This is a genomic window from Kocuria sp. p3-SID1428 (assembly GCF_025149945.1).
Taxonomy (GTDB): domain Bacteria; phylum Actinomycetota; class Actinomycetes; order Actinomycetales; family Micrococcaceae; genus Kocuria.
In genome coordinates, this window is sequence record NZ_JALXVH010000022.1 from 1 (window position 1) to 45,234 (window position 45,234).

General features: G+C 71.4%; 37 protein-coding genes, 1 pseudogene and 1 riboswitch. Of the genes and pseudogenes, 16 read left to right on the forward strand and 22 right to left on the reverse strand.

Going from position 1 to position 45,234, the window contains the following annotated elements; all coding sequences use genetic code 11:
* Nucleotides 1-40: 40 nt before the first annotated feature.
* Complete coding sequence (locus M3E84_RS06410) at nucleotides 41-790, reverse strand: CPBP family intramembrane glutamic endopeptidase (RefSeq protein WP_259895393.1); 750 nt, start codon at nucleotides 788-790, stop codon at nucleotides 41-43.
* A 178-nt stretch (nucleotides 791-968) separates the two neighbouring features.
* Complete coding sequence (locus tag M3E84_RS06415; protein WP_259895394.1) at nucleotides 969-1,964, reverse strand: D-2-hydroxyacid dehydrogenase; 996 nt, start codon at nucleotides 1,962-1,964, stop codon at nucleotides 969-971.
* Nucleotides 1,965-2,027: 63 nt separating this feature from the next.
* Between M3E84_RS06415 and M3E84_RS06420 the strand changes: the two genes are divergently transcribed.
* The 3 genes from M3E84_RS06420 to M3E84_RS06430 are packed head-to-tail and all read left to right on the forward strand — an operon-like array spanning nucleotide 2,028 to nucleotide 7,828.
* Entirely contained in the window at nucleotides 2,028-3,308 is a 1,281-nt protein-coding gene (locus M3E84_RS06420) for an aspartate aminotransferase family protein (protein ID WP_259895395.1), read from the forward strand.
* Nucleotides 3,309-3,317: 9 nt separating this feature from the next.
* A complete protein-coding gene (locus tag M3E84_RS06425) occupies nucleotides 3,318-6,353 on the forward strand; it encodes an FAD-binding and (Fe-S)-binding domain-containing protein (protein ID WP_259895396.1) in 3,036 nt (1,011 codons plus the stop codon).
* Nucleotides 6,350-7,828 (forward strand): NAD-dependent succinate-semialdehyde dehydrogenase, encoded by a 1,479-nt coding sequence (locus tag M3E84_RS06430; protein ID WP_259895397.1) that lies wholly within the window; start codon nucleotides 6,350-6,352, stop codon nucleotides 7,826-7,828. Before M3E84_RS06425 ends, M3E84_RS06430 begins: the two co-directional genes overlap by 4 nt.
* A 40-nt stretch (nucleotides 7,829-7,868) precedes the next feature.
* Here the strand turns inward: M3E84_RS06430 and M3E84_RS06435 are convergent, their stop codons facing one another.
* The 5 genes from M3E84_RS06435 to M3E84_RS06455 form a co-directional block, all read right to left on the reverse strand.
* Nucleotides 7,869-8,531, reverse strand: coding sequence for a GntR family transcriptional regulator (locus tag M3E84_RS06435; RefSeq protein ID WP_259895398.1), 663 nt, complete (start codon nucleotides 8,529-8,531; stop codon nucleotides 7,869-7,871).
* Between the two features lie 699 nt (nucleotides 8,532-9,230).
* Nucleotides 9,231-9,413: a hypothetical protein gene (locus M3E84_RS12490; protein ID WP_396415578.1), complete on the reverse strand. Its 183-nt coding sequence runs from the start codon at nucleotides 9,411-9,413 to the stop codon at nucleotides 9,231-9,233.
* A gap of 66 nt (nucleotides 9,414-9,479) precedes the next feature.
* Nucleotides 9,480-10,766, reverse strand: a complete 1,287-nt coding sequence (locus M3E84_RS06445; protein WP_259895399.1) for a PLP-dependent aminotransferase family protein — start codon at nucleotides 10,764-10,766, stop codon at nucleotides 9,480-9,482.
* 7 nt (nucleotides 10,767-10,773) lie between these two features.
* Nucleotides 10,774-12,033: a M24 family metallopeptidase gene (locus M3E84_RS06450; RefSeq protein WP_396415579.1), complete on the reverse strand. Its 1,260-nt coding sequence runs from the start codon at nucleotides 12,031-12,033 to the stop codon at nucleotides 10,774-10,776.
* A gap of 103 nt (nucleotides 12,034-12,136) precedes the next feature.
* Nucleotides 12,137-13,732, reverse strand: coding sequence for a PLP-dependent aminotransferase family protein (locus M3E84_RS06455; protein ID WP_259895400.1), 1,596 nt, complete (start codon nucleotides 13,730-13,732; stop codon nucleotides 12,137-12,139).
* Between the two features lie 85 nt (nucleotides 13,733-13,817).
* Here M3E84_RS06455 and pdxS point away from each other — a divergent pair, with 85 nt between their 5' ends.
* Nucleotides 13,818-14,726 carry a pyridoxal 5'-phosphate synthase lyase subunit PdxS gene (pdxS, locus tag M3E84_RS06460; RefSeq protein WP_259895401.1) on the forward strand — a complete coding sequence of 303 codons (909 nt, stop codon included), beginning with the start codon at nucleotides 13,818-13,820 and terminating at the stop codon, nucleotides 14,724-14,726.
* Entirely contained in the window at nucleotides 14,723-15,469 is a 747-nt protein-coding gene (gene pdxT / locus M3E84_RS06465) for a pyridoxal 5'-phosphate synthase glutaminase subunit PdxT (protein WP_259895402.1), read from the forward strand. The genes pdxS and pdxT overlap by 4 nt, the downstream gene beginning before the upstream one ends.
* Here pdxT and ald read toward each other — a convergent pair.
* The 6 genes from ald to M3E84_RS06495 all read right to left on the reverse strand — a co-directional run bounded on the left by ald (nucleotide 15,435) and on the right by M3E84_RS06495 (nucleotide 21,985).
* Nucleotides 15,435-16,526 carry an alanine dehydrogenase gene (gene ald, locus M3E84_RS06470; RefSeq protein WP_259895403.1) on the reverse strand — a complete coding sequence of 364 codons (1,092 nt, stop codon included), beginning with the start codon at nucleotides 16,524-16,526 and terminating at the stop codon, nucleotides 15,435-15,437. The genes pdxT and ald overlap by 35 nt on opposite strands.
* Nucleotides 16,527-16,623: 97 nt before the next feature.
* On the reverse strand, nucleotides 16,624-17,106 hold the full coding sequence (locus M3E84_RS06475; protein WP_259895404.1) for a polyketide cyclase: 483 nt from the start codon (nucleotides 17,104-17,106) through the stop codon (nucleotides 16,624-16,626).
* Between the two features lie 115 nt (nucleotides 17,107-17,221).
* Entirely contained in the window at nucleotides 17,222-18,457 is a 1,236-nt protein-coding gene (locus M3E84_RS06480) for a glycerate kinase (protein WP_259895405.1), read from the reverse strand.
* Nucleotides 18,458-18,486: 29 nt separating this feature from the next.
* Entirely contained in the window at nucleotides 18,487-20,001 is a 1,515-nt protein-coding gene (locus M3E84_RS06485) for an SLC13 family permease (protein WP_259895406.1), read from the reverse strand.
* Nucleotides 19,998-21,587 (reverse strand): HAMP domain-containing histidine kinase, encoded by a 1,590-nt coding sequence (locus M3E84_RS06490; protein WP_259895407.1) that lies wholly within the window; start codon nucleotides 21,585-21,587, stop codon nucleotides 19,998-20,000. Before M3E84_RS06490 ends, M3E84_RS06485 begins: the two co-directional genes overlap by 4 nt.
* On the reverse strand, nucleotides 21,584-21,985 hold the full coding sequence (locus M3E84_RS06495) for a hypothetical protein (RefSeq protein WP_137802875.1): 402 nt from the start codon (nucleotides 21,983-21,985) through the stop codon (nucleotides 21,584-21,586). The genes M3E84_RS06490 and M3E84_RS06495 overlap by 4 nt, the downstream gene beginning before the upstream one ends.
* A gap of 88 nt (nucleotides 21,986-22,073) precedes the next feature.
* Between M3E84_RS06495 and M3E84_RS06500 the strand changes: the two genes are divergently transcribed.
* The 3 genes from M3E84_RS06500 to M3E84_RS06510 all read left to right on the forward strand — a co-directional run bounded on the left by M3E84_RS06500 (nucleotide 22,074) and on the right by M3E84_RS06510 (nucleotide 25,290).
* Nucleotides 22,074-22,901, forward strand: coding sequence for a GNAT family N-acetyltransferase (locus M3E84_RS06500; protein WP_259895408.1), 828 nt, complete (start codon nucleotides 22,074-22,076; stop codon nucleotides 22,899-22,901).
* Nucleotides 22,898-23,623: a M50 family metallopeptidase gene (locus M3E84_RS06505; RefSeq protein ID WP_058871530.1), complete on the forward strand. Its 726-nt coding sequence runs from the start codon at nucleotides 22,898-22,900 to the stop codon at nucleotides 23,621-23,623. Before M3E84_RS06500 ends, M3E84_RS06505 begins: the two co-directional genes overlap by 4 nt.
* A 104-nt stretch (nucleotides 23,624-23,727) precedes the next feature.
* Complete coding sequence (locus tag M3E84_RS06510; RefSeq protein ID WP_259895409.1) at nucleotides 23,728-25,290, forward strand: mannitol dehydrogenase family protein; 1,563 nt, start codon at nucleotides 23,728-23,730, stop codon at nucleotides 25,288-25,290.
* Between the two features lie 175 nt (nucleotides 25,291-25,465).
* Here M3E84_RS06510 and M3E84_RS06515 read toward each other — a convergent pair whose 3' ends face one another.
* Both M3E84_RS06515 and M3E84_RS06520 read right to left on the reverse strand, forming a co-directional pair.
* A complete protein-coding gene (locus M3E84_RS06515) occupies nucleotides 25,466-26,899 on the reverse strand; it encodes an FGGY family carbohydrate kinase (RefSeq protein ID WP_259895410.1) in 1,434 nt (477 codons plus the stop codon).
* A gap of 135 nt (nucleotides 26,900-27,034) precedes the next feature.
* The gene (locus tag M3E84_RS06520) at nucleotides 27,035-28,000 is read right to left on the reverse strand and encodes a sugar-binding domain-containing protein (RefSeq protein WP_259895411.1); all 966 of its coding nucleotides are present in this window, start codon (nucleotides 27,998-28,000) and stop codon (nucleotides 27,035-27,037) included.
* 344 nt (nucleotides 28,001-28,344) lie between these two features.
* Between M3E84_RS06520 and M3E84_RS06525 the strand changes: the two are divergent.
* The 4 genes and pseudogenes from M3E84_RS06525 to M3E84_RS06540 form a co-directional block, all read left to right on the forward strand.
* Nucleotides 28,345-28,440, forward strand: a pseudogene (locus M3E84_RS06525) (hypothetical protein); the annotation flags it as partial.
* A 94-nt stretch (nucleotides 28,441-28,534) separates the two neighbouring features.
* Entirely contained in the window at nucleotides 28,535-29,572 is a 1,038-nt protein-coding gene (locus M3E84_RS06530) for a sugar ABC transporter substrate-binding protein (RefSeq protein WP_259895426.1), read from the forward strand.
* A gap of 1 nt (nucleotide 29,573) precedes the next feature.
* Complete coding sequence (locus M3E84_RS06535; RefSeq protein ID WP_259895412.1) at nucleotides 29,574-30,521, forward strand: carbohydrate ABC transporter permease; 948 nt, start codon at nucleotides 29,574-29,576, stop codon at nucleotides 30,519-30,521.
* Nucleotides 30,522-30,526: 5 nt separating this feature from the next.
* Nucleotides 30,527-31,450 carry a carbohydrate ABC transporter permease gene (locus tag M3E84_RS06540; protein WP_259895413.1) on the forward strand — a complete coding sequence of 308 codons (924 nt, stop codon included), beginning with the start codon at nucleotides 30,527-30,529 and terminating at the stop codon, nucleotides 31,448-31,450.
* 213 nt (nucleotides 31,451-31,663) lie between these two features.
* Here the strand turns inward: M3E84_RS06540 and M3E84_RS06545 are convergent, their stop codons facing one another.
* The 7 genes from M3E84_RS06545 to M3E84_RS06575 all read right to left on the reverse strand — a co-directional run bounded on the left by M3E84_RS06545 (nucleotide 31,664) and on the right by M3E84_RS06575 (nucleotide 40,568).
* Nucleotides 31,664-32,710: an NAD(P)-dependent alcohol dehydrogenase gene (locus M3E84_RS06545; RefSeq protein WP_259895414.1), complete on the reverse strand. Its 1,047-nt coding sequence runs from the start codon at nucleotides 32,708-32,710 to the stop codon at nucleotides 31,664-31,666.
* The gene (locus tag M3E84_RS06550; protein ID WP_259895415.1) at nucleotides 32,710-33,867 is read right to left on the reverse strand and encodes an ABC transporter ATP-binding protein; all 1,158 of its coding nucleotides are present in this window, start codon (nucleotides 33,865-33,867) and stop codon (nucleotides 32,710-32,712) included. The genes M3E84_RS06545 and M3E84_RS06550 overlap by 1 nt, the downstream gene beginning before the upstream one ends.
* A 1,015-nt stretch (nucleotides 33,868-34,882) precedes the next feature.
* Nucleotides 34,883-36,511 (reverse strand): AbgT family transporter, encoded by a 1,629-nt coding sequence (locus tag M3E84_RS06555; RefSeq protein ID WP_259895416.1) that lies wholly within the window; start codon nucleotides 36,509-36,511, stop codon nucleotides 34,883-34,885.
* A gap of 9 nt (nucleotides 36,512-36,520) precedes the next feature.
* Entirely contained in the window at nucleotides 36,521-37,018 is a 498-nt protein-coding gene (locus M3E84_RS06560; protein WP_259895417.1) for a glutathione peroxidase, read from the reverse strand.
* A 117-nt stretch (nucleotides 37,019-37,135) separates the two neighbouring features.
* Nucleotides 37,136-37,780 carry an LUD domain-containing protein gene (locus M3E84_RS06565; RefSeq protein WP_259895418.1) on the reverse strand — a complete coding sequence of 215 codons (645 nt, stop codon included), beginning with the start codon at nucleotides 37,778-37,780 and terminating at the stop codon, nucleotides 37,136-37,138.
* Nucleotides 37,777-39,711, reverse strand: coding sequence for a LutB/LldF family L-lactate oxidation iron-sulfur protein (locus tag M3E84_RS06570; RefSeq protein ID WP_259895419.1), 1,935 nt, complete (start codon nucleotides 39,709-39,711; stop codon nucleotides 37,777-37,779). Before M3E84_RS06570 ends, M3E84_RS06565 begins: the two co-directional genes overlap by 4 nt.
* A complete protein-coding gene (locus tag M3E84_RS06575) occupies nucleotides 39,708-40,568 on the reverse strand; it encodes a (Fe-S)-binding protein (protein WP_259895420.1) in 861 nt (286 codons plus the stop codon). Before M3E84_RS06575 ends, M3E84_RS06570 begins: the two co-directional genes overlap by 4 nt.
* A gap of 169 nt (nucleotides 40,569-40,737) precedes the next feature.
* Between M3E84_RS06575 and M3E84_RS06580 the strand changes: the two genes are divergently transcribed.
* The 4 genes from M3E84_RS06580 to M3E84_RS06595 all read left to right on the forward strand — a co-directional run bounded on the left by M3E84_RS06580 (nucleotide 40,738) and on the right by M3E84_RS06595 (nucleotide 45,164).
* Nucleotides 40,738-42,408 carry an L-lactate permease gene (locus M3E84_RS06580; protein ID WP_259895421.1) on the forward strand — a complete coding sequence of 557 codons (1,671 nt, stop codon included), beginning with the start codon at nucleotides 40,738-40,740 and terminating at the stop codon, nucleotides 42,406-42,408.
* The gene (locus tag M3E84_RS06585; RefSeq protein ID WP_259895422.1) at nucleotides 42,405-43,154 is read left to right on the forward strand and encodes a FadR/GntR family transcriptional regulator; all 750 of its coding nucleotides are present in this window, start codon (nucleotides 42,405-42,407) and stop codon (nucleotides 43,152-43,154) included. The genes M3E84_RS06580 and M3E84_RS06585 overlap by 4 nt, the downstream gene beginning before the upstream one ends.
* A gap of 170 nt (nucleotides 43,155-43,324) precedes the next feature.
* Nucleotides 43,325-43,867, forward strand: coding sequence for a hypothetical protein (locus M3E84_RS06590; RefSeq protein WP_259895423.1), 543 nt, complete (start codon nucleotides 43,325-43,327; stop codon nucleotides 43,865-43,867).
* A gap of 305 nt (nucleotides 43,868-44,172) precedes the next feature.
* Nucleotides 44,173-44,344, forward strand: a riboswitch (cyclic di-AMP (ydaO/yuaA leader).
* A gap of 1 nt (nucleotide 44,345) precedes the next feature.
* Complete coding sequence (locus M3E84_RS06595; RefSeq protein WP_259895424.1) at nucleotides 44,346-45,164, forward strand: C40 family peptidase; 819 nt, start codon at nucleotides 44,346-44,348, stop codon at nucleotides 45,162-45,164.
* Nucleotides 45,165-45,234 lie beyond the last annotated feature (70 nt).

Consider the following 45,234-nt stretch of genomic DNA (forward strand, 5'->3'; position numbering starts at 1 on the left):
CCCCCCCCCCCTCCTCCGCTGTGCGGCTCTTCCCGGTGCCTCAGCCCCAGATCAGGGCGGTCAGCACCACCGCGCAGACCAGGGCGTTGTTGATCGCGTGCAGGATCAGCGGCGCCCACAGGGAGGCGAACCACAGCCGCGACAAGGTCAGCGCGGTGCCGAAGAACAGGATGTAGAGGACCGCCGGGGGTGAGACGTGGATGCCGGCGAACACCGCGATCACCAGGACGGCGGCCACGGTCAGGGGCAGACGGGCCGCCAGCCAGTCCAGCAGCAGCCGCCGGAAGAGGATCTCCTCGAAGGCCGGCATGACGACCACGGCCATCAGCAGGACCGGGATCGCGAAGGCCACGGGCAGGGTCATGATGTCCGAAGCCATGGGCGAGGCCTCCCCGGGGGACAGGCCCAGCAGCGGACCGATCAGGGCTGCGGCCGTCGCCGCGACGATGATGCTCGTCGGCAGGATCCATAGCAGGTGCAGCATGCTGCGACGGGGCCGACGGAAGCCCAGGTCTGCCCAGCTCCAGCCGTGCCGGTGCATGAGTCCGTACCAGAGCGTGCCCCACCCCAGCCCGGTGCCGCCGATCAGGACTCCCACCAGGACGGCCCCTGCGGTGCCGATGACCAGCCCTGCCAGAAGGCCCGCACCGAAGGAGCCGAGCGCCATCAGGACACCGGCGGCCAGACCCCACACCAGATGCGGCAGGCGCACGATGGGCGACAGAGTGCGGGGCCGTCGGGATTCGGACACGGGCGGGGGCATGGTCATGTGATCGAGGGGGCTCTGCATGGCTCCCACGCTATGGATCGAGATGCTGCGGCGTCGTCGGCCGCGGGGACGAGACGGCAGGCCCGTCCGGAGGGATGAGACCCCTACCGCAGCCCCCCACCCCGCCGAGTGGATACCCAGTTGCGCTGAGACGCTGAACAGCGCAACTGGGTATCCACTCGGCGGGGTGGGGGAAGGGTCAGCCTCGGACGTAGCCCTTGTGCTTGTCGACCTCGTTGGCCAGGGGGCGGCCGGCGAGCCGGGCTTCGAGGTTGCGCTCGAACTGCTTGCTGAGCGTGTCGCGCCAGCCCACCACGTCGCCGCTCATGTGCGCCGAGAGGTGGACCTCGTCCATGTCCCACAGCGGCGAGTCCCGCGGCAGGGGCTCCTGGGAGACGACGTCCAGCGAGGCGGCGGCGATCTGCCCCTGCTGCAGCGCCTCGATCAGCGCCGGCTCATCCACCAGGGCGCCGCGACCCGCGTTGACCAGGTGGGCCGTGGGCTTCATGCGCTCGAGCACTGCGGGACCGACGAGCCCGCGGGTCTGCTCGGTCAGCGGCGCGATCACCACGACGTGATCGGCCCAGCCCACGTGCTCGGCGAGCTCGTCGCTGGCGATGATCGTCCCGAAGTCCGGGTCCTGCCGTGCCGTGCGACCGGCACCCATGACTTCCATGCCCACAGCCTTCAGCAGCCGCGCGGTGGCCCGGCCGATCCCGCCCGTGCCGATCACCAGGACCCGACGCCCTGCGCTCAGCGCAGTCTCCCGGTGCTGCCACGTGCGCTCGCGCTGCAGCCGCTCGGAGCGGTGCAGCTGCTTGTCCTGGGCCAGGATCGAGGCCAGGACGAACTCCGCGATCGGGGTGTCGAAGGCCCCATGCGCGTTGGTGACGGTCACGGGGGAGTCGCGCAGCTCGTCGAACAGCAGCGAATCCACGCCCGCGGCCGCCACATGGACCCACTCGAGCGCATCGGCGTGCGGCCAGGCCTCGCGCAGGGCCCCGGAGAAGAAGTCCCACACGAGCAGGATTTGCGCCCCCACGATCGCCTGGGGAAGTCCCTCGGCATCGGTCCAGGTCACCTCGGCCAGCTCCTCGAACCGGGCGGCGCCGGATGGGGGCGGCGTGGACTCGGTCGTGAGGACGACCAGGCGGGGCCGGAACTCGGGCTGCGGGGACAGGGTCGCGGTGCTCATGCCCCCACTGTAGCGATGTCGGATTGTTGACAATCCTGCGGCGCGGTTCGGAGAATGTGCGGCATGACATCTCTGAGTCCCGTCCTCAAGCAGGCCACCCCGGTGGTCGTCGATCACGCCCGCGGCAGCTGGATCTACGGCACCGACGGACGGGAGTACCTCGACTTCACCACGGGAATCGGCGTCACGAGCACCGGGCACTGCCACCCGGAGGTCGTGGCCGCGGCGCAGGAGCAGGTCGGCAAGATCATCCACGCGCAGTACACGACCGTGATGCACAAGCCGCTGCTCGAGTTGACCGACAAGCTCGGCGAGGTCCTGCCGGAGGGGCTGGACTCGGTGTTCTACGCCAACTCCGGCTCCGAGGCGGTCGAGGCCTCCGTCCGCCTGGCGCGCATGGCCACAGGTCGCCCGAACATCGTCGTGTTCCAGGGCGGCTTCCACGGCCGCACGGTCGCCGCGGCCTCGCTGACCACGGCCGGCACCAAGTTCTCAGCCGGCTTCGCGCCGCTGATGGCCGGGGTCCACATGTCCGCCTTCCCCTACGCCTACCGCTACGGCTGGGATGAGCAGACCAGCGTCGAGTTCGCCCTAAAGGAGCTCGACTACCTCCTGCAGACCCGGACCGCGCCATCGGACACCGCCGCCTTCCTGATCGAGCCGGCGCTGGGCGACGGCGGCTACATCCCCACGCCACCCGCGTTCCTGGAGGGGCTGCGCGAGCGCGCCGACCGCCACGGGATCGTGCTGATCATCGACGAGGTCCAGGCAGGCGTGGGGCGCACCGGGCGCTTCTGGTGCCACCAGCACAGCGCAGCCGCACCCGATGTCCTCATCACCGCCAAGGGCATCGCCTCCGGCTTCCCGATCTCGGCGATCGCAGCCTCGACCGAGCTGATGTCCAAGGCCTGGCCCGGCTCGCAGGGCGGCACCTACGGCGGCAATGCGGTCTCGGCCGCCGCCGGCGTGGCCACGCTCGGCGTCGTGGAGAAGGAGGGCCTGGTGGAGAACTCCCGGGTCCGCGGCGAGCAGCTGCAGGCCGGGCTGAAGCAGATCCAGCAGCGCTTCCCCGTGATCGGCGACGTCCGCGGCCTGGGCTTGATGCAGGGCATCGAGTTCACGGCCCAGGACGGCTTGCCGGATGCCGCCACGGCCGCTGCCGTGCAGCAGGCGACCACGGAGCAGGATCTGCTGAGCCTGACCTGCGGCCCGGCCGGCAACGTCGTGCGGCTGATCCCGGCGCTCGTGGTGACCGAGGAGGAGATCGCCCAGGGCCTGCAGCGCTTCGAGGCAGCTGTGGAGACGGTCGTGTCAGCGGCCCCGTCCGGCACCACCGGCGCCTGAGGTCTGCCCATGAGCGAGGCCGTCTTTCGCAGCGACCCCGAGGCCCCCGGGCGGGACGCCCACAAGATCCTGGATCGGCTGCAGCAGGCGGGCCTCCAGGCGGAGGCATCCGCCCGGAGGCTGGCCGAGTACTCCTATGACGCCTCGAACTACCGCGTGGTCCCGCTGGCCGTGGTCTTCCCGCGCAGCGCGGACGACGTCTGCGCGGCCGTGCGCGTGTGCCGCGAGACCGGCACGCCCCTGATCGGGCGCGGCGGCGGGACATCCATGGCGGGCAACGCGGTGGGCCCCGGCGTCGTGCTGGACTTCTCGCGCCACCTCACGGCCATCCGCGTCCTGGATGAGGACGCGCGGACCGTCGACGTCGATCCCGGGGTGGTGCTGGCCGATCTGACCCACGAGGTCGAGGCCGCCACCGGCGGGCGGCTCACGTTCGCACCGGACCCGTCGTCCAAGAACCGGGCGACGATCGGCGGGGCGATCGGCAACGACGCCTGCGGCAACCACTCGGTGCGCTACGGTCGGACCTCGGATCACGTGGTCGAGATCGACGTAGTCACGACCGACGGCGCCCGCCTCACCGCGACCGGCAGGGGCCTGCGCGCCACCGATCCGCAGGACGAGCACTCCGATCGACGCGCCCGTGAGCTGCTGGGGCAGCTGGAGCAGCTCGGCCGGGAGAACCTCGCGGCCTTCCGGCTCGAGCTCGGACGCATCCAGCGCCAGGTCTCCGGCTATCACCTGCACAACCTGCTGCCCGAGAACAAGCTGAACATCGCGCGTGCGCTCGTGGGTTCTGAGGGCACCTGCGCCCTGGTCGTCGGAGCACGCATGCGCCTGGTGCCCAGGCCGCCCAACGCGCTGCTCGTGTGCCTGGGCTACGACGACGTCGTGGATGCCGCCCGCGACATCACCACGATCCTCGAGTTCTCGCCCGCCGCGGTCGAGGGCACCGACGCCGCGATCGTGGAGACCATGCGCGCCCGCCGCGGCCCGGACTCCGTGCTCGGGCTGCCGGACGGCCGCGCCTGGCTGTTCGTGGACCTCGATGGGGAGGACCAGGCCGCCGTCGAGGGCCAGGCGGAGCGCCTGCTCGAGCGGCTGGGCCGCAACGGCCGACTCGTGGAGGGCCAGGCCGTCCCGGACCCGGCCGAGCGCGCCTCGCTGTGGCGGGTCCGCGAGGACGGCGCCGGGCTGTCCTCGCGCCTGGCCAGCGGCGGCGAGTCCTGGCCCGGCTGGGAGGACTCCGCGGTGGCACCGGAGGACCTGGCCGACTACCTGGCCGAGCTGCGTGTGCTGATGGACGACCACGGGCTCGACGGGGTCATGTACGGCCACTTCGGCGCCGGCTGCATGCACATCCGCATCACCTACGACCTGCGCACCGACGACGGCCGCAGGGTCTTCCGCGAGTTCACCGAGGCCGCGGCCCGGCTCGTGGTGCGCCACGGCGGATCGCTGTCCGGTGAGCACGGCGACGGCCGCGCCCGCTCCGAGCTGCTGCCGCTGATGTACTCGTCGCAGGTCCTGGCGGCCTTCGAGCGCTTCCGCGCGCTGTGGGATCCGCAGAACATGCTCAGCCCGGGCATCATGACCGAGCCCGACCGGATGGACGACCACCTGGCCCTGGAGGGCGTCCCGCAGCGCGAGTGGCGCACGAGCTTCGATCTCAGCCCCGCCCACTCCCACACCTCAGGTGCGGCCGGCGGAGCGGGCGCCGGCCAGAGCGCCCCCGACCCCTGGGTGCACGCCGTCCAGGGCTGCATCGGCGTGGGGCGCTGCCGCGCGGACACCGGCGGGGTCATGTGCCCCAGCTTCCGGGCCACCCGCGATGAGAAGGACTCCACGCGCGGACGCGCTCGGGTCCTGCAGGAGATGGTCCGGGGCGCGCGGACCGTGGGGGAGGGCTGGCGCTCCGAGGAGGTCCGCGAGGCGCTGGACCTGTGCCTGTCCTGCAAGGCGTGCTCGACCGACTGCCCCGCCGGGGTCGATATGGCCACGTACAAGTCTGAGTTCTTCGACCACTACTACGCCGGGCGCCTGCGGCCCATCGCTCACCTCTCGCTGGGCTGGCTGCCGCGCTGGCTCGTCGTGGCCGGGCGGATCGCACCGGTCGTCAACGCGCTGCTGTCCACGCCGCTGGCCAGGGCGGCAGCCGTGCTGGGCGGGCTGACGCCCAATCGCAGGATGCCGCGCTTCGCTCGGACGGGGCAGTGGCGGCAGGAGGTCGCCGACGCCGCCGTCGACCCGGGCGCGGGCGATGCGGTGCTCTTCGTGGACACCTTCACCCGCGGGTTCCGTCCCGAGGCAGCCGGAGCGGCAGCCCGCGTCCTGCAGCAGGCCGGCGAGCGGGTCGAGTGCTCGGCCGAGGCCTGCTGCGGGCTCACCTGGATCTCCACGGGGCAGCTCGGCACCGCTCGGCGGCTTCTGGCGCGGGCCGCGGAGGCCCTCGACGACGGCACCGAGCGCCCGATCGTGGTGGTCGAACCCAGCTGCGCCGCCGCGCTGCGCAAGGACCTGCCGGAGCTGGTGCCCACCGACCAGGCTCGGCGCGTGTCCCGACGGGTGCGCAGCTTCGCCGCGCATCTGGCCGAGCAGACGGCGCAGGGCTGGCGGCCGGAGCCGGCGGCCCCGATCCCCGATCGCGTCGTGCTGCAGACCCACTGCCACGAGCACTCCGTGTTCGGCCCCGCCGCCCAGCGCCGGGTGCTCGCCGCCGCCGGCGTGCGCGAGGTCGTGGATGCCGCCGGGTGCTGCGGCGTGGCCGGGAACTTCGGCTTCGAGGCCCAGCACTACGACCTCAGCATGCAGGTCGCCGAGAACGCGCTGGCCCCGACCATGCGCGGCACGGCCGAGGAGGATCCCGTGCTGACCGACGGCTTCTCCTGCGCCATGCAGGTGGACCACCTGGACCCGCAGCGCCCAGGGACGCACCTGGCGCAGCTGCTGGATCCGGAGCCGTCGTCGGGCCCTGGAGAAGACCAGGCGAGTCCAGGCCACCGAGCCCAACAACCCGAGCGAGACCAGGAAGAGGAACCGCGATGAACGCCCAGGATCACGCCCGCACCGCCCAGGAAGTCATCTCCGCCGTGAGCACGGGACTGCTCATCGACGGCACCTGGGGCGAATCCGCCTCCGGCGCTCGCTTCGAGGTGATCAACCCCGCCACGGAGGAGGTCATCGCCACGGTGGCCGACGGCGGCCCCGACGACGCCCGCCGAGCCATCGAGGCCGCCGGACATGCCCAGGCCGGCTGGGCCCGCACCGCTCCGCGCGAGCGCAGCGAGATCCTGCGCCGAGCCTTCGACCTGGTCATGGCCCGGCAGGACGAGCTCGCCCTGATCATGACCTCGGAGATGGGCAAGCCCCTGGCCGAGGCCAAGGGCGAGGTCGCCTATGCCGCGGAGTTCCTGCGCTGGTTCTCCGAGGAGGCCGTGCGCATCGGCGGGGATCAGGTGCTCTCGGGCGATGGGAAGACCCGCTTCATGGTCTCCCAGCAGCCGGTGGGCCCGTGCGTGCTGGTCACCCCGTGGAACTTCCCACTGGCCATGGGGGCGCGCAAGATCGCCCCGGCCATCGCCGCCGGCTGCACCATGGTGTTCAAGCCCGCCGAGCTCACCCCCCTGACCTCGCTGGCGCTGGCCGACATCCTACTCGAGGCCGGGGTGCCCGCCGGTGTGCTGAACATCGTGTGCACGACCGACGCCGGCTCCGTCGTGGAGCCGTGGATGTCCAGCGGGATCGCGCGCAAGATCAGCTTCACCGGCTCCACGGCCGTGGGCGTGAAGCTGCTCGAGCAGGCCTCGCAGCACGTCATGCGCTCGTCCATGGAGCTCGGCGGCAACGCGCCGGTGCTGGTCTTCGAGGACGCGGATCTGGACCGCGCTGTGGAGGGCGCGTTCGCGGCCAAGATGCGCAACATGGGCGAGGCCTGCACGGCGGCCAATCGCGTCTACGTCCAGCGCACGGTCGCCGACGAGTTCGCCCGCCGCCTCGCCGAGCGCCTGGGTGCGCTGAGCGTGGGCGACGGGCTGGAGGACGGCATGCAGGTGGGCCCGCTCGTGGAGCCCAAGGCGCTGCGCAAGGTCCAGGAGCTCGTGGACGACGCCGTCGGGCGCGGCGCAGAGGTGGTCTGCGGCGGCTCGCGCCCGGAGAGGCCCGGCTACTTCTACAGCCCCACGGTCCTCTCGGGTGTGGATCCGGCCTCGAGGCTGATGGGCGAGGAGATCTTCGGGCCGGTGGCTCCGATCATCCCGTTCGACACGGAGGAGGAGGCCATCGCCCTGGCCAACGACACCCCCTGGGGGCTGTCGGGCTACCTGTTCACGCAGGACCTCGACCGCGCCTTCCGTGTGGGGGAGGCCATGGAGGTCGGGATGGTCGGGCTCAACACGGGCATCGTCTCCAACCCGGCCGCGCCGTTCGGCGGCATCAAGGCCTCGGGACTGGGCCGGGAGGGCGGCCGCGTGGGCATCGACGAGTTCCTCGAGACCCGGTACATGGCGATGCCGCGCGGCTGAGCCGCAGGACTGAGCGGCCGCCTCCGAGTCGGCGGCCGGCTCAGTCCTGCGGCTCCCGGAGCCTGCCGATCGCGTCCTCCATGTGGCCGTCGAGCAGACGGTCCAGCTCCGGCAGATCGGACTGCCCGATCGCCCTGGCGATCTGACGGTGCTCCTCCAGCCGCGGGGACTGCGAGCTGTAGCGGTGCTCCAGAGCCGTGATGCACATGCGCGTCTCGACCATGAGCGTGGTGTGCATCCGGGTCAGGCGAGGACTGCGCGCCAGGGCCACGAGCGCGGTGTGGAAGTCGATGTCGGCCTCCGTGACGCCGTCGAGGTCATCGCGTTCGGCGGCCTCCGCCATGGCCTGCACGATGCGCAGCAGATCCGCCTGCGCCGTGGCGGGATCGGTCTCTGCGAGGCGGGCGGCCGCCGCGCGCTCGATGGCCGTGCGGGCCAGGTACATATCGCGGACGTCGTCGTCGGTGATCTCGATGACGAAGACGCCGCGGTTGCGGATGCTGACCAGCAGGCCCTCCTGGGTGAGGCGCTGCATGGCCTCGCGCAGGGGACCGCGGCTGACGCCGAGGCTGCGGCTGAGGGCGGTCTCGTTGAGCTGCTGCCCGGGTGCCAGCTCGCCCTGGCCGATCGCGCGGCGCAGCTGCCGGGCGATCAGCGCCGGGGTGGACTCCTGGATGACGGGATTCAGTGCAGGGGGCGGCATGGAGGCCTCCGAGTGGGAGATGGGATTGTCGACGATCCTACCGTGCAGCCGGAGCGCCCGATGCGGGGACCGTGCAACGCGCCGTGGCCGCCCCCGCCATCGGCAACGCGACCGAGTGGTTCGGCTACGGCGTCTACGCGGTCTCGGTCGGCTGCATCACCCACAAGTTCTTCCCCGGCGAGCACGGCACCGTCCTGGCCCCGATCCTGCTGATCGTCCTGCGCGCAGTGCAGTGCTTCTGCACCGGCGGCGAGTACGGAGGCGCTGCGACCTTCCTGGCGGAGTACGCCCCGGCCCGCAAGCGCGGGTTTCCTGGGCAGCTTCCTGGAGTTCGGCACCATGGGCGGCTTCGCGCTGGGCTGCCTGATCGTGCTGCTCGGCGAGACCTTCCTGGGCCACGACGGGATGATGGCAGAGACTCCGGTGTTCGAGGAAGCCGAGGAGCTCCACGCTGCTCAGCTACATGCCCACCTACCTCGAGGGCACCGGCGGCATGGAGTACCAGACGGTGCTCACGATCTCCTTCGTCAGGCAGTTCGCCATGATGCTGCTGATCCCGTTCGCCGGATCGCTCTCCGACCGCACCGGCCGCAAGCCCGTGTGGCGGATCTCCCTGATCGTGATGTCCGTGCCCATGTACATGCTGATGTCGCAGGGCGTGTGGGGGACTCTGATCGGCATCGGCGTCCTGGGCGTGCTCTATGTCCTGCCGCTGGCCACGATCTCGGCGACCTTCCCGGCCATGTTCCCCACCAAGGTGCGCTTCGCCGGCTTCGCGATCACCTGCAACGTCTCCACGTCGCTGTTCGGCGGCACGGCCCCGTCCGTCAACGAGGCGCTGATCGAGGCCACCGGCAGTCCGCTGGTGCCCGCCTCCGTCATGCTCCTGAGTGCTCAGCGGCTGGGCGCTGCGCAGGGATCCTCGGGAGGCCCGCTCCATTCATGCGCTCAGCCGTCCAGCTCCGCGCGGGCGATGTCGAGTGCGCGGGCCAGCCGCTGCAGACCCTCCTCGGTGCGCTCGGGCGTCGAGGAGGCGAAGCACAACCGGAAGGCGTCCTGGAACCGGCCCGACGGGGACAGCGCAGGTCCCGGGATGAAGGCCACGCCCTCGGCCAGCGCGATCTCGAAGAGCCGGCTCGTGGAGATCCGCGCATCCTCGCCCTGCAGCGTGACCCACAGGAAGAAGCCGCCCTGCGGGTCGGTGGTGACCACGCGATCGCCCAGGTGGCGGGCGATCGAGGCGTCCATGGCCTCCTTGCGGCGCCGGTACTCGGTGCGCAGCCCCTCGAGGTGCTCCAGGTAGCCGCCCTGGCGGATGAAGCGGTCCACCACGTGCTGGTTCGGCACGTTGGTGCACGTGTCCATGGCCTGCTTGGCGGCGATCACGAGATCCCGCAGGCGAGGATCGGCGTCGATCCACCCCACACGCAGCCCCGGCGCCAGGACCTTGGAGAAGGTGCGCACGGAGAAGACCAGGGGGTCCTCCGGGCTCAGTTCGGCGAAGCTCGGCACCTCTTGGCCGGCGAAGCGCAGCTCGCCGTAGGGGTCGTCGTCCAGGATGACGCTGCCCCACTCGTGCGCCAGCTCGAGCAGGCGCTTGCGGCGCTCGAGGCTCAGCGTGGTCCCGGAGGGGTTCTGGAAGTTCGGGATCGTGTAGATCAGCCGCGGGGTGCGTCCCAGCTCGCTGACCTGGGTCTCGAGGGCCTCGACGTTCATGCCGTCGTCGTCCATGGGGATCTCGAGGATCTCGGCCCCGTAGCTCAGCGCGGTGCCGGAGCCGTTGGTGTAGGTGGGGCTCTCGACGACCACCAGGTCCCCGGGGTCCACGAACAGCTTGGAGGCGATGTCCAGGCCCTGCATGCCGCCGGAGGTCACCACGATCCGCTCCGGGCGGGTGGGGTGCCCGGTCTGTGCGCTCAGGGAGACGATGGTCTCGAGCAGGCCGGGCTCGCCCTCAGTGGCGCCGTAGGTGAACGAGCTGTCGTCCAGGACCTCGCCGGCCAGCTCACGGAACCGCTCGGTGGGGATGACCTCCGCGGCCGGGGCTCCCATGGCGAAGCGGACGATGTCGTGGGTCTGCGCGGCCAGCAGTGAGGTCGAGGAGTCGATCACGGAGCCCACGAGGCCGTCGGCGCGGGAGGCCAGCGGAAGGCGGCCCTCGTGCGGATCGCCGGCGATGCCCTCGGTCGGGCGGGGAGTCAGTCCGGGCACGGTGCTCAGGTGCGGGGTCGTCATGGTCTGCTCACTTCCTGATGAGAGAACGCGGGAACGCGGTGAAGGTCTCGGCTCCGGAGCGGGTGATCCGCACCGATTCGGAGACCTCGTAGCCGAAGCCGGTCATCCACATGCCGCAGATGACATGGAAGGTCATGTTCTTCGCCAGGACGGTCTCGTCCTCGGTCCGGATGCTGATGGTGCGCTCGCCCCAGTCCGGCGGGTAGCCGATGCCCACGGAGTAGCCCAGGCGGCTGTCCTTCTCCAGGCCGTGGCGGGCCAGCGACCAGTTCCACGCGCGGGCAAGCTCGCGCACGGGAACGCCCTCGGCGGCGGTGTCGAGCACGACCTGCAGGCCCTCGGCCACGGCGTCCTCCAGGCGCAGGAGGTCGTCGCTCGGCTCGCCGAGCATCACGGTGCGGGCCAGGGGCACGTGGTACCTGCGGTGGGCGCCGGCGAGCTCGACGACGACGGCATCGCCCTCGGTGAGCACCCGATCTGACCAGGTGAGGTGCGGGGTGTCCGCGGAGGTGCCGGTGGGCAGCATGGGGACGATCGCGGGGGAGTCGCCCCAGGCCTCGCCGTCGCCCTCGGCCTGCGCGCGGGCGATCTGGGCGGCCACCATGTTCTGCGGCACTCCCACGTCGATCGTGTCGATGGCCGCCTGCATGGCTGCCGTGGTGACCCGTGCCGCGGTGCGCATGTACTGGATCTCGGGTTCCGACTTCACGGCGCGGACCCAGTTCACGAGCTCGAAGCAGTCCACGAGCTTCCACTCCGGCAGAGCGTTGACCAGGCTGCGGAAGCCCTTGGGGGAGAAGAAGTGGGCGTCCATCTCCAGGCCCACGGCCCCGCGGGTGGCGCGGGCGATCAGGCCCCGGCGGCGCAGGCTGAAGGCGATCCAGTCGAACGGATGCAGGTGCGGACGGTGCACGTATTGCTCCGGGTAGCCCACGATCTGCTCCGGGGGCAGCCAGGCGGTGCGGAAGGCACCGTTGGCGTCCATCTCCCGCAGGTGCAGCAGCATCTCGCCCTCATCGGGCACGAAGAGCAGCTGCGGGGTGTAGAACGACCAGGCGTCGTAGCTGGTCAGGTAGAAGATGTTCGCCGGATCCGTGACGAGCAGGGCGCTGAGGCCCTGGTAGTCCATCTGCTCGCGCACGGCCTTCAGGCGGCGGTCGTACTCGGCGCGCGTGAAGAGCGGCGGGCGGACGTCGTCATCGGGCGTCCGCTCCGGCTCGGGGGCGGCGTAGTCGCGGTTTCCCGTGGGGAACTGAGTGCTGCTCACGATCCCGACCCTAGAACACCGCGTTTGATTGTCAACAATCCGATCATCCCCCTCCCGCCGAGTGGATACCCAATTGCGTTATCGGGGCGAACAGCGCAACTGGCTATCCACTCGGCGGGGTGGGGTGGGTGGGGGTGGCCTCGCAGGCGGCGACGAGCTGCGGGAGGACGCGGGAGAGCACGGCGTCGTCGGTGCGGGCGAAGCCCACCACGATGCCGCCGTCGCTGGCATCGGAGGCGGCCCCCCAGTAGGCGGAGCGGTGGCCCACCAGCAGCCCGGCATCGCGGCAGCGGCGCACGACGGCGGCCTCGTCGTCGTCCGTCGTGATCACGACGTCCACGCCGCCGTGCATGGGCGCCAGCCGGGCCCGCTGCGTGCCGGCGAAGGCATCCCGGATCCGGTCTCGACGCCGGGCGTAGACCGAGCGCATCCGACGCGTGTGGCGGCGCAGATAGCCCGAGTCGAGCAGATGGGCGATCGCGGACTGGGTCACCGCGGAGACCGGGACGCCGAGCTGGCGGCGCCGCTCCAGCACCTGACCCAGCAGCGAGTCGGGCAGCACGAGATAACCGGTGGCCAGAGCCGGGCTCAGCAGGGCGGAGAACGTGCCGAGCAGAGCCACGGACCCGCCCGTGGGATCGAGCGCGGACAGGGTGGGCAGCGGGGCGCCGACATAGCGCAGCTCGGAGTCGAAGTCGTCCTCGACGATCAGCACGTCATGGCGCTGCGCCCACTCGAGCAGATCCAGCCGGCGCTGCAGGCTCAGCGAGCCGCCCAACGGGTATTGGTGACTAGGGGTCACGATCAGGGCGTCCGGAGCCTCTTCTCCTGCGGGGAGGAGGTCCACGCGCAGGCCGTCGTCGTCGACCGGGCAGGCGACGCGCTCGTGCCCCAGCGCCTCCACAGCTGCGCGCAGGGTCGGGTAGCCGGGCGACTCGACCCCCACGCGCAGCCGTGCGCGTCCGACCCGGGCGGACAGCACGCCCAGCAGCAGGCTCAGACCCTCACGGGCCCCGGCGGTGATCACGAGCCGGTCGGGGTCCGCCGGGAGGGCGCGCATCAGGCGCAGGTGCTCGGCCGAAGCCCGGCGCAGGACGTCCTGTCCTGCCGGATCAGGTCGTACGGGCAGGGGGTGGCCGGCGGCATGGCGCCAGGCCGCTCGCCACGCGGGCCCCTCGACGCGGCTGGTGTCCGGCTGGCCGGGGCGAAGATCGAGCAGGTCCTCCTCACCGGCGAGCGGCCGATTCCGCACCGCTTCCGCATCGAGCGGCCGATCCCCCACCGTCTCGGCGTCGAATCGGTGAGCATTCGGCCAGTCGCGGGAGGGGAGGTGACGAATCGGCCGGTCGATGTGTGCGGGGTGGGGAATCGGCCGCTCGCGGGGCGCAGGGGCTGTGGAGGCGCGGCGGGTCGACGACGGCGGATGGATCCTCTCGAGCCCCGGATGCACCGTGGTGGGCCGTCCCTGCTCGGCCCGCAGATATCCCTCGCCGATCAGCTGCTCGTAGGCGGCCACGACCGTCCCGCGCGAGACCCCGAGCCGGGAGGCGAGCAGGCGCGTCGAGGGCAGTGCGTCGCCGGCTGTCAGGGTGCGGGAGGCGACTTGGGCGCGGATGCCGTCGGCCAGCTGGACGGGCAGCGGCAGAGCACCGGAGCGATCGAGCACCACGGCCAGCGCCACGGAGGAACGTGCGGTCATGACCTCAGTCTGCCGCACTGGTCCTTTCGAAGCGGCAGGAAGTGGATCTTGTGGTGGACCAGTAAGCCGGGACACCATGCTCGGCATGACTGAGAACACCACTGCCTCCACCGGATCGCCCCTCGTCAAGCGAGGCCTGGCCGAGATGCTCAAGGGCGGCGTCATCATGGACGTCGTCACCCCGGAGCAGGCCCGCATCGCCGAGGACGCCGGTGCCGTGGCCGTCATGGCGCTCGAGCGTGTGCCGGCCGACATCCGCGCCCAGGGCGGCGTGGCCCGCATGTCCGACCCGGATCTGATCGACGGCATCATCGAGACCGTCTCGATCCCGGTCATGGCCAAGGCCCGCATCGGCCACTTCGTAGAGGCCCAGGTCCTGCAGTCGCTCGGTGTGGACTACATCGACGAGTCCGAGGTCCTCAGCCCCGCCGACTACGCCCACCACATCGACAAGCACGGCTTCACCGTCCCGTTCGTGTGCGGTGCGACCAACCTGGGCGAGGCGCTGCGCCGCCTGGCCGAGGGCGCGGCCATGATCCGCTCCAAGGGCGAGGCCGGCACGGGCGACGTCTCCGAGGCCACCAAGCACATCCGCACCATCCGCAAGCAGATCGCAGACCTCCAGGCGACCTTCCGCTCCAACCCCGACGAGCTGTTCGTGGCCGCCAAGGAGCTGCAGGCCCCGTACGACATCGTCCGCGAGGTCGCCGAGACCGGGAAGCTGCCGGTCGTGCTGTTCACCGCCGGCGGCGTGGCCACCCCTGCCGATGCTGCGATGATGATGCAGCTCGGCGCCGACGGCGTGTTCGTGGGTTCCGGCATCTTCAAGTCCGGCAACCCGGCCGAGCGCGCGGCGGCGATCGTCAAGGCCACGGCCCAGTACGACGACCCCGCCGCGATCGCCGAGGCCTCCCGCGGCCTGGGCGAGGCCATGGTGGGGCTCAACGTCGGCGATCTGCCCGCTCCGCACCGCCTGGCCGAGCGCGGCTGGTGAGCCCGGAGGCTCCCGAGGCCGCGGCGCCGAGACGTAGGGGAGGCCCCGGGGACAACGCGCGGGGCGACAGCGCCCGGGCCGACATCGCCTGGGGCCGCAGCGGCGGCGACGACGCCCGCACCGCGCGCATCGGCGTCCTGGCCCTGCAGGGCGGGGTCGCCGAGCACATGCGCATGCTCGAGAGTCTGGGCGCTGACGCGGTCACGGTCCGCTCACCGGCGGCCCTGGAGCAGCCTCTCAACGGGATCGTGCTGCCCGGCGGGGAGTCCTCGACCATGGACCGTCTGCTGCGCCGCTTCGGCATGAGGGACCGCCTGGCGCAGCTGCTCCAGGGCGGCCTCCCCGTCCTGGGCACCTGCGCCGGGCTGATCCTGCTGGCGGAGGAGATCGTGGATCCGGCGCCGGGGCAGACGAGTCTGGCCTCGCTGGGGATCCGGGTGCGCCGCAATGCGTTCGGGCGCCAGGTCGACTCGACCGCCGAGACCCTGCAGACCTCGCTCGGCCCGGTGGCGGGGGCCTTTATCCGGGCCCCCGAGGTGCTCGAGGTCGGCGAGGGCATCCAGGTCCTCGCCCGCCGCGGCACCGCTCCCGACGGCGACGGCCCGATCGTGGCGGTCGGCACGGACACGGCGCTGGGGCTGTCCTTCCACCCCGAGCTCACCGGCGATGACACGTTCCACCGCGAGCTGCTGCGCCGTATCGGGGACCTCAGGCGGCCGGCAGGTCCGGGAACTCGGCGATGACGTCCGCGTTGCGCAGCTTGCCGTGGGAGGTGGACAGACTGCGCTCGAGTTCGCGGGAATCGGAGCAGGCCTTCTTCCACCCGCTGTCCGCCACCTGCAGGACGTAGGGCAGGGTCGCGTTGGTCAGCGCCGCGGTGGAGGTGGCCGGCACGGCCCCGGGCATGTTGGCCACGCAGTAGAAGACCGCGGGCCCGACCTGGAAGGTGGGGTCGTCGTGGGTGGTGGCGTGCGTGTCCTCGAAGCAGCCGCCCTGGTCCACGGCGATGTCCACGAGCACGGCGCCCTTCTTCATCTTCAGGACCATCTCGTGGGTGACGACGTTCGGGGCCTTGCGGCCCGGGATCAGCACCGCGCCGACCACCAGATCGGCCTCGAGCACGCAGTTCTCGACCTCGTAGGGGGTCGAGACGACCGTGCGCACGCGGTTGCCGTAGAGGTCGTCCATGGCGCGCAGAGCCTCGATCGAGGTGTCCAGCACCGTGACGTCGGCGCCCATGCCGACCAGCTGGTGCACCGCATTGCGGCCGGCTTGGCCCGCCCCGATGACGGTGGCCTGCGCCGGGCGCACACCGGGGACCCCGGCCAGCAGCAGGCCGCGGCCGCCGTGGGAGGCCAGCAGCGCGTTCGCGCCGACGGTGGCGGCCATGCGGCCGGCGACCTCTGACATGGGCGCGAGCAGCGGCAGCGCGCCGCGGTCGCTCTGCACGGACTCGTAGGCCAGCGACGTGGTGCCGGAGTCCAGCAGCGCCTGGGTCAGCTCGCGGCTGGCGGCCAGATGCAGGTACGTGAACAGCGTGAGGTCATCGCGCAGGAAGCCGTACTCGGAGGGGATCGGCTCCTTGACCTTCAGCACGAGCTCCGCCGCCCAGGTCTCCTCGACGGGCACGAGGACGGCGCCGGCGTCGGTGTAGTCCTGGTCCGGGATGCTGGAGCCGATCCCGGCGCCCTCCTGGACGCGGACCTCGTGGCCGTGGCCCACCAGCTGATGGACGCCGGCCGGGGTGAGGGCCACACGGCCCTCCTGCGGCTTGGTCTCCGTGGGGACTCCGATGATCATGTGCGCTCCTTGAGGTCAGGACGCCGTCGACCTCGTCGTCGACGGCGCGTTCGGGGACGCCGGTCCGCGCCCCCGGGGCGCGCCGGGCCGGCTGGACTCAGCTCAGCTCGTCTGCGAGCCGATGCAGCGTGGCCTCGATCTTCTCCTTCTCGACGACCGGGAACCCCTTGGCCTGGCGGGTCTGCTCCGAGGTCTGGGACCAGTCGCAGTAGTTGACCACCTCGGTGGTGTCATCGGGGGTCGAGCGCAGGATCCAGCCCCATGCCCAGCCCTGCGGCTCCTGGCCCTCGTCGGCCACGAGCCACTCCAGGCGATGCTCGAGGTCGTAGCGGGTGACGTGGTTCTCCGTGCGGTACTGCGTGGTGCCGTCCGTCCAGAGCATCTCCATCACGAAGACCTGCCCCACATGCTCGAGCGGCTCCTGGCCGACGGCGGCGCGCACCATCTGCGAGCCGTCGATGCGCGCGTGGTTGGCGGGGTCGCGCAGGAAGCTCCACACCGTCTCGATGGGGGCATCGATCGCGGCCTGGAGGGCGATGCCGTCCTCGGCGTGCAGATCCTGGATCGTCGATTCGCTCATGGTCCCATTGTGGCGCTCGCCACCGGCAGTCCTCAATGGAGCGGGAGCCGGTTGCCGCCGGGGACCGCGAGCGGCACGACCGCCGCGGGCGGATCCGACGACGGTCCCGCGCAGCTCACCAGTCGTCTCCGACCAGCCGGTCCTCGGCGATCGAGGCGCCGAGCATGAGGGTGCGCATGAACCGCTCGGTGGCCTCGATCAGCAGCTCCTCGCCGTCGCGCACCGCCTCCGCCAGGGACATCGGCACGGGCAGGATGGAGGCGACGGCGTCGATGCCGATCCCGTGCACGGCGTCGGATCCCTGGCCCAAGGTCCCTGCCAGGCCGATGACCGGCACGCCCTGCTCGGAGGCTCGACGGGCGACCTCGGCGGGGACCTTGCCGCGCGGGGTCTGGAAGTCGATCGCCCCCTCGGCGGTGATGACCAGGTCGGCGCCGCGGATCGAGCTGTCCAGGTCGATCCCGGCCAGCCCCGAGTCCAGCAGCGCCTCGAAGCGCGGCACCAGCTCGGCGCCGATGGCCGCCATGCCGGCGCCGAGGCCTCCCGAGGCCCCGGTGCCGGGGCCCAGGGCGAAGTCGCGGTCCCGGGTCCGCTTGAGGCCGTCGCGGCCCAGGATCTCCGCCCAGTTCTCGAACCCGCGCGACATCTGCTCGACCTGCTGCGCCGTGGCGCCCTTCTGCGGGCCGAAGACCCGGGCGACGCCATGGTCGCCGGTCAGCACGTTGTGCGGGTTCAGGGCCAGGACCACGCGCACGCGGCCGGCGCTCAGCGACGGGTGCAGACCGGAGAGGTCCAGGCTCCGGGCCTCCGTGAGCGCCGCGCCCCCGGTGCCGACCGGCTCCCCGTCGGCGTCCAGCACCCGGGCGCCGAGGGCCGTGAGCGCCCCCAGGCCGCCGTCGGAGGTCCCGGAGTCGCCGCAGCCGACGACGATCGTCTGCGACCCGTCCTCCAGGGCCGCGCGGATCAGCTCGCCGACCCCGTGGGTGGTGGTGAGCGTGGGATCCCGGCGATCGTGCGGGACCAGGCGCAGTCCCGCGGCCGAGGCCATCTCCACGACGGCGGTCCCGCGCGCGTCGCCGCCCAGGCGGGCCCAGTGCGCCTCGACCGGCTGACCCACGGGCCCTGTCACCCGCGCGGGGATCAGCTCGCCGTCGGTGGCTGAGGCCAGTGTGCGGGCCGTGCCTTCGCCGCCGTCGGCCACGGGCACGGTGCGCACGCGCACGCCGGGCACGGCGCGGCGGACTCCTGCGCTGATCGCGCGGGCGACCTGCTCGGCGTCCAGCGACTCCTTGAAGCCGGAGGGCGCCACCAGGACTCGGCGGACGAAGGCGGTGGAGGATGCGGCGGTCATATCGGACTCCTCGGTGTTGAAGGGGCGGGTCAGCGGAACAGCGGCAGGCCCATGAGGGGCCAGACCAGGAAGGCGAAGACGAGCACCAGCACTGCCGAGATCGGGGCCAGCCAGGCGGAGAGCCGAAGAAGGTGCTCGGGGCGGAAGGTCTCGACGTCCTCCACGTCGGAGAACAGGGTCACGGGCTTGGCGGAGCTGGTCAGCGTGTGGCAGAACCCGGCCGCCGCCGTCGAGGCGAACGCCGCGGCGGAGGCATCCACCCCCAGGCCCGGGGCCAGGGCGACCACGATGGGGATCAGCACGGCCGAGCGCGCCGAGCGGGACTGGATGACCAGGTGCGCGGCGGTCGAGAGGACCACGACCAGGACCACGAACGCGATGGGGGCTCCGGGGCCGATCCGCTGGACGGGGCCGAGAGCTCCGGCGGCCAGCCAGTCGGCGGCTCCCGAGTCGACCAGCCCGGTGCCCAGCGTCAGCGTGGCGGCCATGAACACGAACAGCGACCACGGCACGGACTTCAGCGCCTTGCCCAGGTCCACCGACCCCCATCGGGGGCTCGCGGCCAGCAGCGCGCCCAGCAGGCCGACGATCGCCGGGTGCAGCCCGTGCAGCGGCTCCGAGCACCACAGCACCACCACGACGGCCACGAGCATGGCCGAGCGGGTCTGCGCGGTGGTCAGAGGTCCGGAGATGGGCGAGGCCGAATGCGCCTGCATGTCCTTCAGGCTGATCGAGACGGGCTCGCGCCGGTCCTCCCGCCGGGTGAACAGCCGCAGGATCAGCTCGGTGCACACGTGCGAGGACACCACGGCCAGCGGAAGGCCCAGGATCAGCCACGTGGCCACTCCGAAGCTGCGATGCCCGGCCGCGTCCAGGATCTGGGCGGTGATCAGATGCGCGCCGGCGCCCAGGTAGGAGGCCACCGCCGAGAGCAGGATGACCGACGGGAACAGCAGGGACAGCGCCAGCACCACCCGCCGGTGCGGCGCCAGCACCGCCGCCATGGCCGCGAAGACGGGCAGGGCCAGGGCCGCCCGTCCGGAGGTCGACGGGATCGCGAAGGCCGTGACGACCAGCACCGCCGTGGTGAGGTGGAACAGCGGGCGCAGCCCGGAAGCGCCGGTCACCACGAATGCCGCCACGCGGGTGGCCAGTCCCGAGGCGGTCACCCCGGCGGCGATCACGAAAGCGGTCAGCAGCAGCCACACCGTGTCCTCGCCGAGCGAGGAGAAGAGGTCCTCGTCCCCGACCACGCCGGTGGAGACCAGGATCAGCGCAGCGCCCAGCGCCACGTAGGTGTCCTCGAGCGGGGAGAAGATCCACAGCCACACGGCCACGCAGAACACGCACAGGGTCAGGGCGCCGTGGGCCGGCAGCTCATCGCCCAGGACCGAGGCCCGGATCACCACCGTGCACGCGACGAGCATCACGACCGCCAGGATCAGCGCGGCCGGGCGCGGCCTGGGGCGCGAGCGCGCCGGCGCGGGGCGGCCGCTCTGCGGAGGGGTCGAGGCCCAGCGCACGGAGCCCGTCTGCGCGCTCATCGCTCCACCCGCATGGCCTCGGCCACGCGGTCCTGCGCGGCGGAGTCCGTCTCGTCGAGCTCCTGCCGATCGGGCTGGACGAGGGGAAGATCGAGTCCGACCGAGGTGCGCCCGTCGGGCTCGGAGGCCACCCACAGGCTGCCGCCGTGGGCATCGGCCACCGCGCGTGCGACGGCCAGCCCCAGGCCCATGCCGCCCACGTCGGCGGATTCCTCGGTGCTGCTCGAGCCGCCGGAGGCCTCGGACAGCGCGGCCGAGCGGTACTGCTCGATCATGGCCCGGGCCTGCTCGGCGCTCAGCGGCCGACCCGCGTTGGTCACCGACAGGCGCAGGACCCGCCCCTGTGCCGCCGCCGAGACCTCGGCGTTCTCGTCGTCCTGCGACTGCGACTGCGACTGCGGCTGCGGCTCGGCGACGGCAGCGCTGAGCTGGATGCGCTCGCCGTCCTCCGTGTGATCGACGGCGTTGCGCGCCAGCTGGCTCAAGGCAGCCGACACGGCGGCGGCATCCATCGGCGCGGTGAGATCGGGCGCGTCGTCGAGCTCCCAGCTGCGTCGGGGGAAGCGCTGGGCCAGGTCATGGCGCAGGCGCACCACCAGCGGGGCCGCGGCCGTGGGCCGCATGCGCAGGGCTCCGGGCCGCTGCGCATCGGCGAGCAGGCTCAGATCCGCCAGGCTGCGCTGCATCTCCTGCATGCGGCGCCGGAGGCGGCTCAGCTCGGCGCTCGACAGCCCGTCGGAGCCCTGCGAGCCGGTCTCCAGGTCCCGACGACAGGCCTCCAGGGGGCGGGCGAGATGGCGCTCGACCTCGGCGGCCACGTGCGACTGGCGATCGAAGAAATCCTCGAGCCGATCGAGCATGCCGTTGACCGCCTGGGCCGTGCTGGAGATGTCGTCGCGGCCCTCGACGGGCACGCGCGGGGAGAGGTCGTGGCCCGAGACCCGCTGGGCCACAGCCGCGATCCGGCGCACCGGCAGAAGGATCTGTCCGGCGGCGAACCACGCGATCAGGGCCGTGAGCGCCAGCCCGCCGGCGGCCACGCCCACGAGCAGCAGGACCTGCTGATCCACGTCGTCGTGGGCCGGGTCCGTGAACTGCAGGACCAGGAAGGCCGATCCGTCCTCGGTGTCCACCCGCCCCCACCGCACGCTGCCGTGCTCGGTGTCCCGAACTCCCGAGGCCGACGGGTCCGCGAGGAGACTGTCGAGCTCGGCGGTATCCGCGGCCAGCAGCTCGCCGGCGTCGTCGGCGGCATTGTCCAGGTAGGAGACGTCGCCGTCGGCCACCGCGATGAAGGCCTCGTGCGTGGCCGGGGTCTGCCGGGAGAGGTAGCGCTCCATGAGCTCGGCCTCCGAGGCGAAGGGCTGCGCGGTGCGAGGATCCACGCCCTCGTCGACGAACGTGCGGAACTCCTCGACCTCCTGCACGATCCCGGCATCGGCGGCCTGATCCACCTGCCCCTGCAGCAGCGAGCGCATGGTCACCACGACGGCCAGCAGGGCGATGGCGGTGGTCAGCACGATCCAGCCCACGATGCGCCAGCGCGCCGAGACCCTGGATCCGCGCTCCTGAGCGTCCGCGCTCATCGCGTCACCGTCCCGGCCTCGGGGACATCGTCCTGCTCGCCGTCCGAATCGGTGTCCAGATCGACCTCGTCCGGCCCGTCGTCGTCCTCCGGCTCGAGGTCTGGATCGTCCTCGTCGTCGTGCTCTTCTTCATCGACGGGGGCGGCCGGCCCGGATGTCGGCGCCTGCTGCTGCTCCCGGTCGTCGGCGGGTGCCGGGTCCTCTGTCGCCTCCGGCTCGGTCGTCGGGGCGGGGGCGGAGGCTTCGGGATCGGGCGACGACGGCGCCGTGACCCGGGTGCTCACAGGATCGGAGGGCAGAGTGGGCGGCATCGTGGTCCGCGCCAGCTGCTGCGTTCCCAGCGCGGTCAGCACGGGAACGGCCATGATCAGGACCAGGAGCAGCACACGTCTCAACATGACAGTGAAGTGAACTCCGAACAAATGAAATGCAGATGAGCATCCGGGCCGCGGACGCTCAGCACTCGACCCCAGGAAGACGAGACCGATGACCGATCTGCAGTGCCCCGCTGTGCTCCTGCTCGGAGAGGATCCGCGCGCCGTGCTGGAGGGAAGGGTCCTGGGGCCCGTCGGGCCGGGGGCGGAGATCGTCTGCCTTCCGCAGGGCAAAGACCCGCTGCGCCGGGCTGCCGCCGAGGACGCCCTGGTGGACGAGCTGGTCGACGCCCGCCGCGGGGAGTCGGTGGTGCTCGAGGCCGAACCGGCGCGGCTGCGCGAGCTGCTGCGCCGCCACGGCTGCACGCCGGAGCTGCCCGCGCGCATCGAGGCCGACTCCGGCGGCTGGCGGCGCACCGAGCCCGCCGGGCAGCCCGCCCCGGAGCGGCAAGATCCGGAGCCGGCCGCCGTGGAGCAGCCGAGCGCCGACCAGCCGAGCGCCGAGCGGCATGTGGCCCTGCCGCTGGCGGAGATGACCGGACTGCAGATGCACGCGATCACGCTGCTGCGCGAGCGCGTCTTCGTGGTGGAGCAGAAGACCACCGAGGTCACGGAGATCGACGAGCTCGATGCCCTGCAGACCACCGTCCACCACTGGCTGGAGATCGACGGCCGCCCCTCCGCAGTCCTGCGCGTCCTGGCCCACGAGGAGGCCATCGCGATCGGCCGGGTGGCCACCGCTCACGAGCACCGCGGGAAGGGCCTGGCCGGGCGGCTGATGCGCCTGGTGCTCCAGGACCTGACGCCGCTGAATCGCCCCGTCGTGCTGCTGGGCCAGTCGCACCTGGAGCAGTGGTACGAGCGGCTCGGATTCGTCCGCAGCGGAAATGAGGTCCTGGAGGTGGGCATCCCGCACGTGCCCATGACCCTGAGCCGATGACCGAGCTGCTCGCGGCCCGTCCCGTGCCACCGGCAGATGCCTGGGTGCTCGTGCTGTGCGGGCTCCTCGCCGCAGGGCTGTGCCTTCCGCGACGGACCTGGCGGTGGTTCGGGCTGGTCGTCACGGTCGTGCATGAGCTCGGCCACGCGCTGGCGGGGCTGGTCGTGGGCCGGAGGGTCATGACGATCCGCATCGAGGCCGATCACTCGGGCGTCACGCACTCCTTCGGCACCGGGCCCAGCGCGGCATGGTCGACCTTCTGGGGCTATCCCTTCCCCGCCGTCGTCGGGGCCGTGTGGGCCGCCGCGGTGGGGCTGGGGCACTGGCCGGTGGCCGCCGTCGTGAGTGCGCTGGTGCTGCTGGGCTCCCTGGTGGTGATGCGCGGTGCGCTGTCCTGGGTGGTCACGACCGGATCGGCGGCGCTGCTGCTGGCGCTGGTGTGGGCGGACCTCGCGATCGGGCGCTGGCTGATGCTCGCGGTCGGCACCGCGCTGTGGGTCGGCGCGCTGCGGGTGTGGTGGCTGCTGGCCCGGCGCCACGTCCAGGGCGCCCTGAGCCGACGGGTGCAGCACGAGCACCCGCTGGGGCTGCCCTCGGATGCCGTGGCACTGGCCCGGGCCACCGGCGTCCCGGCCATGCTGTGGCTGCTGGCCTTCCTGGCGGTGATCCTGCTCAGCGCAGCGGGGATCGCGCTGGCCTGGGCCCCGCAGCTGCTGAGCTGAGCGGCTGCAGGCAACTCAGTCTCAGATGTGGCCTGGGTCTCGTCTCAGATGATATTTTCGCCGGGCGGGTCATCGCGGATCCGCGCTGCCCACAGGAGGCCCGCATGCCCACCGACACCGTCTCACCCGCTCCCTCGTCCGAGCCCGCGCAGCGCCTTGCCGACGCTTCGCTGCCCGGCACGCAGGCGGAGCTGCCCGCCTACGACCGCTCCGGCCTGAGCACCGGCATCGTCCACATCGGCGTGGGCGGCTTCCACCGCGCTCACCAGGCCGTCGTCATGGACGACCTGCTGGCCCAGGGCGGCCACGACAGCTGGGCGATCACGGGCCTCGGCGCCCTGGCCGGCGACTCCCGCATGCGCGACGCCCTCAACGACCAGGACGGGCTCTACACCCTGGCGGTCAAGCACCCCGACGGCCACCGCGACAACCGCGTGATCGGCTCCATCCGCACCATGGCCGTGGCTCCGGAGGACCCGGCCGGAGCGGTCGAGCTCATGGCGGATCCCGCCACGCGCATCGTGTCGCTGACCATCACCGAGGGCGGCTACAACTTCAACCAGGCCACGGGCCTGTTCGACGAGACCACGCCGGCCGTCGCCCATGACCTCGAGGTCCTGCGCGGCTCCGGGGAGGGTGAGCTGCGCTCGGTCTTCGGCCTGGTCGTGGAGGCTCTGCGGGTGCGCCGCGAGCGGGGGACCGCCCCCTTCACCGTCATGTCCTGCGACAACATCCAGGGCAACGGCGACACCGCCGCCCTGCAGTTCGTGGCCTTCGCCGAGCTGGTCGATCCCGAGCTGGCCGCCTGGATCCGCGAGAACGTCCCGTTCCCGAACTCCATGGTCGATCGCATCACCCCGGTGACCACCGACGCCGACCGCGAGAACGTCCTGGCGGACACCGGGCGGGTGGACGCCTGGCCGGTCGTGTGCGAGCCCTTCTTCCAGTGGGTGCTCGAGGACCACTTCGTCCCGGGCCCCGACGGCGCCCCGGGCCGCCCCGCCTTCGAGAAGGCCGGTGTGCAGCTCGTCGAGGACGTCGAGCCCTACGAGCTCATGAAGCTGCGCCTGCTCAACGCCTCCCACCAGGCGCTGTGCTACCCGGGCCGCCTGGCCGGGCTCGAGTACGCGCACGAGGTCTGCTCCGACCCGCTGTACGTGGCCTACCTGCTGGCCTACATGGAGCTCGAGGCCACTCCCACGCTGCGCGAGGTCCCGGGCGTGGACCTGGACGACTACCGCAGGACGCTCATCGAGCGCTTCGCGAACCCGGAGATCCGCGACACCCTGGCCCGCCTGTGCGCCGAGGCCTCGGACCGCATCCCCAAGTGGCTCGTGCCGGTGATCCGCGAGAACCTCGAGACCGGTCGCCCGGTCGAGCTCTCCGCCACGATCGTGGCCTCCTGGGCGCGCTACGCCGAGGGCGCCGACGAGAACGGCCGTCCGTTCGAGATCGTCGATCCCCGCCGCGACGCCGTGATCGAGGCCGCCTCTCACCACGACGAGGACGAGCTGTCCTTCCTGCGCAACGAGGAGCTCTTCGGGGACCTCGCCCAGCAGGAGGCCTTCACGGAGCCGTACCTGCGCGCCCTGCGCGGCTTCCGCTCGCGCGGCGCCCGCGCGACGCTCGAGGAGGTCCTGGAGGTCGTGGGGCGCCCGGCCGCCTGATCCGCCGCAGCCGTCGTCCCTGTCCGCGGAAGCGGGCGGGAGGGGCGACGGCGGGACGGGCCGCGAGCACGACGCAGGCCCCCGCACCGAGACGCATCGAACGCGTCCGGGGCGGGGGCCTGTGCCATGAGCGGGGACATGCGCAGGAGCCGATGCGGCTCCTGCGCGGCAGGGCTCAGCCGGCCAGCTCGTCCTCGAGCTGGCGGCGCATGGCGCTGTAGCGGGCGCGGAAGGCGTCGGCGCCGTCGTCCTGGACGGCGGGCAGGTGCTGGGAGCCCTCGGTGCCGGCGGTCCAGGCGGGCAGCTCGCCCTGTGCGGCCCAGTAGGCCTGGCGCGCGCTGCCGAGGGCGACGTACTCATCCGGGGCGGGGACGTCGATGTCGACGCCGAGCACATGGGTGAGGGCCGTGCGCAGAGTGGCGGAGCGCGAGCCGCCGCCGATCAGCAGGGCGCGCTCGATCGGGACGTCCAGGGTCCGCAGCACCTCGAGGCAGTCGGCCAGCGAGTTCGCCACGGACAGCACCGAGCTGCGGGCCATGTTCTCGCGCGTGAGCGAGGCGCCCGTGACGCCGTGCCAGCGCCCGCCGGCGTCGGGGAGGTTGGGGGTGCGCTCGCCGTCCAGGTACGGCAGCAGCGTCAGCCCCGAGCAGTCTGGGTCGCCGGCGGCCGCGAGGGCGTCGAACTCGTCCAGGTCGGTGCCGAGCAGGTCCGAGGTCCTGGCCATGACCCGGGCGGCGTTGAGCGTGCACAGCAGGGGCAGGTAGGCGCCGGTGGCGTCGGCGAATCCCGAGGTGACGCCCGTGGGGTCCGCGATCGGGTGCGGGCTGTGGGCGAAGACCGTGCCCGAGGTGCCGACCGAGACCACGACATCGCCGTGGCCGATGCCCAGGCCGAGCCCGCCGCCGGCGTTGTCTCCGCACCCGGCCGAGACCACCGCGCCGGGGCTGTTCGGGAGCCAGTCCGAGGTGATGGTGCCGGCGGAGGCGTGGGGTGCGAGGACCTCGGGGACCTGCGGGGCCGCCCCGAACCAGCGCTCCAGGAGGTCCTCGCGGATCGAGCCGGAGGCGGGGTCGAACCAGCCCGAGCCCGAGGCCTCGGAGCGGTCCGTGATCCAGGCGCCGCCGGTCAGCTCTGAGACCAGCCAGTCGTGCGGCAGGCCCACGCGCTCAACGCGTGCCGCGGCCTCCGGGGCGTTCTCGCGCAGCCAGGCCAGCTTGGTCAGCGTGATGGAGGTGACGGGCGCGGAGCCGGTGGCCTCGACCCAGCCGGAGATCTCGAGCTCCTCGACCATGGCCCGGGCCTGTGGGGCGCTGCGGACGTCGTTCCACAGCAGGGCGTCGTGGACCGGCGCGCCGGCCGAGTCCAGGGCCACCATGCCGTGCTGCTGCGCGGAGACGCCCACGCCCAGCACGTCCGAGCGCTCGCGGGCTCCGGCGGCGTCCCAGGCCTGATTCAGCGCCTTGGTCCATTCCCGGGGGTCCACCGAGGTCCCGTCCGGGTGCGGGGCGGAGCCGCGAGAGAGGATCTGCCCCGTGGCGGCGTCGACGACCATGACCTTGCAGGACTGGGTGGAGGAGTCCACCCCGATGACGGTTCCGCTGATGCTCACTCCAGCTCCTCTGCCGAGACTCTCTGACGCTCCAGCCTAGCGGTCTGCGTCACATCGCAGGGGCCTGCGGCGGCTCCCGGGGCGCTCGGTCGGCCTCGGCTCTGCGGTGCCGGCGCAGGCTCGACGGCCGCCCGCTCACCGCCCCGCGAGCTCGGTCAGGGCGTCGCGCAGCGGGATGTCGCAGACCAGGATGTCGACCAGCCCGGCCCGCACCGCCGCCAGTACGGCCGGTGCGCGCTCCGCTCCGTGAGCGACCGCGATCCGGCGACGGGCCGCACGCAGATCGGCCAGCGATGCCGCGATCACGGAGTCCTCGACGGGACCCTCGACCGGTGCGCCGTCGGCGTCGATCAGGTGCCCGGAGATCTCGGCGACCGCGCCGGCGGCCAGGGCCTGCTGGCGGTCCTGCTCCGGGATGCGGTCCCACACGGTGGACTGGCCGGGTGCCCAGGCGCCGATCGCGAAGACCGCCAGGTCCAGATCGCCGGCCTGGGCCAGGGTGCGGGCGATCTCCGGGGTCCCGCGCAGCGCTGCGGCGCCCTCGCCGGCCACCAGCGGCGCCCACAGCGGCAGCGTCTGCTTGGCGCGCAGCGTGCTCAGCAGTCGGGGGACCGCCTCGGTGGAGTCCGGGTAGGCGATCGCGCCGGCCAGCTGGACCACCACGCTGTCCGCGAGGTCGGGCAGATGCGGGGCCATGGCATGGATGATGCGCGACCACGAGATCCCCACGGCGGTCTGGCCTGCGGCGTGCTCGGCCACCGAGGCGGCGAGCGCGCGGGCCAGGGCCTCGGTGCCGCGGGCAGTGTCGGCCGGCTCGGTCGAGGTCAGCTCCGCGATGCCCAGGGCCTGCGCGCTCTGCTGATCGCGGCCGTCCGAGGGCACGGCGACGGTGATGCGCACGATGCCGCGGTCTCGGGCCTCCTGCACGAGGGCGGCGACCTGGAAGCGCGAGATGTCGTGCTCCTGGGCGATCTGGACCTTGGACTTCTGATCCAGGAAGTGGGCGCGGCTGATCTCGGCCAGCAGCGTGAGGTGGGCGCGGTCGTCGGCGCCTGAGGAGGGGGAGGCGTCGGCGGGCGATGCGGGTGTGTTCGAGGTCATGGGGGCCACATCTGTGAGGTCGGGTGTTGCCCAGCTGAGTCTATATGACTAACATCACACTCACATGAGCGGGATAGAACACTCACGTGAGAAGCGCTGGGGCGAGGCGACTGCCCGCCCGGACCAGGCCTTCTGCCTCTCGGCGCGGATGTCGCTGTCCGCGCCCGTATGAATCCACAGAGGTATCCATGAGTCCTCGACCCACCTCGCCGCACAGCCCGCCGTGGTCCGTGGGCAGGCGCCAGCTGCTCGGCGGGACCCTCGGTCTCTCCGCCCTGGCCCTGACCGGCTGCGGCTCCTCCCAGGGCGACGAGATCGTCGTCGCCATCGTCTCCAACCCGCAGATGCAGGATGCGATCTCCCTGCAGGCCGAATTCGAGCGCGAGCACCCGGACATCAAGGTCCGCTTCGTCTCCCTGCCGGAGAACGAGGCCCGTGCCAAGATCACGGCCTCCGTGGCCACCGGCGGCGGCGAGTTCGACGTCGTCATGATCTCCAACTACGAGACCCCCCATCTGGGCGGCCAACGGCTGGATCGAGAACCTCCAGCCGTACGCGGAGGCGACCGAGGGCTACGACCCCGAGGACTTCATCGACTCAGTGCGCGCGGCCCTGAGCTATCAGGACAGCCTCTACGCCGTGCCCTTCTACGGGGAGTCGTCGTTCCTGGTGTGGAACAAGGATCTCTTCGCGGCCAAGGGCCTCGAGATGCCGGAGAAGCCCACCTGGGAGCAGATCGGCGAGTTCGCCGCCGAGCTGGCCGATCCCGACCAGGACATCTCCGGGATCTGCCTGCGCGGGCTGGCCGGCTGGGGCGAGATCATGGCCCCGCTGACCACTGTGTACAACACGTTCGGCGGCGGCTGGTTCGACATGGACTGGAACCCCACCCTGACCTCGGACGCCACCCGGGAGGCCACGCAGTTCTACGTGGATCTGGTCCGCGAGCACGGGCAGCCCGGCGCGGCCACCTCCGGCTACGGCGACTGCATCACCCGCTACAGCCAGGGCCAGGCGGCCATGTGGTACGACGCCACCGCCATGGTCTCCTCGATCGAGGACCCGGCCTCCTCCACGGTCGCCGGTCGCAGCGGATACGCCCCCGCCCCGGTCATGGAGACCGAGGCCGCGGGCTGGCTCTACTCCTGGTCGCTGGCCATCCCCTCGACCTCGCAGAAGAAGGACCAGGCCTGGGAGTTCATCGCCTGGATGACCAGCAAGGACTACATGAAGCTGGTCGGTGAGCAGATCGGCTGGGAGCGCGTGCCCCCGGGAAGCCGCTACTCGACCTACGAGCTCGAGGGCTACGCCGAGGTCTCCGAGGCCTACGCCAAGCCCACCCTCGACGCCATGGCCGGTGCCTCCCAGGAGACCTCCATGACGCACCCCGTCCCGTACGAGGGCCTGCAGTTCGTGGCGATCCCGGAGTTCCAGGATCTCGGCACCCGCGTGGGCCAGCAGATGTCGGCCGCCGTGGCCGGCCAGAAGAGCGTCGACGATGCTCTCGAGCAGTCCCAGGAGTACGCCGAGGACGTCGCCGACGTGTACCGCAACAGCTCTGGAGGCAACTGAGATGTCCACCGTGGCCACCCCGTCGGGCACCCGGGCCGCCGAGCCCGCGAGCCGTCGCAGCGTGGAGGAGCGCGCCAAGCGCGACGCCTTCCGCCGCCGCCTCCCGCTGCTGCCCGCGCTGATCTTCACGATCGCGCTGACCCAGCTGCCGTTCCTGATCACCATCTGGTACTCGCTGCGCTCCTGGAACCTCCTCAACGAGGACTCCGACCGATTCGTCGGCCTGCGCAACTACCTGGCGATCTTCACCGACTCCACGTTCCGCTCCTCCGCGCTGAACTCGATCCTCTACACGCTGGCGTGCGTGGTCTTCGCCCTCATCCTGGGCATGATCTTCGCGCTGCTGCTGGATCGGGCGTTCCTGGGCCGCGGCCTGGCCCGCACCCTGCTGATCACCCCGTTCCTGATCATGCCCGTGGCCTCGGCCATGCTGTGGTCGGTGTCCATGTTCAACCCGTCCTACGGCCTGGTGAACTGGATGATCGGCCTCGTGGGCATCGACGCGGTGGACTGGACCTCCCAGATGCCGCGGCTCTCGGTGATCGTGGCCCTGGTGTGGCAGTGGACGCCGTTCATGATGCTGCTGCTGCTGGCCGGGCTGCAGTCCCAGCCCCGCGACGTCCTCGAGGCGGCGCGCGTGGACGGGGCCTCGCGGATCCAGTCCTTCGTGCTCATCACGCTGCCGCACATGCGCCGCTACATCGAGCTGTGCGTCCTGCTCGGCGCGATCTACGTGGTCAACACGTTCGATCAGATCTACCTCATGACTGCGGGCGGGCCGGGCACCCAGAGCGCCAACCTGCCGTTCTACATCTATCAGCGAGCCTTCCTGGGATTCGACGTCGGCCAGGCCGCCGCCATGGGCGTGGTCGTGGTGATCGGTACGATCATCATCGCGACCTGGGCCCTGCGTCTGATGTTCAAGTCCTTCATGACCACGGAGCAGTGATCGACATGACCGTACAGCCCCACGACTCCGTCTGCGCCGAGGAGACCTCTGCGCCCTGGAGCTCCCAGGCTCCTGCTCGCGACGACCGCCCCGAGCCCCCGCTGCGCAAGCGCGGCTCCGGCGGCATCGGCGGCGCGGCACTGACGCTGATCACCTGGCTGCTGGCCCTCGGGTTCTTCCTGCCGGTGGCATGGATGGTGCTCACATCGTTCAAGCAGGAGGCCGACGCCGCCACGAACCCGCCCACGTTCTTCTTCGCGCCCACGCTGGAGCAGTACCGCGCGGTGATCGACGCCGGACTGGGCGACTACATGCTCAACTCCGCGATCGCCACGGTGGCCTCGACCCTGCTGGTCCTGCTGCTCGGCATCCCGGCCGCCTACGCGGTGAGCATCCGCCCGGTCGAGAAGACCTCGGACGTGCTGTTCTTCTTCATCTCCACCAAGATGCTGCCCGTCGTGGCCGTGATCGTCCCGATCTACGTCGTGGCCGGTCAGCTCAAGGTCCTGGACAGCGTCTGGACCCTGGTGCTGCTCTACACGGCCATGAACCTGCCGATCGCGGTGTGGATGATGCGCTCGTTCTTCCAGGAGGTCCCCCGGGAGGTCCTGGAAGCCGCGGAGATCGACGGCGCCTCGCTGATGACCACGCTGCGCACGATCCTGATCCCCATGGTGGCCCCGGGCATCGCCTCGACCGCGCTGATCTGCGTGATCTTCGCCTGGAACGAGTTCTTCTTCGCCCTGAACCTCACCGCCGTCGAGGCGGCCACGGTCCCGGTCATGCTCGTGTCGACCATGACCAGCGAGGGCCTGTTCCTGGCTCGGCTCTCCGCCGCCAGCGTCCTGGCCTCGCTGCCGGTGGTCATCGCCGGCTGGGTCGCCCAGAAGCAGCTGGTGCGCGGCCTGTCGATGGGCGCCATCAAGTAAGCCGGCACCCGGCCCCCGGTCGACGACGAGCCCCCGCGGCCGCTGCGCGCAGCGACCGCGGGGGCTCGTCCATGCGCGGGGTGCCCGGTGCATCGGCTGCCGCACAGCGTCGCGGCCCCGGCGGCGGCTGGATCCCTGTCCGAGGCAGGTGCCAGTCTCGGGCGGAGGCCCCGGCAGAGCAGCTCTGTCGGGGCCCTCGTGCTCACCTGCGGCTCAGGGCCGCACGACCGCCTTGAGCGCACCGGGGGTGCGGGTGGCGGTGAGGGCGGCCTGGACGTCGTCGAGGCCGTGGACGCTCGTGACGAGCGAATCCAGGTCCACCGCACCCGAGGCGGCCATGGCCACCGCAGTGGGCCACGTCCCGGCGTAGCGGAACGTCCCGGTGATCACGAGCTCGCGGTTCTGCACGAGCGGGACCGGCAGGGCCAGGGTGTCCGCGCCCATGCCGACCAGAACGGCGCGCCCGGCCGGAGCCAGACGGTGCAGCCCGTCGAGCACGGCGGGCTCAGCGCCCGTGGCGTCGATGAAGGCGTCGAACCCGCCTCCGTCGGTGCTGTCCGGCTCCGGAGCGGAGCCGGCGGTCCAGGTGCGGGCGGCGCCCCAGGAGGCGGCGACCTCGAGCCGGTCCTCGCGCATGTCCGTCACGGCCACCTCGACGGCCCCTGCGGCCTTGGCGCACGCGGCCGCCAGCAGGCCGATGGGTCCGGCCCCGGCCACGAGCACGCGCGAACCCAGACGGACCTGTCCGGCCCGCGAGGCCGCGATGCCCACGGACAGCGGCTCGAGCAGCGCGGCGGCGTCATCCGAGACCGCATCCGGCACGCGGTGGCAGAACGCCGCCGGGTGCACGGCGTACTCGCTGAACACCCCGTCCACAGGAGGCGTGGCGAAGAAGCGCACCGCCGGGTCCAGGTTGTAGCGGCCGGCCAGCGTCTGCGGTGAGTACGGCTCGGGGATGCCCGGCTCCAGGGAGACCCGGGCGCCCAGCAGCGACGGGTCCGTGTCCGGGCCGAGCCCCACCACGCGCCCGGACGGCTCATGGCCGAGCACCAGCGGGTCCTCCACCACGAAGGGCCCGATGCGACCGTGCTCGTAGTAGTGCGTGTCCGACCCGCAGACCCCCACGCTCAGCACGCGGACGAGGACCTCGCCGGGGCCGGGCTGCGGGACGGGGCGCTGCTCCACGACGAGATCCCCGACCCCGCGCAGCACGCTGGCGCGCATGGAATCGGGGATCTCGCGGATCTCGTCGACGGACATCAGCGAGCGTCCGGGAGCCGCTGGCCGGAGGCGGTGTCGAAGAGGTGGAGGCGGTCCAGGGCCGGGGTGGTCCAGATGGTGTCGCCGACCTTGACGGCGGAGCGTCCGCTGGTGCGGATGGTGATGCCTTCGGGGGCGTGGTCTTCGTCGGCGGTCTCCTCCTCGGCGGCCGAGGAGTGGGTGGTGACGATCTGGTTGGCTGCGGTGACCGGTGCCAGTGTGCTGTAGATGTAGGCGTCGGCGCCGAGCTCCTCGACGGCCTGGACGGTCACGGGGATGCCTTCGCCCTCCGGGGCCAGTGAGAGGTTCTCGGGGCGGATGCCCACGGTGACCTCGGTGCCGGTGAGGGCCTGGCGCTGGGCGTCGGTGAGCTGGAGACGGGTGGTGCCCAGTGCCAGCACGCCCTGGTCATCCGGGGCGCTGCGCAGCAGGTTCATGGCCGGGGAGCCGATGAATCCGGCCACGAACTCGTTGGCGGGGCGGTCGTAGAGGTTGGCCGGGGTGTCGACCTGCATGAGCTTGCCGGCCTTGAGCACGGCCACCCGGTCGCCCATGGTCATGGCCTCGGTCTGGTCGTGGGTGACGTAGACGGTGGTCACGCCCAGGCGTCGGGTGAGGGAGGCGATCTGGGTGCGGGTCTGCACGCGCAGCTTGGCATCGAGGTTGGACAGGGGCTCGTCCATGAGGAAGACCTTGGGGGAGCGCACGATGGCTCGGCCCATGGCCACGCGCTGGCGCTGTCCGCCGGAGAGGTTCTTGGGCTTGCGGTCCAGGTACTCGGTGAGGTCGAGGATCTTGGCGGCTTCTTCGACCTTGGCCCGGCGCTCGTCGGCGGGGACCTTGGCGATCTTCAGCGCGAAGCCCATGTTCTCGGCCACCGTCATGTGGGGGTAGAGGGCGTAGTTCTGGAAGACCATGGCGATGTCGCGGTCGCGGGGGTCGACGTCGGTGACGTCCTGATCGCCGATGAGGATGGAGCCGCGGGTGACGTCTTCGAGGCCTGCGAGCATGCGCAGGGTCGTGGACTTGCCGCAGCCGGACGGGCCTACGAGCACCAGGAATTCGCCGTCGGCGATGTCCAGGCTGAGCTCGGAGACGGAGGGGTGCTCGGCCCCGGGGTACTGGCAGGTCACGCGGTCATACGAAACAGTCGCCATGGTGGTTCTCGCTCTCTTCCCGGCAGGTACGTGCCGGACGATCCGTGGAAGCATGTGAGATGACACACATACATATGTGAGACTACACCGGTTCAGATGAGTCGAGAAGAATCTTGAGAATCTTTCGGCGAAACCGCGTCACGATCCCGTGCCTCACAGGTCTTACCCGTGAGAGCTCGCGAGAGCTCTTGCACCACCGGTGCGGAGAGATGCCGGTCCTCCCCTTGCGGGAGGGCCTCACGGTCCGCCTCGACGAAGCCGCTGATGGGCAGTCACGGCACGGAGGAGGGCCGGGCGCGGCGATGGGCAGTCGCAGCGCCGAGCAGGGGATCGGGCAGGGCAGAGCCCGAACCCCCTGGAATCCCGGAGCGTCCGGGTGGAGGCAGGGCAGAGCCTCCCCGGACGCTCCGGCCCCACCACGAAGGCCGTCCTTCCCCCAGAGGGCGGCCTTCGCCATGTCCGCGCCCGCTCGAAGGCGCCGGAGAAATTCTTTCGGAAACCGCGTCACGAACCGGGGCCTCGCCGGTCTTCACTGTGAGAGCTCGCAAGGGCCCTCCCGATCACTCGGCGCGGCCGTCCTGGCGGACGGGCTCGTCGAGCGCGTCGAGCGCCTCCTGATGGGCAGTCGGAGGAGCGCGCGCGGATCGGGCGCTGCGGCTGGTGGGCCGCGGCGCATCGCACCCCCCGGTGGGCAGAGACCGGGTCGGTGCACACTCCGGGACGCCTCGGGCAACGGGTGGGCAGACCCGCTCGAGGCGTCCCGGACCCTCCGGATCCGGCCGGCGTCTCCCCTCGGGCGCCGGGCCTCGCTCCGGGAGAGGCTCCCCCGGGCTCCTCCCGATGGAGCGGGGCCGGGCGGGCTCCGAACGACGAAGGGGCCGGGTCGCGATCCTCACGCGACCCAACCCCTTCTTCATCTCCCGCGAGCGGTCGCCTCTGCAGGCGTTCCTCCGCTGAAGCCCTGCAGAGGCGACTCCCGGCGACGGACGCGCGCCGCTGCCCGGAGGCCGTCGGCTCAGAGGGCCGGAGCCCCCGGACCCAGCGGTATCCCGAGGCTCCACCACAGCAGGAAGAACAGGAACCACACGACCAGGATCGACAGTGCGAACGGCAGCAGCAGGGACATCAGCGTGCCGATTCCGGCACGCTGCAGCCGCTGCTGGACCACGCCGAGCGTCAGGACGAAGAACGCGTTCAGCGGAGTGATGATGTTGAACGAGGAATCCCCGATGCGGTACAGCATCTGGGTGGTCTCCGGGTTCACCCCCAGGTACATGAACATCGGCACGATGACGGGGGCCACCAGGGTGTACTGCGCGGAGCCCGAGGTCAGCACGAGGTTGAGCACCGCGACGACCAGGACCACGCAGAAGAACAGCAGCGGCAGCGGGAGCCCGGCGGCCTCGAGCAGATCCGAGCCGCGGATCGCGATCACGGTGCCCATGCCGGTCCAGGTGAAGAACGCGATGAACTGCGCTGCAGCCGCGAGCAGGACCAGCAGCCCGGCGATGTCGCGCAGGCCCCGGGCCATGAGCTCGGGGACGTCGGCGAAGCAGCGGATCGTGCCGGCGGGGATCCCGTAGGCGATGCCCGCGACCAGGAACAGCAGGGCGATCGGTCCCGAGATGTCGGTGATCAGCACCGAGCTCAGCGCGCCGGTCTCCTCGAGGCCGCGCAGCGGCGAGAACGGCAGCAGCAGGGCCAGGAAGTACAGCGCCACGTACACGACGCTGGCCAGGCCCGCCCACCTCAGGCCGCGGATCTCCTGCGGCTGATAGCTGCGCAGATTCTCCTGGGAGATCTGCGGGTTCTCGTCGTCCTCGTCGCCGACCTCGGCGGTGCCGTCGCGCTCGGCGGCCAGTTCCGCCTCGTGGATCCGGGCCGTCATCCGGGTCAGCACGCGCTCGGTCACGAAGGTGATGAGCAGGGCGAGCATCACGGCGGAGGCCGCAGAGAAGTAGTAGTTCGCGATGGGGGAGACCTGGTAGTCGGGATCCACCAGCTGCGCCGCCGACGTCGAGATCCCGCCCAGGAGGGGGTCGGTCAGGTTCACCACGAGCGAGGCGTTGAAGCCCGCGGAGGCCGAGGCGAACGCGACGACGGCGCCCAGCACCGCCGAGCGGCCCGCCGCCTTGAACGCCGCCGCCCCCAGCGGGATGAGCACCACGGTGATCGCATCGGAGGCGATCGAGCCGGTGACACCGGCCAGCGCCAGAACGAAGGTCAGCCAGCGGGCGGGCACCTTGGCCACCACGATCCGCAGAGCCGTGGTGATCAGCCCGGCGCCGTCGGCCACCGCCACGCCCAGCATCACGACGAGCACCACGCCCAGCGGCGGGAACTCGACAACGTTCGGGACCACCTCGGCGACGATGCGTCGCAGGCCCTCGCCGTTGAGCAGGCTCGTCACCGCCACGGTCTCTCCGGTGGTGGGGTCCACGGCGCTTGCGCCCATGCGGGCGAGCAGCTCCGAGAGCGGGACGATCAGCGCCGCCAGCAGCGCGAACAGCCAGAACGGGTGCGGCAGGCGGTTGCCGAGCACCTCGATCGCGCCCAGGACCCGGCCGAGCCGCCCGCCCTGGATCAGGGGGCCGCGGTCGGCCGGGGCATCAGCGTCGCCGGGTGCGGACGAGGCGGAGGACATCGAGGGGGATCAGCCCTGCTCGTCGTCCAAGCTCAGCAGCTGCTCGATGTCACCGCGCAGCTGTCCCGGGGTGGTGGTGGGGGCGTAGCGCTCGACCACGCGGCCGTCGCCATCGATCAGGAACTTGGCGAAGTTCCACTCGATGTCCGCGCCGTCCGCGCCCTGCTTCTGGGACTTGAGCCAGGCCCACAGCGGGTGGGCGTCGATCCCGTTGACATCGACCTTCTTGTACAGCGGGAAGTCGACGGAGAACTCGGTGCGGCAGAACTGCTGGATCTGCTCCTCATCGCCGGGCTCCTGCCCGCCGAACTGGTTGCACGGGAAGCCGAGCACGGTGAAGCCGCGGTCCTTGTACTCGTCCTGCAGCTTCTGCAGGCCGTCGTACTGCGGCGTCAGCCCGCACTCGCTGGCGGTGTTGACGACCAGCACGACCTGACCGGCGAAGCGGTCGAAGACATCCTGCGAGCCGGCGATGGTGTCGGCGCTGAAGTCGTGGAACGTGGTCAAGGGTTCTCCTGAGGATCTGCCCCGAGACGAGGCCTTCGATGTTCAGCCGGCCCCCACAGTAGCGGGCGAGCCCGCCCCGTCCTTCGCCAGCGGAAGTGACGGAGCGGGCTGCGGGCTTCAGCTGCGATCGAGCAGGATCACATCCAGCTGACGCGGGCCGTGCACGCCCTCGACGCGCTCCAGCTCGATGTCCGAGGTCGCGGAGGGCCCCGAGATCATGGTGATCGGGCGGTCCGGGCCGATCCGCTCGAAGGCCTCGGGGATCAGCTCGACCACCGTGTCCAGCCCGACGATGCACACGTGGTGATCGGGCACCAGGCTCAGCGCGCGGCGGCCCTCATCGGGGGCGGAGGTGAGGAAGATCGTGCCGGTCTCGGCGCACGAGACGGTCGAGGAGCTGACCAGCGCATCGATCTGGTCGAGCCCCCGCGCCGTCAGGGGAGCGCCGTCCGGGCCCTCATCGCGGACCCTGTTCAGGGACTGCGGCAGCCAGGACTCCTCCAGGCCCTCCGGCACGAGCACGGAGCTCTCGCCCAGCAGCTCGGCCAGGCGCCCCGGCAGGGAGGACAGGTCCTCCCGGTGGACCTCGGCCTTGTAGTCGATCAGCCGGTCCTCGAGCATGTCGACGATCTGCTCGCGGCTCAGCTCGGAGCTGCGGCGGTAGCCCCGCGGGATCTGCGGAGCCGACGGGGAATCCGCGATCGAGGCCCGGATGCGGGCCAGGATCTCGGTGCGGGCCTCGGACTGCGATGCGGGGCTCATGCCTGCTCCTGGTTCGGGTCGGTGCTGCGGCTGTCGATGCCGAAGGTGAGGTCCGCGGGATCGCCGACAGTGCGCTCGCTGAGCTCGCTGCCCGCGATCTCCCCTTCGCGGGGAGTCTCCGGGCGGACGCGGCCCGAGCGGCGGGCCCGGACCTCCTGGGCGGTCGAGCCCCATGCGGCGCCGTCCTCGGTGCGACCGGCCAGCGAGGGGCCCTCGACGGGAATCGGCTGCGTGGCGGTCTCCAGGTTCGTGTCGCCCAGGTCCTCTTGCCGGCGCTGCTCGGTTCCGGCCCCGTTGTCCTGCCACCAGCTGCGGAAGGACTCGCGCGGCATCACGGGGATGTCGCGCTCCTGGGTCCATCCGCCGACCACGCCGGGCATCCAGCTCAGTCCGCCCATGGGCTTCGTGGCGGCCCGCCCCAGGGGCAGGGCCTTCTCCGCCAGACGCATCCGGGTCCCCGACGACATCGCCAGGCCGGCGGCGCGCATGAGCAGGTCCATCTGCGAGGGCACGGCCTCCTGGGTGCGGGCCACCACGCGGCGCAGGAAGGTGCCGGCAGAGCCCTCCTGGGGGATCTCGGGCTTGGCGTGGGGCTGCGCGGCCTCGGGATTGTGCGCGTGCTGCTCCAGCACCTCCGCCTCATAGCGCTGGGCCGTGTCCTTCTGCGCCCTCTCCTCCCGGCGGCGCTCGCCGTGCTTGGTGCGCACGTCCTCGTCGCGCAGGTGGACCAGGATCGACGGGATGTCGATCTTCACGGGGCACACCTCGTAGCAGCGCCCGCACAGCGACGACGCGTACGGCAGCGAGTCGTTCTCCGCGGCGGCCACGCCCGTGAGCTGCGGGGAGAGGATCGCTCCGATGGGCCCGGGGTAGACGGAGCCGTAGGCGTGGCCGCCCGCGTGCTCGTAGACCGGGCAGACGTTGAGGCAGGCGGAGCAGCGGATGCAGCGCAGGGCGTCGCGGCCCGCCGGGTCCGACAGCACGGCCGAGCGCCCGTTGTCCATCAGGATCAGGTGGAACTCCTGCGGCCCGTCGCCCTCGCTCACCCCGGTCCACATGGAGGTGTAGGGGTTCATGCGCTCGCCGGTCGAGGAGCGCGGCAGCAGCTGGGTGAAGACCTCGAGGTCGGAGAACCGCGGCAGCAGCTTCTCGACGCCCATGACGGTGATCAGGGTCTCCGGCAGCGTCAGGCACATGCGCCCGTTGCCCTCGGACTCCACCACCGTGAGGGTGCCGGACTCGGCGATGCCGAAGTTCGCCCCGGAGATCGCCACGGTGGAGTCCAGGAACTTCTCGCGCAGGTAGCGCCGGGAGGCCTCGGCCAGCACGGCGGGCTCGTCGGTCAGCTCGCGGGTCAGCCCGGGCATCTTCCGGGAGAAGATCTCGCGGATCTGGTCGCGGTTCTTGTGGATGGCCGGGACCAGGATGTGCGACGGCTTGTCCTCGCCGAGCTGCACGATCAGCTCCGCCAGGTCGGTCTCGATCGCGCGGATGCCCTCGGAGTCCAGGTGCTCGTTGAGGCCCATCTCCTGGGTGGCCATCGACTTGACCTTGATGACCTCGTCGACGCCCTTGGCCCGCACGAGGTCGGTGACGATGCGATTGGCCTCCTCGGCGTCGCGGGCCCAGTGCACGATGCCGCCGCGGGCGGTCACGTTGGCCTCGAACTGCTCGAGCAGCTCGGGCATGCGCGCGGCGACCTCCTGCTTGACGGCCGCGCCGGCGTCGCGCAGCTCCTCCCAGTCCGGCAGCTCCCCGACGACGCGGTTGCGCTTGGCGCGGATGGTGTGGGTCGCGTGGCCGATGTTGGCGCGCATCTGCTCATCGCGCAGCTCGTCGCGCGCGTGGGCGGGGAAGGGGGACTCCTCGTAGAGGTTGCCCACTCCGTAGGCGGGCGGCATGGACGGCATGCCGAGCTGGACGGCGGTCATCGTGCGGCTCCTTCAGTGGTCTCGACGGCGGGGGCCTCGGCGCGCGGGCCGATCGACGCGGTGCCCTGCGGGATCGAAAGCTCGGCGATGTCGTCGAGCTCGAGGGGGTTCTGGCGGGTGGAGGCCAGGATCTCGGCCAGGTGGACGGTGCGCACCGGTGTCCTGCGGCGGTGCGCGGCTCCCGACAGGTGCAGCAGGCACGAGGCGTCGCCGCCGGCGCACAGCTCGGTGTCCGTGCGCTCGATGTCGCGCAGCTTGGCCTCGGCCATGGCGCCGGAGACATCCGGGTTCTTGAAGGAGAACGTGCCGCCGAAGCCGCAGCACTCGTAGGCGTTGGGCAGCTCGACCAGCTCGAGGTCCTGGACGGAGGAGAGCAGCCGGGTCGGTCGATCGCCCAGTCCGAGCAGGCGCAGGCCGTGGCACGACGGGTGGTAGGTGATCCGGTGCGGGAACCACGATCCGAGCTGGGCGCCGGCATCCGTGACACCGAGGACGTCGGTCAGCAGCTCGGAGAGCTCGTAGGTCCGGCCGGCGACCTCCTCGGCGCGCTGGGCCAGGGCCTCGTCGCCGCACTCCCGGGCGATCATCGGCTGCTGGTGGCCCAGGGAGGCCACGCAGGAGCCGGACGGGGCGACCGCGACGTCGTAGTCGGCGGCGGTGAACGCCTCGACGTGGTTGCGCACGACGGGCAGCGCGCCGTCGATGTAGCCGCTGTTGACGTGCATCTGGGAGCAGCAGCCCTGCCCCGGCGGGAAGATCACCTCGTGGCCGAGGCGCTCCAGCACGCGGACGGTGGCCAGCGCGACCTTGGGGTACATCGCATCGACGATGCAGGTGGCGAACAGTGCGATCCTCATGGGCCCTCCCGGACATCTTCTTCCCGACGACGCTCGCGGTGTGATGCGCATCATGTACAGTCTCGTCGGGATCGTGTGGTCAGACCATACCCGAACGTGACTCTCGTCGCACTGGAGACCGCTGTCGATCCCGTCAGCTCCTCCTTCATCACACCTACCGGAGGTCCTCGTGGACACCTACACAGCACAGGTGGATGCCGTCGGCGGAAGCCTCGGCCTCTCCGCCTTGGTCGGCCTGATCCCGCTGCTTGTCTTCTTCGCCTGCCTGGTCGGGCTCAAGCGCAGCGCCTGGCTGTCCGGGCTGGCGGCGCTGGCCTCGGCCCTGCTGGTCGCCATGCTCGGCTTCGACATGCCCGTGGATCTGGCGCTGCTGACGGCCACCCAGGGCGCGGCCTTCGGCCTGTTCCCGATCGTGTGGATCGTCGTGATGGCGCTGTGGTTCTACCAGGTGACCGTTGCGGCAGGGCGGTTCGAGGACATGCGCTCGATCTTCGACTCGATCGGCGGCGGTGACGTCCGCATCCAGGCGATCCTCATCGCGTTCTGCTTCGGCGGTCTCCTCGAGGCGCTCGCCGGCTTCGGCGCGCCGGTGGCCATCACGGCGACCATGATCATGGCCATCGGGCTCAAGCCCCTGAAGACCGCCACGGTCGTGCTGATCGCCAACACCGCGCCGGTGGCCTTCGGCGCCGTTGCCATCCCGATCACCACCGCCGGTCGGCTGACCGGGATCGACTCCGCGCACATCGGCGCGATCGTCGGCCATCAGGCCCCGTTCTTCGCGCTCGTGGTCCCCATGTTCCTGCTGCTGCTGATCGACGGCATGCGCGGTGTGCGCGATGCCTGGCCGGCGGCCCTGGTCATCGGCGCCTCGTTCGCCGTAGCCCAGTGGTGGACCTCCACCCACTTCTCCTATGAGCTCACCGACGTCGTCGCCGCGCTGGTGGGCCTGGCCGCGGCCGTCGTGCTGCTGCGCTTCTGGCGCCCCCGCGGGGCCATGGAGGCCAAGGACCGCCTGGGCATCGAGCACGTGGACTCCGTCTCGGACCTGACCCCGGCCCGCGTGTGGATGGCCGTGGTGCCCTACGTGCTGGTGGTCGTGGTCTTCGGCATCGCCAAGCTGTGGACCGCCGGCGTGAACATCCCCGCCGCTCTGGCCGCGACCGACGTCAAGATCCCCTGGCCGGGGCTGGACGGACGACTGGTCGACTCCGCAGGAGAGGCGATCGGCTCGACCGTCTACACCTTCCAGTGGCTGTCCTCGCCGGGCACCCTGCTGCTGATCACGGGTCTGCTCGTCACGGTGATCTACTCCGTGTTCACGCACGGCGGCCGCTTCCCCATGACTCTGGGCAAGGGCCTGCAGGAGATCGCGGCCTGCATATACAAGATGCGGTTCTCGGCGCTGACCATCGTGTCCGTGCTGGCGCTGGCCTACGTCATGAACTTCTCCGGGCAGACCTTGGCGATCGGCACGTTCGTGGCCGGGCTGGGCGCGGCCTTCGCCTTCTTCTCCCCGGTGCTCGGCTGGGTCGGCACCGCGGTGACCGGATCGGACACCTCGGCCAACGCGCTGTTCTCCAACCTCCAGCAGACGGCCGCCGAGGGCGCCGGCCTGGATCCCGCGCTCATGGTCGCCTCCAACACGACCGGCGGCGTGGTCGGCAAGATGATCTCGCCGCAGTCCCTGGCCATCGCCGCCACCGCGGTGAACATGCCGGGTCAGGAGTCCGAGATCTTCAAGAAGGTGCTGCCGTGGTCGGTCGGCATGCTGCTGGCGCTGTGCCTGCTGGTCTTCCTGCAGTCCAACGTCCTGGCCTGGATGCTGCCGGTCCAGTGACGGAGTCCTCGATCGGGCCGCGCGCTCTCGTGCACGCAGCGCCGCGGCCGCGAGGGGCCGCCCACTCCGCGGTGCTCGAGTGGGTCGAGCAGCGCCTGCGCGACGGCGACCTCGTCGTCGGCGACAAGCTTCCCGGTGAGCGGGCGCTCGCGGAGCAGTTCGAGATCTCCCGGGCCTCGGTGCGCGAGGGGCTGCGGGTGCTGGATGTCCTGGGCCTCGTGCGCACGGAGGTCGGCTCGGGTCCGCGCTCCGGGGCCACGGTCATCGCGGAGCCGTCGCGGGCCCTGGGGTGGGCGCTGCGGATGCACGTGGCCACCCGCGCCCTGCCCATGAGGGACATCGTCGACACGCGCATCGTGCTGGAGACCCAGGCCATGTCGCAGGCCGACTCTGCGGCCCCGCAGGGGCACCAGGAGATCTGCGGGCGCGCCCGGCGGATCCTGCAGCGCTTGGACGAGCAGATCCCCGATGAGGCCTTCCATGCCCTGGACGCGGAGTTCCACGTGACCCTCGCCGAGCTGTCAGGCAATGTCGTGCTGGTGACCACGCTGACGTCGCTGCGCACGGCGGTGGTCGGCTACGTAGCCGAGGGCGTGGCTCGGGTCGGGGACTGGCCGAAGCTGCGTCGCAGGCTGCAGGCGCAGCACTGGGCGATCCTCGATGCCGCCGCCCGTGGTGATCACCCGGTCGCGGCCGAGCTGCTGCGCGAGCACATCCTGGATTTCCAGTCGGCTGTCGCGTCCTGAGCGCGGGCGGGCATCGCCGCAGGTGAACGCGGGGTGAACCTTCGGAAGGGCAATGGTGAGCCGTCGTATTCCCCCGGGTCATGAGCGTGGTGTGAGCTGGGGGATGTCCGACTCGGGGCCGCTGATCTGCAGCGATCGCCCTCACCGACGAAACCGAGGAGACCACCACCATGCGTCGCACTTCCGTTCTGACCGCCTCTGCCCTCCTGATCGGTCTGGGCGCCGCCTCGGCCGCCCCGGCCATGGCCGCGCCGACCCCGACCGAGAGCGGCCGCACGGTCACCACCACCTCGCACGAGAGCTTCTACGCGGAGAAGACCTTCACCCAGGGCGACTACTCGTTCTCTGATGTCTACTCGGACGAGTTCTCCGAGCGCACCGTCGAGTCCGAGTTCGAGCGCACCGGGGCGAACCCGGTGTACACCAGCTCCTTCCAGTCGGAGTCCAAGGCCGAGTCCTGGAACGAGATCACCGAGCAGGACTCGGAGAACTTCTTCAGCACCTACTACGGCGATCGCGCGACCGAGCGTGTGGCCGAGCGCTACGCCGAGGGCCCCGAGGGCTACTCGGGCTCCGTGCTCGAGTCCTCCTTCGGCTACTCGTGGGATGAGACCACCGAGGGCTACGCAGACAGCGCTGCCGGCCAGGACGTCGACTTCTGGGAGAACGACTGGGCCGAGTCCTATGAGGAGTCCTACTGGGGCACCTGGTGAGCTCGCGACGGTGAGCGGCGACGATCCGACTGTGACCTCACGGTGATCTGCCGTCGGATCACGAGACTGCTCAACTGTGGCGGGTCTCATGCCGAGGCCCCGCGCCGATCCGGCCATACCCCTTCTGACCAGGGGAGATGCCGGATCGCGCGGGGCCTTCTGCGTGCCCGGACGGCTCGCGAGGGGCGGTTATGGATGCCGTCACGTTATTTTCCCGTGACAAACCGTGACCTGTTCGTTACTGTTCTTCTCGTGCCGCTCGGACGGGCGGCGCTCCCGGGCGGATCGCCGCATCCTGCTGCCGCCCGGTGAAGATCCCTAAACGGACCTGGCAGGAACGGGGGACCCACTTCCCGGCTCGCGAGAACACGCGGGCCTTGGGGTGAAGCCGAGGCTGTCCACCCATTTCCGAGCCTCGGCCGGATCCTTCAGATCCGAACCCGACAGCTCACCCCGTAGGCACACTGGAGGAAAAGCCATGCAGAACATCACCACCGCCGCCCGTCGCACCGGTCTCGGCCTCGCAGCAGCCGGCTTCGCCGCTGCCGCCACCATCGCTCCGGCCTCGGCCGCCCCGACCAGCTACACCGGCGACCTGCCCGCTTCCTGGGCCGGGCTCGACAACGCGGCCGCCGCCGCCGCCGGCTGGAACTTCTCCTGGACGCTCGATGCCAACGGCAACGCGACCTACACCTACGGCAACGGCTCGGCCGCCACCTCGGCTCCGGCTGCTTCGGCCGTCACCTCGGCTCCGGCCGCCTCGTCGGCTCCGGCTGCTTCGGCCGCCGCTTCGGCTCCGGCCGCCTCCGCCGCCTCGTCGGCTCCGGCCGCTTCGGCTTCGGCCGCCGCTTCGGCTCCGGCCGCCTCCGCCGCCTCGTCGGCTCCGGCCGCTTCGGCTTCGGCCGCCTCCTCGGCTCCGGCTGCTTCGCAGGGCCTGTCGACCCAGTCGGTCGCCTCCTCGGCTTCGACCTCGGGCATCACCGGCACCGCCATGTCCTACCAGGGCGCCCCCTACGTCTGGGGCGGCACCACTGCGGCTGGCTGGGACTGCTCGGGCTTCGTCCAGTACGTCTACGCCCAGAACGGCATCAGCCTGCCCCGCACCGCTGCCGCACAGGGCGCTGCCGGCACCCCGACCTCCAACCCGCAGCCGGGTGACCTGGTCATCCAGAACGGCGGCTCGCACGTCGGCATCTACCTGGGCAACGGCCAGATGATCTCGGCCCTGAACCCGAGCCAGGGCACCCAGGTGCACGCCGTGTCGGCCATGTCGACCGACTACTACGCCTCCTTCTGAGCCGCAGCTCCTTTCTGATCCCGCTTCCATCGCTGATGGACAGCTGAGCGATCACAGCGCCCGTGGGGGG

Coding starts and splice junctions, on each gene's coding strand:
- M3E84_RS06410 (WP_259895393.1), bottom strand. CDS start 790: ATGCAGAGCCCCCTCGATCACATGACCATGCCCCCGCCCGTGTCCGAA.
- M3E84_RS06415 (WP_259895394.1), bottom strand. CDS start 1,964: ATGAGCACCGCGACCCTGTCCCCGCAGCCCGAGTTCCGGCCCCGCCTG.
- M3E84_RS06420 (WP_259895395.1), top strand. CDS start 2,028: ATGACATCTCTGAGTCCCGTCCTCAAGCAGGCCACCCCGGTGGTCGTC.
- M3E84_RS06425 (WP_259895396.1), top strand. CDS start 3,318: ATGAGCGAGGCCGTCTTTCGCAGCGACCCCGAGGCCCCCGGGCGGGAC.
- M3E84_RS06430 (WP_259895397.1), top strand. CDS start 6,350: ATGAACGCCCAGGATCACGCCCGCACCGCCCAGGAAGTCATCTCCGCC.
- M3E84_RS06435 (WP_259895398.1), bottom strand. CDS start 8,531: ATGCCGCCCCCTGCACTGAATCCCGTCATCCAGGAGTCCACCCCGGCG.
- M3E84_RS12490 (WP_396415578.1), bottom strand. CDS start 9,413: ATGACGGAGGCGGGCACCAGCGGACTGCCGGTGGCCTCGATCAGCGCC.
- M3E84_RS06445 (WP_259895399.1), bottom strand. CDS start 10,766: ATGACGACCCCGCACCTGAGCACCGTGCCCGGACTGACTCCCCGCCCG.
- M3E84_RS06455 (WP_259895400.1), bottom strand. CDS start 13,732: ATGACCGCACGTTCCTCCGTGGCGCTGGCCGTGGTGCTCGATCGCTCC.
- pdxS (WP_259895401.1), top strand. CDS start 13,818: ATGACTGAGAACACCACTGCCTCCACCGGATCGCCCCTCGTCAAGCGA.
- ald (WP_259895403.1), bottom strand. CDS start 16,526: ATGATCATCGGAGTCCCCACGGAGACCAAGCCGCAGGAGGGCCGTGTG.
- M3E84_RS06475 (WP_259895404.1), bottom strand. CDS start 17,106: ATGAGCGAATCGACGATCCAGGATCTGCACGCCGAGGACGGCATCGCC.
- M3E84_RS06480 (WP_259895405.1), bottom strand. CDS start 18,457: ATGACCGCCGCATCCTCCACCGCCTTCGTCCGCCGAGTCCTGGTGGCG.
- M3E84_RS06485 (WP_259895406.1), bottom strand. CDS start 20,001: ATGAGCGCGCAGACGGGCTCCGTGCGCTGGGCCTCGACCCCTCCGCAG.
- M3E84_RS06490 (WP_259895407.1), bottom strand. CDS start 21,587: ATGAGCGCGGACGCTCAGGAGCGCGGATCCAGGGTCTCGGCGCGCTGG.
- M3E84_RS06495 (WP_137802875.1), bottom strand. CDS start 21,985: ATGTTGAGACGTGTGCTGCTCCTGGTCCTGATCATGGCCGTTCCCGTG.
- M3E84_RS06500 (WP_259895408.1), top strand. CDS start 22,074: ATGACCGATCTGCAGTGCCCCGCTGTGCTCCTGCTCGGAGAGGATCCG.
- M3E84_RS06505 (WP_058871530.1), top strand. CDS start 22,898: ATGACCGAGCTGCTCGCGGCCCGTCCCGTGCCACCGGCAGATGCCTGG.
- M3E84_RS06510 (WP_259895409.1), top strand. CDS start 23,728: ATGCCCACCGACACCGTCTCACCCGCTCCCTCGTCCGAGCCCGCGCAG.
- M3E84_RS06520 (WP_259895411.1), bottom strand. CDS start 28,000: ATGACCTCGAACACACCCGCATCGCCCGCCGACGCCTCCCCCTCCTCA.
- M3E84_RS06535 (WP_259895412.1), top strand. CDS start 29,574: ATGTCCACCGTGGCCACCCCGTCGGGCACCCGGGCCGCCGAGCCCGCG.
- M3E84_RS06540 (WP_259895413.1), top strand. CDS start 30,527: ATGACCGTACAGCCCCACGACTCCGTCTGCGCCGAGGAGACCTCTGCG.
- M3E84_RS06545 (WP_259895414.1), bottom strand. CDS start 32,710: ATGTCCGTCGACGAGATCCGCGAGATCCCCGATTCCATGCGCGCCAGC.
- M3E84_RS06550 (WP_259895415.1), bottom strand. CDS start 33,867: ATGGCGACTGTTTCGTATGACCGCGTGACCTGCCAGTACCCCGGGGCC.
- M3E84_RS06555 (WP_259895416.1), bottom strand. CDS start 36,511: ATGTCCTCCGCCTCGTCCGCACCCGGCGACGCTGATGCCCCGGCCGAC.
- M3E84_RS06565 (WP_259895418.1), bottom strand. CDS start 37,780: ATGAGCCCCGCATCGCAGTCCGAGGCCCGCACCGAGATCCTGGCCCGC.
- M3E84_RS06570 (WP_259895419.1), bottom strand. CDS start 39,711: ATGACCGCCGTCCAGCTCGGCATGCCGTCCATGCCGCCCGCCTACGGA.
- M3E84_RS06575 (WP_259895420.1), bottom strand. CDS start 40,568: ATGAGGATCGCACTGTTCGCCACCTGCATCGTCGATGCGATGTACCCC.
- M3E84_RS06590 (WP_259895423.1), top strand. CDS start 43,325: ATGCGTCGCACTTCCGTTCTGACCGCCTCTGCCCTCCTGATCGGTCTG.
- M3E84_RS06595 (WP_259895424.1), top strand. CDS start 44,346: ATGCAGAACATCACCACCGCCGCCCGTCGCACCGGTCTCGGCCTCGCA.